This is a genomic window from Dysosmobacter sp. Marseille-Q4140, from assembly GCA_018228705.1.
Classification (GTDB): Bacteria; Bacillota; Clostridia; order Oscillospirales; family Oscillospiraceae; genus Oscillibacter.
The window spans coordinates 854,175-910,695 of sequence record CP073694.1 but is presented as its reverse complement, the minus strand read 5'-3'; the positions used below and the strand labels follow the sequence as shown (position 1 = coordinate 910,695).

The window sequence follows — 56,521 nt, the reverse complement described above, 5'->3', positions numbered from 1 at the left end:
ACGATGAGGGATCTGGTGGCCGAGCAGTTCGGCATGGAACCCGACGAGGTGACCATGGAGACCGCCTTTGAATACGACCTGGGGGCCGACTCCGTGGACCTGGTGGAGCTGGTGATGGCCATGGAAGAGGAGTTCGAGCTGGGAATGGCCCAGGAGGACGAGGTGAAAGCCCTCAAGACCGTGGGCGACGCCGTCAATTACGTGGCGTCCAAGCTGAACAAGTAACGAAGCCGGAAACCCCGCTGACAGGCGGGGTTTCCTTATGGAGGAGACCGCCATGGAGGATCTGGAGAGAAAACTGGAGTACGTCTTTCGCCGCCGGGAGCTGCTGGCGGAGGCCCTGAGCCACAGCTCTTACGCCAACGAGCACCGCGCCGCCGGGCTGCGGAGCAACGAGCGGCTGGAGTTTCTGGGGGACTCGGTACTGGGGTTCGTGACGGCGGAGTTTTTGTTCCGACAGCATCCGGACCTGCCGGAGGGCGACCTGACCCGGATCCGGGCGGCCCTGGTGTGCGAGCAGAGCCTGTACGAGGCCGCCCAGCGGCTGGACCTGGGCCGGCATTTGAAGCTGGGCCGGGGCGAGGAGGGCGGCGGCGGCCGCCGGCGGCCCTCCATTTTGGCCGACGCCATGGAGGCGGTCTTTGCCGCCGTGTATCTGGACGGCGGGATTGCTGCCGCCGACGCCTTGATCCACCGGCTGCTGCTGGATGCGGAGCGGGAAGAGGTGGTGGAGGAGCGCCGCCGGGACTACAAGACCGCTCTGCAGGAGCTGGTCCAGCGGACCCCCGGCACCGCCGTCACCTACCAGCTGATAGAGGAGTCCGGTCCCGACCACTGCCGGGTCTTTGTAATGGAGGCCTTTGTGGGCGGCGTCAGCGCCGGCCGGGGTGAGGGCCGCAGCAAAAAGGAGGCCGAGCAGGCCGCCGCCCGGGCCGCTCTGAAGGCCCTGGGCGAGGAGTGACACCGTACGATGACCCGGAGCCGCCGGCTCCGGGTCATCTGTGTTTCGCCCGGTATGTGCGGAAATATGACTGGAATTTGCCGCCTGTCCGTGCTATACTATACTCTACATGAGAATTTTAGGAGCGTGATGCATTTGTCGCTGCTGTCTGCTGTTTTGCTGGGCCTGGTCCAGGGTGTGGCGGAATTTCTGCCCATCTCCAGCTCCGGCCACCTGGCTATCGCGGAGCACCTGCTGGCCTCCAGGGCCATCGAGGTGCCGGGTTTCTACGACGTCCTGCTGCACCTGGGCACCCTGGTGGCTGTGTTCATCGCCTACTGGCAGGATATCCGGGACATGATCCTGGAGCTGATCGACGGCGTCCGGGACCTGGCCCGCGGCACCACCCCCAACCCGGTGCCCCCCGCCCGGCGGATGATCCTGCTGATCATCGTGGGCACGCTGCCGCTGTTCATTGTGCTGCCGGTGAAGGATTTTGTAGAGGGCCTGGGCAACAGCCTGTACTTCGTGGCCGCGGCCCTGGTGGTCACCGGCTTTTTGCTCTTCGCCAGCGACCGGGTCCGCAAGGGCCGCAAGACGGAGAAAAACGCCTCCCTGGTGGATGTGCTGCTGGTGGGCGTTGCTCAGGCCATTGCCACCTGCCCCGGCATCTCCCGCTCCGGCACCACCATTACCGCCGGGTGCTTCGTGGGCTTTGAGCGGAAGTTCGCCGTGCGCTTTTCCTTCCTGCTGTCCATCCCCGCCATTCTGGGTGCCAACATCCTGAGCCTGAAGAGCGCGCTGGAGGGGGGGATCATCTGGGCCGACGTGCCGGTGTATCTGGTGGGCGTGGCCGTGGCGGCAGGTGTGGGGTATCTTTGCATCCGCCTGCTGCGGATGATCGCGGACAAGGGCCGCTTCGGCTGGTTTGCATACTACTGCTGGGCCGCCGGCGCGCTGACGCTGGTACTGGCCCTGCTGGGCAAATAATCATTTCCCTGGAGGTGTCACCGTGGCATCCACGACACGAAAGAAATCCACCACAACGAAAAAGAGCGGCGGCTCCTCCGCCCGCTCCGGCAGCAGGAGCCGACAGCCTCAGAAGCGCCCCGTCCGCCGGGAGGTGGGGGGCGCGGTGCTGCTGGTGGTGGCGCTGTGCGCGGCGGTCAGCTATTTCGGCGTCCAGGCCATCTTCCTGGACTGGCTGGCGCTGGTGCTCAAGGGGCTGTTCGGGTACGGCTACTGGCTGTCCTTCCCGGCCCTTTTGATGGCGTCGCTGATCCTGCTGCTGCACCGGGGGCGCCCCGTGCGGCTGCGGGTCACCTGCGCGCTGCTGCTGCCGCTGCTGACCGGAGCCCTGGGACATATGCTGCTGGCCAAGGAGGCCTATGAGCCCGGCTTTGGGGTGCTGAAGGCCCTGTGGACCGACGGCGTGGCCCTCCACAGCGGCGGCGCCGTGTCCGGGTCCCTGGCGGTGGGCTTCGTGGCGGTGTTCTCCAAATATGCCGCCCTGCCCATCTTCGCGCTGCTGCTGGTCATCGCGCTGATGATCGCCCTGCGCCTGACACCGGCGGCGCTGTGGGAAAAGCTCCGGGAGCGGCCCCAGTACGAGCCGGAACCGGAGCCGGAGCCCGCCAAGACCCCGGCCATCCGCCTGTCGGCTCCGGAGCCGGTCCGCCGCAGCGAGCCGGAGCGGCCCAAGCCCCAGATCGACTTCCCCCTGGACGACGCCCCCGCCGCCGGGAGTGCCGGCGAGGACCTGACCCCGCCGGAGCAGGAGAAGAAGGAGGGCCGGTTCACCAGCTTCTTCCGGCATAAATCCGACCAGCAGAAGACTCCGGATCAGGTCCTCTCCGGCGGGGAGCCCGCTGCCAAACCGGCAGACAGGCAATCAGCCGCCCCGGCCCGGGAGGCGGAGCGCGCTCCGGAGGACAAGCCCGCCGCCCAGTCGGCCCCGGCCCCCGCGCCCCTGGCGTCGGAGCCTGCCTCCGGCAAGAAGGCGGCCGCCCGGGAGGTGGCCGCCGCCACCGCCGCCGTCACGGCGGAGATCGAGCAGAAGATGGCGGAGGAAGAGGACGCCTATCAGTTCCCGCCCATCACCCTTCTGCAGCAGAGCCGGGGCGAGAACCACATCGAGGCTGGCGCCGAGCTGCGCAACAACGCCCGGCGTCTGTCGGAGACTCTGGTGAGCTTCGGCGTGGACGCCACGGCCGGCGACGTGGTCCACGGTCCCTCTGTCACCCGGTATGAGTTCGTGCTGGACCAGGGCGTCAAGCTCAGCAAGATCACCAATCTGGCCGACGACATCGCCCTGGCCCTGGGCGCCTCCGGCGTGCGCATCGCCCCCATCCCCGACAAGATCTCCGTGGTGGGCATCGAGGTACCCAACAAGCAGGTGACGCCGGTGCTGATCCGGGATGTGATTGAGTCCCGGGAATTCACGGACCACAGATCCGGCACTGCTTTTGCCCTGGGCCGGGACATCGGCGGCCGCAACGTCATCGGGGACATTGAGAAGCTGCCCCATGTGCTGATTGCCGGCACCACCGGTTCCGGTAAGTCCGTGTGCACCAACTCGCTGATCATCAGCCTCCTGTATAAATCCACCCCTGACCAGGTCCGCTTTATCATGGTGGACCCCAAGATGGTGGAGCTGGCGCCCTACAACGGCATCCCCCACCTGCTGATCCCGGTGGTGACGGATCCCAAGAAGGCCGCCGGCGCCCTCCAGTGGGCGGTGTTCGAGATGATGAAGCGGTACAAGATCTTCTCCGAAAACGGCGTGAAGAAGCTGGAGGAGTTCAACAAGCTGGCCCGGGGCCGGGAGGATCTGGAGACCATGCCCAGCGTGGTGGTGGTCATCGACGAGCTGGCCGATCTGATGCTGGTGGCCGCCAAGGAGGTGGAGGAGTCCATCTGCCGGGTGGCTCAGATGGGCCGCGCCGCCGGCGTCCATCTGGTCATCGCCACCCAGCGGCCCTCCGCCGACGTGATCACCGGCCTCATGAAGGCCAACATCCCCAGCCGCATCGCCTTCGCCGTGGCCTCCTCTCTGGAGTCCCGGATCATTCTGGACACCACCGGCGCGGAAAAACTGGTGGGCCGTGGCGACATGCTCTACGCTCCTCTGGGCGCCGGAAAGCCCCAGCGGGTCCAGGGCTGCTTCATCTCTCCCGAGGAGATCGAGCAGGTGGTGGCCTTTGTCAAGCAGTCCGGCGAGGCCCGGTACGACGACGAGGTCATCGCCAAGATCGAGGAGAGCATCCAGGAGAAGGACAGCAAGGGCGGCGGCCGCGGTGCCGCCCCGGCGGAGACCGGCGAGGAAGAGGGCGACGAGCTGCTGCCCGCCGCCGTGGAGGTGGTCCTGGAGACGGGACAGGCCTCCGTGTCCATGCTGCAGCGGCGGCTGAAGCTGGGGTATTCCCGGGCCGCCCGCCTGGTGGACCAGATGGAGGAGCGGGGCATCGTGGGTCCCTTTGAGGGCTCCAAGCCCCGGCAGCTGCTCATCACCCGGGAGCGGTGGCAGGAGCTGCAGATGGGCGCCGCAGAACAGCCGGAGGCCCCGCCGCCCTGGGAAGAGGACCAGGCATGAGCGGAAACGCTTGACAAATGGAACCGAAGCGGTATAATAAAAACCGATAAACGCGATGACAAAGCCAGCTTTCCGAAACAGGCTCCAAGCGAGAGGGGACCGGTGCAAGCCCTCAGCCCACGCCGGAGAGCAGCCACTTTGGAGCAGCCCGCGAGGAGCGGGACGATTCGCCCCCGTTACCGGGCGGCATGAGATGCCCGCCGCCGGCGGTGGGCAGATCAGGGTGGTATCGTGGAAGATCCTTTCGCCCCTGACGCTTGTCAGGGGCGTTTTTTTATCCCCGGGCCAACCGGACCGTATTTGAAAATCAAGACCAAGGAGGTCGTTCCTATGAAATTTTCCAGTAAGATCGTCGCCTGTGAGCTCTCTCCCATTCGGAAGTTCCACCCCTATGTCCTGGCAGCGGAGGCCAAGGGCCGCACCGTCCACCACCTGAACATCGGCCAGCCGGACATCGAGACGCCGAAGGTGTTTTTCGACGCGGTGAGCAATTTCGGCAAGTCTGTCCTGGAGTATGCCCCTTCCACCGGCGTGGAGTGCTATCTGGAGGCGGTGCGGGATTACTACATCAACCTGGGCTTCCCCATCACCTGCGATGACATCATGGCCACCCACGGCGGCAGCGAGGCCCTGGAGATCATCCTCTCCTGCATCCTGGAGGACGGGGACGAGATCCTGATTCCCGAGCCCTACTATCCCAACTACGCTACCTTTGTGGGTGTCACCGGCGCCTCCATCCGCGCCATCCCCACCTCTCCCGAGGCCGGCTACCGCTACGCCACCCGGGAGCAGATCGAGCCCCTCATCAATGAACACACCCGGGCCATCCTGGTGACCAATCCCGGAAACCCCACCGGCGTGGTCCTCAACCGTCAGGAGATGCGGCTGCTGGCGGACATCGCCAAGGAGCACGAGCTCTTCCTCATCAGCGACGAGGTGTACCGGGAGATCGTCTACACCGGCGAGAAGCTCAGCTCCATGCTGGAGTTCACCGATGCGGCGGAAAACGTGGCGGTGGTGGACTCCGTGTCCAAGCGCTTCTCCTCCTGCGGCGCCCGGGTGGGCGCGCTGATCTCCCGCAACAAGGAGCTCATGGCCCAGGCCATGAAGATCTGCCAGGGCCGCCTGTGCGCCGCCACGCTGGACCAGGTGGGCGCCGCTGCCATGTACCGCCAGCTGCCCGCGTCCTACTACACTGCCGTCCGGGAGGAGTATCAGCGCCGCCGGGACACGGTGGTGGAGAGCCTCGCCAAGATTCCCGGCGTCCAGTTCAGCCACCCCGACGGGGCCTTCTACGTGATGGCCACCCTGCCGGTGGACGACGCGGAGACATTGCAGTACTTCCTGCTGGAGGAGTTCGAGGACCACGGTGAGACCGTCATGTACACCCCGGCGGAATCCTTCTACGTCACGCCTGGCAAGGGCCGCAACGAGATCCGCATCGCCTACGTCACCAATCCCGCAGAGCTCTCCCGCTCCATTGAGCTGCTGGGCTTGGGCATTGCCGCCTACAACAGCCGCAAGAAATAAGGAAAAAACGACCGGCGCCCTGCTTTTTAGCAGGGCGCCGGTTTTGCGTCTATGGGGTCCAGCGGCACCGGTCCAGGTCCACGGTGCCGTCGGAGCGGAAGGGTATGCCCTCCGCCTCCAGCAGCGTCCGCTGGGTACCGGGGGCCAGGCGGTCGAAGGCGGTCTTGGTGCCGCCGAACCGGTCCACCACCCGGTGGCAGGGGACCGCGGGGTCCCGGCAGGCGGCCATGGCGTATCCGGTGATCCGGGCACCCCGGACCAGACCCGCCGCCCGAGCCACCTGGCCGTAGGTGGCCGCCTGTCCGGCGGGGATCTGCCGTACGACCTGGTAGATGCGCTCGAAGGTGCCTCCGCTCACCGCTCCCCCACCTCGTACAGGTCCGTCCGCCGGGCGGAGAGGATGGGCAGCTGGGTCCGGACGTCCTCCACACGGTCAAGGTCCAGATCGGCGTACAGCGTGGCCTCCTCCGCCCCGGCCCGGCACAGGACCGTGCCCCAGGGATCCACGGCGATGGAGTTGCCGTAGGACACGTAGGCCCCTGCCTCGTCCCGGGCGGGGGCGACGCCCACGGTGAAGCACTGGTTGTCCACGGCCCGCTGGCGGAACAGAAGCTCCCAGTGGGCCGGGCCGGTGGTCATGTTGAAGGCCGCCGGTACGAAGATCACTCTGGCGCCCCGCAGGCACATGCACCGGGCCAGCTCCTCGAACCGAAGGTCGAAGCAGATGCAAAGACCCATGGTGCCGAATTTCGTCTCGAAGGTGGTGATGGAATCGCCGGGGGAGAAGGTGTCGGACTCCTTGAACCGCTGCCCGCCGGGCACATCGATGTCAAAGAGGTGGGCCTTGCGGTGCCGGGCCAGCTGGGCGCCGTCGAGGCCATAGACGAAGCAGGTGTTGTAGACTCTGCCGTCCTCCAGCTCCGGGATGGAGCCGCCGACTACATACATTCCCGTCTCCGCCGCCGTTTGGGACAGCATGGCCTGGGCGGGCCCGCCCGCCTCCTCACCATAGGGGCGGAAGCAGCGGTTTTCATAGGGGCAGCAGAACATCTCCGGCAGGACGGCAATATCCGCCCCTCCGGCCGCCGCCTGACGGAGCTTTTCGGCGGCGGTGCGGAGATTTCCCTCCCGGTCCGCCGTCACCGGCATCTGGATCAGTGCCACGCGCATGAATGATTCCTCCATTCCGCCGCTTTAAACGGCGCAGATTTATTTCCCGGCGTACTCCCGCAGTATCAGCTCCGTGGCGCCGCCGTCGGGGGAGCGGAGCAGCCGCTTCACCTTTGGATGGCCCCGGTACTCGGCCTCCAGAAAGTCCCGCAGGGCGGTGCCGCCGTGGCAGCCGTGGATCAGCCGCAGGCGGTAGGTGCCGCTGCCCGCCCGGCGCAGCAGGGCGTCCACGGTGATTTTGGCCTGATAGGTGTTCTTCCCGTGGAGGTCCGCCGTAATGACCCCGGGGCCGGCGTCAAAGGCTCGCATGACAGCGCCTCCTTTCAGGTGGTTTCCTTGATTGTAACACGGCGGCGGATGTGATACAATGCAGAAAAACGCAAGGAGGCGCACCATGGCAGTTTACACCGAGACGAAAACCTATCACACCAAGGCCCACATGGGTATGATCGACGTGACGGAGGACTTCCAGCACGCGGTGACGGAGGCCTGCCGCCTGCACGGCATCTCCGCCGGCATCATCACCGGCTTCACCACCGGCGGCGTGGCGGGCCTGACCACGCTGGAGTTCGAGCCGGGCATCGTCCACCACGATCTGAAGGAGGCCCTGGACGTATTCTCTCCTTATCTGGACGAGCATGGCCGCGTGATCCCCTACCAGCACCACAACACCTGGCACGACGACAACGGCTCCTCCCATATCAAGTCTGCCCTGCTGTCCCCCTTCATCACGGTGCCCTTTGTAAATGGAAAGATCACGGTAGGCCCCTGGCAGAACCTGACGCTGGTGGAGTGCGATACCCGGGACCGGGTCCGGGACATCGTGTTCCAGGTCATGGGGGAGTGAGCTGCATTTTTGCACATTGACGAAGAAAACCGGGAAAAACAGCTTGCATTTTGTGCAGGGTTGTGGTATCCTACCTCTGCTGCCGTAAATGGCATTGCCGCTTTAAAGGGGCAAATAGTAAAGGAGGCCGCGACATGGACAACCGGCTGGAAAAGAAATACGGACTGCCCACCGCCGTGTGCATGGTGGTGGGCATCGTCATTGGCTCCGGCGTATTTTTCAAGGCGGAGACGGTGCTGAACAAAACGGGGGGCAACATGCCGCTGGGCATTTTGGCCTGGGGTATCGTGGGTGCCATCATGATCATCTGCTCCTACGTGTTCGCCACGATGGCTACCCGGTATGAGAAGGTCAATGGCCTGGTGGACTATGCCGAGGCCACCATGGGCCGCCGGTACGCCTATAACGTGGGCTGGTTCATGGCGGTGCTGTACACCCCCTGTCTGGTATCAGTGCTGGCCTGGATCTGCGCGCGGTACTTCTGCGTGCTGATCGGCTGGCAGGACCGGATTACCAGCGGCGCCTGCATGACCATCGCGGCGCTGTTTTTGTGCCTGGACTATACGCTCAACGCGCTCTCTCCCCGGCTGGCGGGTAAATTCCAGGTGTCCACCACCGTCATCAAGATGGTGCCCCTGGCGCTGATGGCCCTGGTGGGCACGGTGATTGGCCTTGCCAACGGCCATATGGCGGAGAATTTCGCCACCATGTCCACTGCCTCTATCTCCACCGGCCAGGGCCTTATGGCCTCCACTGTGGCGGTGGCCTTTGCCTACGAGGGCTGGATCCTGGCCACCTCCATCAATGCCGAGCTGAAGGACGCCAAGCGCAATCTCCCCCGGGCGCTGATCCTGGGCTCCTTTATCGTGGTGGCCACCTATATCCTCTATTATATCGGTCTCAACGGCACCGTTACTACGGAGGAACTCATGGCCAGCGGCGAGGCTGCCGCCAAGATGGCCTTCCAGCGGCTGCTGGGGCCCGTGGGCGGCGTGGCGGTATTCGCCCTGATCGTGGTGTCCTGCGCGGGTACGCTGAACGGCCTGATGCTCTCCTGCTGCCGGGGAATGTACGCCCTGGCTGTCCGGGGGGAGGGCCCCCGGCCGGACCTTTTCTCCCAGGTGGACCCGGTGACCAACATGCCCACCAACTCCGCCATCGTCAGCCTGGGGCTGGACGCGGTCTGGCTGCTGTTCTTCTACGGCGCCAACCTGGACAGCGGGTGGTTCGGTCCCTTCTGCTTCGACAGCTCCGAGCTGCCTATCATCACGCTGTACGCCATGTATGTGCCCATGTTCATCCAGTTCATGCGCAAGGCGAAGGATCTGAATGGCTTCCGCCGCTTCGTGATGCCGGCTCTGGGCCTTTGCGGCTGCGGCTTCATGGTGTATGCCGCCTTCGCCGGCTACGGCAAAACGGTGTGGTTCTACCTCATCATCTACGCCGTGGTCATGGTGGTAGGCAACCTGCTCTACCGCCGGAAAGCGGATTGATCCGTAAAATTTTCAGAAAAAATTGGCTGGTTTGCCCCTTGACTTTCCGCGCAAAATGGGATATCATGCCCCATAGACAAAAGGGAGTAGCTGGCACAGCAATGTGTATCCAATGGCGTCAGTACGGGTGAAAACCCCGCTTTTGGATGGAAACGGCGAGACTTTTGCATCAATGCGGTGGCATTGGCGCAAAAGCCTCGCCTTTTTGATTGCCGCCGGGAAAGAGGGAAGCTATGGAAGGGAAAAAGGAGTTTTGGCAGCGCAGCCGGGTGGAGCTGTTCCGGGATCTGGAGAGCTCTGAAAGCGGCCTTACCGCCGACCAGGCCGCCAGGCGGCTGGAGCAGTACGGCCCCAATGAGCTGCGGGAGGAGGGCCGCAAGAGTGTGGCGCGGATCTTCCTGGAGCAGTATGCAGATTTTCTGGTGATCATTTTGATCCTGGCGGCGGCGGTGTCCGCGGTGCTGGGGGATGTGGAGAGCACCATCGTCATTCTGGTGGTCATCACCATGAACGCCATTTTGGGTACGGTCCAGACCGTGAAGGCCACAGCCTCTCTGGACAGCCTCCGGCAGATGTCCGCCCCCACGGCCAAGGTCCTGCGGGACGGCCATCTCATCCAGATCCCCGGCCGGGACGTGGTGCCCGGCGACGTGGTGGCCCTGGAGGCCGGCGACGCGGTCTGCGCCGACGGGCGGCTGCTGGAGTGCGCCAGCCTCAAGTGCGCTGAGAGCGCCCTGACCGGCGAGAGCCTGCCGGTGGAGAAAGAGTTGGGTGAGATCGCCGGGGAGGTGCCCCTGGGCGACCGGAAGAACATGGTGTTCTCCGGCAGCTTCGTCACCTACGGCCGGGGTCAGTTCCTGGTGACCGGCACCGGCATGCACACGGAGATGGGCAAGATCGCCGCTCTGCTCAAGAGCACCGAGGAGAAGAAAACGCCCCTCCAGGTGAGTCTGGACCAGTTTGGCCGCAAACTCTCCATCGGCATTTTGATCATCTGCGCCGCGATTTTTGCCGTCAGCGTCTTTTTGCGCAAGGAGGATGTGGTCAATGCCTTCGTCTTTGCCGTGGCCCTGGCGGTGGCGGCCATCCCCGAGGCTCTGAGCTCCATCGTCACCATCGTCCTCTCCTTCGGCACCCAGAAGATGGCCCGGGAGAACGCCATCATCCGCAAGCTCCAGGCAGTGGAGGGCCTGGGCAGCGTGTCTGTGATCTGCTCCGACAAGACCGGCACCCTGACCCAGAACAAGATGACGGTTAAGGCCCTCTATACCGGCGGCAAGATCATCCGGGCGGAGGAGGCGGACTTCCACGATCCCGTTCAGGAGCCCCTGCTGCGGACGGCTCTGCTGTGCAGCGACGCCACTGTGGATGAGCACGGCGAGGTGGGCGATCCCACCGAGACGGCCCTGGTGCGCCTGGGCGAGGACTACGGCTTCGACGAGCTGGTCACCCGTAGCAAGTGGCCCCGGATCACAGAGATCCCCTTTGACTCCGACCGGAAGATGATGTCCACGGTCCACCAGCTCTCCGGGGGCCTTCTGATGGCCACCAAGGGCGCCGTGGACGTGCTGCTGGACCGGTGCGTCATCTCCGATGAGGAGCGGGCCCAGGTGGAGGCGGCCAACGAGCGCTTCTCCAGCCAGGGGCTGCGGGTCCTGGCCTTCGCCTGCCGGACGGTGACGAGCCCCGCCGTCAGCCTGGCCGATGAAAACGGACTGACGCTGCTGGGCCTCATTGCCATGATGGATCCGCCCCGTCCGGAGTCCAAAAAGGCCGTGGCGGAGTGTATCGCCGCCGGTATCCGGCCCATCATGATCACCGGCGACCACAAGGTCACCGCCGCTGCCATCGCTAAAGAGATCGGCATTTTGACCGAGGGCACCGAGGCGGTGGAGGGCGCTGTTATCGACAAGATGAGCGACGAGGAGCTCCAGGCCTTCGTCCCCAAGGTCAGCGTCTACGCCCGGGTGTCCCCGGAGCACAAGATCCGTATCGTTCGGGCCTGGCAGGAGCGGGGGAGCCTGGTGGCTATGACCGGCGACGGCGTCAACGACGCCCCGGCCCTCAAGCAGGCGGATATCGGCGTGGCCATGGGCGTCACCGGCACAGAGGTGGCCAAGGACGCCGCCGGCATGGTGCTGACGGACGATAACTTTGCCACCATCGTCCAGGCGGTGAAGAACGGCCGCAACGTCTACGCCAACATCAAGCGCTCCATCCAGTTCCTGCTCTCCGGCAACGCCGCCGCCATCATCACGGTGCTGTACGCGTCGCTGCTGGCCCTGCCGGTGCCCTTTGCGGCGGTGCACCTGCTGTTCATCAACCTGCTGACAGATTCCCTGCCCGCCATCGCCCTGGGACTGGAGCCCCACACCGATGCCGTCATGCGGGAGAAGCCCCGCCCCCGGGAGGAGGGGATCCTGACCCGGGACTTCCTCACCAGCGTGGTGGTGGAGGGCGCGGTGATCGCTGCCGCCGTCATCACCGCCTTCCATCTGGGGCTCAGCGCCGGCGGCGCGGCCCTGGGCAGCACCATGGCCTTTGCCACGCTGTGCCTCAGCCGCCTGTTCCACGGGTTCGACTGCAAGTCCGTCCGGCCGGTGCTGCTGACCCGGCGGTTCTGGGACAACCGCTTTTTGCTGGGCGCCTTTGCCGTGGGCGTGGTGCTGCTGGGTGCAGTGCTGCTGATCCCGCCTCTGGAGCCGCTGTTCCAGGTGGCGGCACTGTCCGCCGGTCAGGTGGGCATCATCGTGGGACTGTCCTTCGGCAGCATGCTGGTGATCCAGCTGCTCAAAGCTCTTCTGCACGGAAAACGTGCGTAAATCTTCTGAAAATTGCCGGCCGGAGGGGATTTCCCCTCCGGCCGGTGCCGCTTTTTCAGGGGCTTCCCTTTTTGGCGGTTTTTGCGTATAATAAGGGTAAAAGAGGAGGCGGGGCCGTGATCAATTCCACACTGTGCTATCTGGAGCGGGGGGACGAATACCTGATGCTCCACCGGGTCAAGAAAGCCCACGACCTCAACCGCGACAAGTGGATCGGCGTGGGCGGCAAGTTCCTGGAGGGGGAGAGCCCCGAGGACTGCATCCTCCGGGAGACCTGGGAGGAGACGGGCCTGACCCTGACCGATTACCGCTATCGGGGGCTGGTGACCTTTGTGTCTGACCAGGCGCCCACGGAGTACATGCATCTGTTCACCGCCACCGGCTGGACCGGCACGCCCCACCCCTGTGACGAGGGGGAGCTGGCCTGGATCAAAAAGGCGGACCTGCGCAGCCTCCCCATGTGGGAGGGGGACAAGATCTTTCTGGACCTGCTGGACCGGGATGTGCCCTTTTTCTCGCTGAAGCTGTGCTACGAGGGCGACCGGCTGACCGGTGCGGTGCTGAACGGCAGCGCGCTGCGCTGAAGAGCGGACAAGAGGAGGAGACGACATGAGCGGAAAGCTGTTGCTGTTCGGGTTTGACACGCTGCCGGCGGTGCTGGCGGTGGAGTCCGCTGTGGGTCCCCTGGGGGCTGAGGTGGTGCCGGTGGCAAAGGCGGACTACAACAAGACCCTAGCGGTGCTGGCGGGACTGGACGACGATCCCGGGGCCGCCCTGCCCTATGCCGGCGGGCCTCTGGGAGGACGGATGCTGGTGCTGTGCGGCCTGGAGGACCGGCTGGACGCCCTGCTGCCGGCCCTGGCCGGGGCGGGCGCGGGGCCGGAGTGCCTGAAAGCGGTTCTCACGCCCCACAACCGCGGCTGGAGCGTCCTGCGGCTCCACCGGGAGCTGCTGCGGGAGCGGCAGGCCATGGAGGGCCGGGCATGAGGCTGCTGATCTCCGCGTGCCTTTTGGGTTGCCGCTGCCGGTACGACGGGGCCTCCAAGGCCCACCCTCTGGCGGCGGCCCTGGCGGAGCGGCATGAGCTGGTGCCGGTGTGCCCTGAGCAGCTGGGGGGCCTGGCCACGCCCCGTCCCCCTGCCGAGCGGCGGGGCGAGGCGGTTGTGACCGCCGCCGGGCTGGATGTGACGGAGCAGTACCGCCAGGGTGCGGAGGAGGCGCTGACCCTGTGCCGCTTTTTCGGCTGTGAGGCCGCGGTGCTGAAGGAGCGCAGCCCCTCCTGCGGCCATGGGCAGATCTATGACGGCTCCTTCACCGGTACCCTGACCGCCGGGGACGGTGTCGCAGCGGAACTGCTGGCAGCTCAGGGGCTGGCGGTATATGGAGAATCCCAAATATCCGAACTGCTGAAATGACGAGGTCATACCACCTCGTCATTTTTTACAATTTTCTGCCGAGATTTTATGGGGCTCTCATGGAAAACCAGACTTGCAAAGGGAAGGAGGCTTCTGTATAATGAGGCAAATGACGGAGGAGGGAACACCATGCTGGCTTATCATCACCTGACGGCGGCGCTGGCGGCGGTGTCCTCTTATTCCCATTTTTCCTTTTGACCGGCCAGGGGCCGGTATTTTTTTGCCCGTGTTGTGAGAAGAGAACCCAATGAGTGAGAGGAGAAAACAAATGAACGAAAAGACTGCCGCATCCCAGGCCCCCATCCGGGACGCCCGGACCCTGGGCGTGCCCAAAATGCTGATCCTGGGCCTCCAGCATATGTTCGCCATGTTCGGCGCCACGGTATTGGTGCCCATCCTGGTCCAGAGCTACGGCCTGCCCCTGTCCATCCAGACCACCCTCTTTTTCGCCGGCTTCGGCACCCTCTTTTTCCATGTGTGCACCCGGCTGAAGGTCCCCGCCTTCCTGGGCTCCTCCTTTGCTTTCCTGGGCGGCTTCCAGGCCATGGCGGAGATGGACGCCGGCATCTATGCCGGTATGGAGGCCGCTGAGAAGCTCCAGTACACCTGCGGCGGCATCGTGGTGGCGGGCCTTCTGTATGTGGTGCTGGCCCTGGTCATCAAGGCCGTGGGCGTCCACCGGGTCATGCACTATCTGCCCCCCGTGGTCACCGGCCCCATCATCATCCTGATCGGATTGAACCTGGCCCCCTCCGCCGTGTCCAACGCCTCCACCTGCTGGTGGCTGGCCCTGGTGGCCATGGCCATCATCATTGTGGCCAATATCTGGGGCAAGGGCATGATCAAGATCATCCCCATCCTGCTGGGCGTGGTGGGGTCCTATGTGGTTGCCCTGGTGGCCGGCATGGTGGACTTCTCCGGTCTGGCGGATACCACGCTTCTCAGCGGCATGAATCCCATCCTGGGCTTCCAGCCCTTTGTGACGAATTTCGGCGGAAGCGTGGCGAAGTTTGATATTTCCGCCATCCTGGTCATGGCTCCCATCGCCATCGCCTCCATGATGGAACACATCGGCGATATGTCCGCCATCTCCGCCACGGTGGGCGAGAACTTCATCGAGGACCCGGGCCTGCACCGGACCCTCATCGGCGACGGCGTCGCCACCTCCCTGGCGGGCCTCTTCGGCGGCCCCGCCAACACCACTTACGGCGAGAACACCGGCGTGCTGGTGCTCTCCCGGGTCCACGATCCCCGGGTGGTCCGGCTGGCCGCCATCTACGCGGTGGTGCTGTCCTTCTCTCCGGCCTTTGCCTATCTGGTCAACACCATCCCCGCGGCCATCATCGGCGGCGTCAGCTTCATCCTCTACGGCATGATCTCCGCCATCGGCGTGCGCAACGTGGTGGAGAACCAGGTGGACTTCACCAACTCCCGCAACCTTATCATCGCCGCCGTCATCCTGGTGTGCGGCCTGGGTTTCAGCGGAGGTCTGACCTTCCACGTGGGCGGCGCCTCCATCACCCTGACCTCTCTGGCCATCGCCGCCATCGCCGGCATTGTCCTCAACGCCATTCTGCCCGGCAACGACTTCCACTTCGGCAAGACCGCGACCTCCGACACGGCCGCCTCCCTGGGCCGGTATTGATCGGAAAAGACCTGTCCGCCTCCGGAGGCCGCGGCCTCCGGAGACGTTTTTTGGAGAAAACAGCAAAAAATTTAGGTTTCCGGTTGACTTTTTTCCAATATCTTATATAATGTACAAGCAACTGAATCCATGATAGAGGCGCGGACTTCAAGAGTACCCATCCCCAACGGCAGGACACCGGGGGAGACGGGAAAGGGGAGCCCGCCGAGGCTTCGCTCCGCTGCCTGGCGGAGAGGGGCCGGGCCGCCGGAGAACATCCGCCGGACTGTCACCCCCAAGGTGGAGCGCTGTCATGACCCGTGGGAACCATATCGTGCCTGCGTGAAGCCATGATACCTTCATGGCTTCATTTTTTTGTGTAAGGAGAGAGAAAACATGAGACATCATCTGCGGCGACTGCTGCCCCTGCTGGCGCTGGTGCTGGTGCTGTGCGCGGCCATGGCCGTTCCGGCGGCGGCCAGCGATCCCACCGAGGAACCTGGCACCAAAATGATCGAGTGCCCCGACTGCGGCGCCTCCGGCGCCTGTATGGACTGCTACGGACTGGACCCGGAATGTGAAAGCTGCGGCGGCGAAAATGTCTGCGCCGCCTGCGGCGGCACCGGCTATGTGGAGTCCCCCAGCCATTTTTACAATACCTTCTGGGCTTTGGTGCCCCCCATCATTGCCATCGCCCTGGCGCTGATCACCAAGGAGGTGTATTCCTCCCTGTTCATCGGCATCCTGGCCGGCGGCCTGCTGTACTCCAACTTCTCCTTTGAGGGCACGGTCCTCCACGTGTTTGAGGACGGCATCGTCTCGGTGCTCTCCGACGGGTATAACGTGGGTATCCTGGCCTTCCTGGTGATCCTGGGCACTCTGGTGTGTCTCATGAACAAGGCCGGCGGCTCCGCCGCCTTCGGCCGGTGGGCCCAGCAGCATATCAAGAGCCGGGTGGGCGCCCAGCTGGCCACCATCGTCCTGGGCATCCTGATCTTCATTGACGACTACTTCAACTGCCTGACCGTGGGCAGCGTCATGCGGCCGGTGACCGACAAGCACCGGGTCTCCCGTGCCAAGCTGGCCTACATCATCGACGCCACCGCCGCTCCGGTGTGCATCATCGCCCCCATTTCCTCCTGGGCCGCCGCCGTGGCGGGCTTTGCCGAGGACGGCCAGGGCCTGAACCTCTTTATCCGGGCCATTCCCTTCAATTTTTACGCCATCTTGACCATCGTCATGATGGTGGGCATGGCGCTGATGAAGACCGAGTTCGGCCTTATGAAGAAGTTTGAGGACAACGCCCGGGAGACCGGCGACCTGTTCTCCGGCCCCAATCCCTACGCCATGATGGACGAGGAGATGGAGGAGGACAAGGGCCGTGTGCTGGACCTGGTGCTGCCCATCGTGGTGCTGGTGATCTGCTGCGTCATCGGCATGATCTACTCCGGCGGCTTCTTCTCCGGCGCCAGCTTCGTGGACGCCTTCTCCGGTTCCGATGCCTCCGTGGGCCTGCTGCTGGGCTCCGCCTTTGCCCTGGTGTTCACCGTCGTGTACTACATGGTCCGCCGGGCCATGTCCTTCCGGGAGATGATGGGCTGCATCCCCGAGGGCTTCAAGGCCATGGTGCCCGCCATTTTGATCCTGACCTTCGCCTGGAGCCTCAAGGCCATGACCGACTCCCTGGGCGCCAAGTACTTTGTCCGGGACTTCGTGTGGAGCAGCGCCGCCGGCGTCCAGATGCTGCTGCCGGCCTTGGTGTTCGTGATCGGCTGCCTGCTGGCCTTTGCCACCGGCACCAGCTGGGGCACCTTCGGTATGCTGATCCCCATTGTCCAGAACGTGTTCCCCATGGACAACCCCCTGTCCATCGTGTGCATCTCCGCCTGCATGGCCGGCGCCGTGTGCGGCGACCACTGCTCTCCCATCTCTGACACCACCATCATGGCCTCCGCCGGCGCTCAGTGCGACCATGTCAGCCATGTGTCCACCCAGCTGCCTTACGCCATCACCGCCGCGGCGGTGAGCCTGGTCAGCTACATCTTCGCCGGCTTTGTGCCCAACGCCGTCATCGCCCTGCCGGTGTCCGTGGTGCTGATGCTGCTGACGCTGCTGGTGATCCGCAAGCTGGCCGGAAGAGCGGCCTGAGATCCCGCTGAAACAGGAAAAAGGAGCCGCCCTCTTAAGAGGGCGGCTCCTTTGCGCATCGTCAGGCGTTGGGTTCCAAGGGCTGCACCGAGTAGTGCAGGGAGGCGGGGGAGTGGGGGTACTGGCGGCCGAAGGCCCGGATGATCCGCTCGCAGACTCTGCAGCTGTTTTCGTAATTGGCCTGGGGCAGCATCAGGATGTACTGGGAGATACTGCAACGGGCGGCGATGTCGCCCTTTCGGAGGCTGGTGCGGATCAGCTCCTGGAGATTTTCCATGCACCGGTCCAGGCTCCGCTTGGGCAGCTCCTGGTTTTGATCGCCGGTGACGGAGAGCAGGCAGATATGGACCGCGTCGCCGCTGCGGGCTACGGCCCGGGCTTCGGCGTGGTAGAGAACCTTGAAAAAGTCATAGTCACAGAACAGCGCACCGGCGCTTCCCTCCGGCTCCCGCAACTGCTCCCGGAGCGTGATGATGGACACCGCCTTGTCATTGACGGTGCGCATGGCCTCCCGGTAGATGGCCCGGGTCTCGTCGGAGGGCATGATGCCGAAATTGTCAAAGAGCAGCTGACTCATGTCCTCGTAGACAGAGATGACCTCCTGCTGCCGGCCCAGGGTCAGCAGATCCTGCATCAGGTGCTGATAGAGCAGCTCATTGTAAGGCTCCACCACCACACTCTTGCGGCACAGCTCCGCTGCCTCCTCCAGGCGGCCGCGGCCCTCCAGCAGGGGAAGGACCTCCTGGACGGTCCGGATGTATAAATTGTGGAAGTAGGCGGAGATGGGTACCACCCAGGGTTCCGCCGACAGCTTGGGCAGAAAATCGCCTCCGTACAGAGCAAGGGCCTGGAGATCGGTCTCCAGACGGGCCTCCTCGTCCTCCTCGGACGCGCCCTTACGGCAGAGCGCCTCAAAATCGTCGGTATCCAGAGAAAAGGGGACCTCTTGGTTCCAGGCGTAAGTACCCTCCTGCCGCACAATGAGACTGTGTCCGGCGGCGCTGTCCAACTGATTGAGCAGGGAGCGCACCCGATGGAACATGGTTTTCAGAGCGTTGATGGGGTTGGAGCTGCGCTCCTCCTCGCCCCACAGCAGATCCGCCAGTTCCTCCTGAGAGATGGAACGGTTGCGGCAATAGATCATGTAGGCCATCAGCAGCCAGACTTTTCTGGAACGGTTATCGCTGTCGTTGATCTCTTTTCCGCCCAGGCGGATCGAGAAGCCGCCCAGCATCCGCACCTGCAGATCCGGGATCTCCATATGCCATCCCTCCTCTCCTGCTGGAAACTGATACGAGCAGATCAATATGGACATACGGATAGAATTATATAGTACAAGATACCACAAACCCCCGGGTGATGCAATGGAAAAAGCGTAAAAGTTACGTCAAAATGCAAAAAATGCGGAGGAATTCGAAAAAGTACTTCACTTTTTACGGGGAACCTGCTATACTAAAACAGAATGAGACAGTCTGCCCCGGAGGGGCGGAAAGGAGAATCCCCTATGAAAAACTGGAAATTACGGGCGCTTGCGCTGTTGCTGCTGCTGTCCATGGCTCTGACCGGCTGTGCCGCCGGCACGGAAACCGAAGCGGCGGCCGGAGAAGAGGAAGCCTGGATCGACAGCGTGACGCTGGAAGAAGTGGATCTGGAGGACGAGGCGGTGGCCCTGGCGGCCTCCGCGGCTATCCCGGACACCATGCAGCCGGTGGCCTCCGGTACCCAGGTGAAAAAGAGCGATAAGGCCGTTATCGACTACTCCAACACCAGGGACGGCTATGTGATGGTCCAGTACACCGCTTCCACCAGCAAGCGGCTGAAGGCCCAGGTGAAGGGGCCCACCACTACCTATACTTATAACCTTACTGCCGGGGAGTGGGAAGTGTTTCCCCTGTCTGACGGCAACGGCTCCTATCAGGTGATCGTCTACGAGAACATCTCCGGCACCAAGTACTCCACGGTGACCTCCGTCAGTTTCCAGGTGACGCTGACGGACGAATTTGCGCCCTTCCTGCGGCCCAATCAGTACGTGGATTACGGCGTGGCCCCGAAGACTGTGGCCAAGGCGGCGGAGCTGACCGCCGGCAAGACGGATCCCCTGGCCAAGGTCCAGGCCATCTATGAGTTTGTGGTAAAGAACCTCACCTATGACAAGCAGCTGGCGGCCACGGTCCAGAGCGGCTACCTGCCGGTGCTGGATACCGTGCTGGCCAAAAAGACCGGCATCTGCTTCGACTATGCGGCGCTGATGACCGGGATGCTCCGCAGCCAGGGCGTGCCCTGCAAGCTGGTGGTGGGCTACGCCGGTACCGCATATCATGCCTGGATCAGCGTCTGGTCCGAAAAGACCGGCTGGGTGGAGGGCGTCATCTACTTCGACGGCACCTCCTGGCAGCGGATGGACCCCACCTTCGCCTCCAGCGGCAAGCAGAGTGCCTCCATCATGCAGTATATCGGTGACGGCAAGAATTACACGGTGAAGTATCTCTACTGACTTTTCCCCTTTACGGATCGACAGATTTGCATTAAAATAGGCTTGCAACTTGATGCAAGCCTATTTTTTTGCGGGAGCTGCCTATGAAAAACCGTTGCTTGTCTGATATGGAACTGTCCTCGCTGTGCGGGGAACTGTCACTGCTGATTCACGCCGGTGTGGGCGCCGCGGACGGACTGTCCCTGCTGGCGGAGGAAGAGCGCGGAGGCGCGCAGAGAGAACTGCTCTCCTCCATGGCCCGGGAGGCGGACTGCGGTACGCCTTTGTCTGCCGTTATGAGGCAGACGGGCCGCTTTCCCCTCTACGTGGTGGGCCTGGTGGAGGTGGGCGAGCGCAGCGGCCATTTGGAGGAGGCCCTCCAGGCCCTGTCCCGGTACTATGAGGGGCGGGACCGGCTGGACCGGCAGGTCCGCTCGTCGCTGCTGTACCCGGCGGTGCTGCTGCTGGTGATGCTGGTGGTGATCGTGGTGCTGCTGGTGCGGGTGCTGCCGGTGTTCCGGGACGTGTACGCCTCCCTGGGCGGCCAGATGACCGGTGTGGCTGGAGGCCTGCTGGCCCTGGGCCAGGCGCTGGACGCCGCCATGCCGGTGCTGTGCGCGGTGCTGGCCCTGATGGTCCTCGGCCTGGGGGCCTTTGCTGCCAGCACGTCCTTCCGGGCCTTGGTCCTGGCCTGGTGGCACCGCCGCCGGGGAGACAAGGGCGTGTCCCGGCAGATGGGCGTCGCCCGGTTTGCCCAGGCGCTGGCCATGGGCCTGCGCAGCGGCCTGCCTCTGGAGGAGTCCCTGGAGCTGTCGGAGACACTGTTGGGCGACGTGCCCGCCGCGGTGCGCCGCTGCCGTGACTGCCAGTCCCGGCTGGCCCAGGGGGCCGGCCTGGCCGCGGCGCTGCGGGATTCCCAGGCCCTGCCCGTGGCCGCCTGCCGCCTGCTGGCCCTAGGCCTTCGCAGCGGCACCGGCGATACGGTGATGGAGGAAATCGCCCGCCGTCTGACCCTGGAGAGCCAGGAGGCCCTGGAGGCCAAGGTGGCCCGGGTGGAGCCCGCCCTGGTGCTGGTGACGTCGGTGATGGTGGGGGTCATTTTGCTGTCGGTGATGCTGCCGCTCATGCACATCATGACGGCCATCGGGTGAGCCTATGATGAGGAGAAGGAGAAACGCCTTCGGCGGCGCGGTACGGGCGCTGCTGCTGCCGGTGGTGGCCCTGGCCGCGGCGCTGTGCTTTTTCACTGCCCTGTCCAACCTGGAAAACGGCCGGGACGACCAGGGGCGCCGCCAGCTGGAGGAGGCCCTGCGCCGCTCCGCTGTGGCCTGCTACGCCGCCGAGGGGATCTATCCCCCGGACCTTGCGTACATGGAGGAGCGCTATGGCCTCCAGATCGACACTGACCGCTACACGGTCTACTACGATGTCTTTGCGTCCAACCTGATGCCGGACATCACCGTATTGGAAAACGAGCCATGAGACGAGAAAAGGATCATTCCCTGAACGGCCTGCTGGCGCTGCTGCTGTTCGGGATATTTGCCGCCTGCGTGCTGTCGGTGCTGTTGATGGGCGCGGACGCCTATCAGCGCCTGACGGAGCGGGACCGGGAGAGCTACGAAAGCCGCACCGTTGCCCAGTACATTGCCACCCGGGTCCGCCAGGCGGACCGCTCCGGCGGCATCAGCGCGGGCGCCTTCGGCGGCTCCGACGCCCTGGAGCTCTGGGAGACCATCGACGGTGAGGCCTACGTCACCCGGGTCTACTGCCACGACGGCTGGCTGCGGGAGCTGTTCACCGATGCGTCCGGGGACTTCGCCCCGGAGGACGGTGAGCCCGTCCTGGAGGCCGAGAGCCTTTCCGTCTCCCTGTCCGGCGCGGGCCTTCTGACCGTGGAGATCACCAGCGCCGACGGAGAGACGCAGCAGGTGACGCTGTATCTGCGCAGCGGGAAGGAGGCGGCGCCATGAGACGCAGCAAGACCCCCCTGGCCCTGATGGAGCAGATGGTAATGGTGCTGGTGTTCGCCCTGGCGGCGGCCCTGTGCGTCCAGGTGTTCGTCCTGTCGGACCGGACCTCCCGCTACGGCGAGGCCCGGGACCGGGCCTTGATGGAAGCCCAGAGCGCCGCCGAGGCATTGAAGAGCGGCGACGAGACGTATTTCACCGCCCGGTCCGCCGCCTCCGGCGACGGCGGCTGGAGCATTTCCTACGACGCCGGATGGAACAGTGTGACCGACGCGGATGCCGCGGCCTACCACCTGCTGATCCTCTCCGCCGACAGCGGCCTGGACTACCTCTGGGCCGCCCAGGTCCAGGTCTACACGGCGGACGGCGATCTGCTGGCGGATCTGCCCGTGGCGGGACAGGAGGTGGCCGACCATGGATGACATCCGCCGCTTTACCCCGCCCGCGGTGGGCGGGAGTTCCCTGCTGGTGATCTTTGCGGTGCTGTGCCTGACCATCTTCGCCCTGCTGGGCCTGGGCACGGTCCAGGCGGACCGGCGGCTGTCGGACGCCTCGGCGGAGGCGGTGTACGGTTACTACGCCGCCGACTGTCAGGCGGAGGCGATCCTGGCCCGTCTCCGGGCCGGGGACGTGCCGGAGGGTGTTACGGCCCTGCCCGGCGATACCTATGTATATACCTGCCCCATCTCCGACACCCAGGTGCTGGAGGTGGAGGTGCGCGTGACCGGCGCGGAGGACTATGCTGTCCTGCGCTGGCAGGCGGTGTCCGCAGCGGATTGGGAGCCGGACACCGGCCTGGAGGTCTGGGACGGCGCCGACGCCGCCCCGGAGAGCTGACACAAGGAGGAATGACCCATGGCGGATGTACTGGAATATCTGCGCCGGGCGGTGGAGGACCACGCCTCGGACTTGTTTATCGTGGCCGGCGGCTCGGTGAGCGAGAAGGTGGGGGGGCGCCTGGTGTCCCTGAGCGGGGAGAAGGTGTTCCCCCAGGAGACAGAGGCGCTGATCTCTGCTATTTATGAGATGGCGGACCGGGACATGACAGAATTCCGCCGTACCGGCGATGACGACTTCTCCTTCGCGGTGCCGGGCCTGGCCCGGTTCCGGGTCAACGCCTACCGCCAGCGGGGTTCGCTGGCTGCGGTGGTGCGGATGGTGTCCTTTGAGATTCCGGACTGGAAGACCCTGGGCATTCCGGAGGAGGTCATGTCCCTGGCGGACGTGGGCCACGGCATGGTCCTGGTCACCGGTACTGCCGGCAGCGGCAAGTCCACCACCCAGGCCTGCATCATTGACCGGATCAACCGCATCCGCCAGGCCCACATCATCACGCTGGAAGATCCCATCGAGTTTCTGCACCGGGACCGGGAGAGCATCGTCAGCCAGCGGGAGATCGCCATTGACACGGCGGACTATCTCTCCGCCCTGCGCTCCTGCCTGCGGCAGGCGCCGGATGTGATCCTGCTGGGCGAGATGCGGGACCATGACACCATCCGCACCGCCATGACGGCGGCGGAGACGGGCCATCTGGTCATCGCCACCCTCCACACCAAGGGTGCGGTGAACACCATCGACCGCATCGTGGACGCCTTCCCCCCGGCCCAGCAGGCCCAGATCCGGGTCCAGCTGAGCATGGTGCTGCACACGGTGGTGTCCCAGCAGCTGCTGCCGGACAAGGAGGGGGGCCGGGTGCCCGTCTTTGAGATCATGCACGTCAACAGTGCCATCCGCAGCATGATCCGGGACAGCAAGAGTCATCAGATCGACAACGCCATCGCCTCCGGCGCCGCCGAGGGCATGGTGAACATGGACCAGTCCATTCTGGCGCTGTATAAGGCGGGGAAAATCACCCTGGAGACTGCCCTGGCCCACGCCGACAACCCGGACCAGCTGCGCCGCCGCCTGGGCTGAGGCCTGCCGGGAGCCGGATTTTCCGGAAATTTCATATTAAAAAAAGCCACGCTATGCGCGGCTTTTTTTAATACCTGTAACTGGACGACTGCTTTTTGGTGGGTTAAAAAAACGGCATTTTGCGCAGATTTTAGAACTTTTTGAAACTGTTTTGTATGAATAGACAATGGATCTAAATATAATTTATGCAAATTAACGAACAAGTTTTGAAAGAAAAACTGCGATTTGTAACCGGTTTTGTAACCGCCGTATGCTATACTGTACCCATCAAATGAAAGGGGAGGTGAGCACCGGATGCCGATGAAGCAATGGGGCAACGCCTACCGGACCACGGTGGTGTGCGTGGACAGCTACGACGAGCACGTGCTGCGCGGGCGGCTGTACAATCCGCACCGGCCGGAGGGGATCGCCTTCCGCAGCGCCATGGAGTTCCTGCTGCGGATGGAGGACCTGCTGGACGATATGCATTTCCCCCAGTCCTTCTCAGCGGTCCGGTCCTTCGGCGCACCGCCGGAGCGGACAGCGGCATCGCCTCCGGCGGCGGAACGCCAGGAGGGGCAGCGCGCCACCTTTGCGGTGCGGGTGCTGTTCCGGCAGAACGCCAGCTGGCAGGGCTCCCTCACCTGGTTGGAAGAGGGAAAGGAGGAGAGCTTCCGCAGCGTTCTGGAGCTGCTGCTGCTGATGCACAGCGCATTGGACCCGGAGACCCGATGACCAAGACCTGACATCCCGCGGGAGGGCGGGAAACGTACCTGGAGGACCCGGCGCGGCGGGTGGCCGCGCGAGAAATCACTGAAAACGGCAAACCGCCCGAAAGGGCGGGACGCAAAGCCAGGGAGCTAAACGCCGCTGCGGCGCAGGCCAGCCCGGCTGCCATGGATTTCGATTTTCCCATATGAAAGGAGAACGAAACAATGGCAAAAACGAGAAGAAGAGTATTGTCCATTCTGATGGCCCTGGTCCTGACCCTGGGCCTGCTGCCCACCACCGCGCTGGCCCACAGCGGCAATACGACCATCAAAGTAGTGGATGCGCAGACCGGCGCTCCCATCTAAAACGCGAAGGTGACTGTGGAGCACTGGTTTTATGGCAGTGGATCAACTTATACAGATCCAAATGGTATTGCACCCTTTAATCTGACGCTTGCTTATGCAGATTATTCTGTATCTGTCTCCGCAGCTGGCTATCAGCCGGGAAGCGGTTCTGTGAACGCTTATCAGACAAAAGTGATTCGATTGACACCTGATGGCTCCGGCGGCCAGAAAGGCCAGAATGCCTGGTTCTTTATCCGCAACGACGGCACCATCCCCTATGAGAACGGCACTACCGGATACCTGGCTGCCCAGTATTCTCCCGAGCATCCCAGCAGCGGGACGGGCGCGGGTATGCTGACGGGCACCATTGCAAGCGCCAGCGAGGTCCATGTGGACTTTAACTCCAGTCATGTGGGTTCTTATACCGCTGCGGAGCTGAAAAATACATTCAGTGCTGTCAGCAGTCACATTCTCTCCGCGCCGACGGATGAGCAGATCAAGGCGGTAGTTTCCGGCTATGATCCCGCTGAGCAGGAAGTGCTGTGGTATGTGGTCAAGAACCATGATGGCGGCAATCAGGGCGGCTGCCCCAACTGGCACGTGGACGGCGTGATCATTAACAAGGACGCCGAGTATGTTTCTCTGGATTACAATAAGAATACCGATGCAACTGTTGGCAACATGCCCGCATCTGCCACTACTGAAAAGGGCAACCAGCTTACGGTCGGCGGCGTTCCCACCTGGGAAGGCCACGATTTCCTGGGCTGGAACACCCGGGCGGACGGCCAGGGGACCTGGTATTATCCCAACGGGAAAATTACCATGACCGAAAGTGTTACCCTCTACGCTATTTGGAAAGATGCACGGCCTTCTTTGACGATTACCAAGACGGTGACCAACGCGACGAACGTGTCCCGTACCTTCACGTTCGAGATCGCAAACTCTGATCGCTCGGTTGTAAAGACCACTTCTGTTACTATAGAGGGCAACGGCAGTAAGTCTGTGAATGTTTACGGCCTGACTCCCGGCACCTACACGGTGACTGAGACCAATTCTCAGAGTGCGGAGTCTGTCACCTATGATCCTGCGGATCAGACTGTGACCGTCACGGCTGACGCAACGGCGACGATGACCGTTACCAACGATTATACTGTGCCTCAGCCCCATCTGCTGATCACCAAGACCGGCCCGGACTCTGTGCTGGCCGGAGACGAGATCACCTATCAGATCACCGTGGCCAACAATGGCACGGCCAATGCGACGGATGAGGCTACTGTTACGGATGACCTGGCCGCTGCCGAGCTGACCTATGTCAGCGCAACTGCGACCGATTCTGTCGGCACGGTTTCTGTATCCAACGGCGTGATTACCTGGGTGATCCCTGCGGATGCGCTGGAAAAGAATGAAAGCGCGATCCTGACTGTGAAGGCCACTGTACCCGCTGGTTACACGGGTACCAGCGTTACCAACACCGCGACCATCACCAGTGAGGACCCCAACACCGGAAAGGCAGAAAAGACCACCGCGGTCACTCCTCTGGGCGATCTGGTGATCGAAAAGACTTTCACCGGCCTTGCCTCCTCCGAGGCTCCCACCGGCTTCGCTGCCACGTTCAGCGTGAAAGACGCTAACGGCACTGAAAAGGCCAATGTTGCGTTCGGCGAGTTTACCTATGATGCGGTTTCCGGCAAGTACAGCTATACCGTGGAGGATCTGCCCCAGGGCACGGGCTACACCGTGACCGAGACCGTCACCAGCGGCACCTCCATTGCCGGCGAGGTCGAGGGGACCAAGGGCAACTATGTCCTGGGCACTGTGACCTATACCTATCCCGGCGATGGGACCTCCGCAGCCGTGGGCGCCGAGCCCGTCACCGTGCAGGTGACGAACCCCTATACCTGGACTCCCAACACCCAGATCACCGTGAGCTATGCCTGGACTGCTGACAGTGCTCTCTGGCCGGAGGCGGCGGGAGCCGATCCCATGAATACCATCACCGGCGGAACCTATGCTGTGAATGGCTTCACTGCTGGCAATCTGGCTGCGGTTCCCACCATCAGCGTTCCCGGCTACACCATCACCGGCTGGTCCACCGCGCAGGACGGCACCACCATGACGGCTGAGCAGCTGGTGGCTGCGGTGAATGATGTCAAGGGCGGCCACTCCATCACCCTGTATGCCAAGCTGTCCTATGACAAGCCTGCCTATCAGGTGCGCTATGCGCTCTATGCTTACGTGGACGGCGCCTCTGAGGCGACTCTGGTGAATACTGGTGACTATACCTCCGGTGTTGAGACCGATACGGCTCCCAACAATGCGTTTGTGTTCACTAATGCGGCGGCTTCCGTTGCCTATGACGGCACCAGCTATGACAAGGCCTCCACGGATGGATTGACCAACGATCAGCTGCAGGAGCTGTATGCTCGCGATGTGACCGATGACGGCGGCACCTGGGGCGACAAGAACGATCCCCCCAAGTTCACTGTGAAGCTGTACGCCACCACCTACACCGTCGGCAGCCTGACCATCACCAAGACCATTTACCTGCCGCTCAGCGAGACTGCCGCTTGGAACGCTCTGAAGGATACGCTCACGTTTACTGTGACGGCTGCGCTGGATTCCGATGAGGCCTTCACGCCCGTGACCGTCAGCCTGAAGGATTTCGAGGAGGACGTGTACTCCTATTTCACTTACACCTACACGCTGGAGAACCTGGAGCCCGGCACCTACACCGTGACGGAGAACGGCGCCGATATCCTGAGCGCCTATGGCTATACCTGGAATGCTGAGGACAGCGTCAACTCTGACGTGGCGGTGGTCACTGCCAGCGGAACGCCCGCTGTTGCCGCACTGAAGAACGTCTACGACAGCCGCGAGTTCACCGTCATCTTCGACGCCACCCTCTACGGCAACGTGCACAACAGAAACAATACGCTGATCGCTGACGGCAGCAGCTTCCGGTATGAGTGGTATGTGCCTCTCATGGTGAATAGCGTCAACACCTACTCCGCCGATCCCGGCTGGCAGGGCGCCCTGGCCAACGGCACCTTCAACAACAGCCAGGCCAGCCAGATCAGCTACACCTTCAGCATTGACGATTACAAGGAGTTTTTGAACCACAACAACTTCCCCATCAAGATCAGCCAGCCCAATGTGACCGCCGATCAGGGTTACACCTTCACCGGCAGCTTCACCACCACCGGCACTGATACCGGCGTGAAGTTTGTGGATCTGGAGACCACCATGGCGGCGCTGCTGGAGAGCGGACAGGATCAGATCACCTACTACGCCAATTACACCGCCAACGGGACTCAGCCCAACCCCGATCCCATCGAGCCCGGCCCGAACCCCGATCCCATCGAGCCCGGTCCCTCTGATCCCGGCACCGACATCCCCGATGACAACACCCCCACCACCGACCTGCCCGAGGAGGAGACTCCCACCACCGAGCTGCCCGAGGAGGAAACTCCTACCACCGAGCTGCCCGAGGAGGAAGTTCCCATGGCTGAGGTCCCCGCCACCGGCGATACCGCCGGCCTGTGGGCCCTGGCTGCCGGCGTGTCCGGCCTGGCTCTAGTTTGGCTGGCTCTCAGCGGCAAGAAGCGCCGCGAGGAGAACGCCTGATCGCACAGGCAAGCACATTTGAATGACCCAAGAAAAGGGGGCCCGGACGCAGGTCCGGGCCCCCTTTGCCGAAAAACCGCTCTGAGAGGAGGCAGCCGCCATGCGCCCCAATATCCGGAAACTGCTGATCGCCGTCCTGGCTCTGGTCCTGTGCGTCAGCGCCGTCATGCTGATCCGCCAGACCCTGCAATACCGGGAGGGCGAGGCCGAGTACGCCGAGGCCGAGGCCCTGGTGGAGCTGCCCGACCTTTCCCAGCTGGAGCCCGCCCCCGCCCCGGAACCGGAGCCGGAGGAAACCGAGGAGCCGGAGGAGGAGAAGCCCGTCTACATCGACCCCTACGCCGGAGCCCTGGCCGCCATGGACTTCACCGCCCTGCGGGAGGTCAACTCCGACGTGCTGGGATGGATCCTGATCCCCGGCACGGTCATTTCCTACCCCCTGCTCCAGGGCGACGACAACAGCTATTACCTCAACCACACCTGGAAGAAGTGGACCAACGTGGTGGGCTCCATTTTCCTGGAGTGCCAGAACAGCCCGGACCTGAGCGATTTCAACACCGTCGTCTACGGCCACCGGATGAACAACGGCTCCATGTTCGCCTCGCTGAAATACTACAAGCAGCAGAGCTACTGGGCCCAGCACCCCAAGGTCTACATCACCGACGACAACGGCGCCCACTGTTATGAGATCTTCGCCGCCTACGAGATCTCTACCGCCGGAGATACCTACAAGCTGAGTTTCCCCACTGACCAGTCCAAGCAGGCGTACATCGACTACTGCCTGGAAAAGTCCGTCATCGACACCGGCCTGACCCCCACGGTCTACGACAAGATCCTGACCCTCTCCACCTGCACCGGCAACGGCCACGCCACCCGCTGGGTGGTCCAGGCTCTGCTGCGGGGCGAGGTGCCTCCGGCGGCGCAGGAGCAGCCGGAGGAGACGGCGGAGGTCCCGGCTGAGAGCGCCGGGGAGACAGCCGGACCGGCACAGCCCTCCGGTGAGACGGCGCCTTCCGGAGAGGCGGCCTCCAGCGGGGAGAGCACCGCGCCGGAGACGGATCCCGCCGCGGAAGCGGCCGGGTCTCAGGCCGGGAGCGCCGGGGAGACAGCCGGACCGGCACAGCCCTCCGGTGAGACGGCGCCTTCCGGAGAGGCGGCCTCCAGCGGGGAGAGCACCGCGCCGGAGACGGATCCCGCCGCGGAAGCGGCCGGGTCTCAGGCCGGGAGCGCCGGGGAGGTGCAGCCCGCGGAAACGGGGCAGGACGCCCCGCAGGTCTCCGGTCAGGGGCCGGACGGGGAGGCGCAGTCCTCTGTCCAGAGCGACCAGCCGGGGCAGAGCGCCCAGACAGCGCCGGAATAACCGTACAACGCAGCCGCGGGGGAGACCCCGCGGCTCTTTTTCGTCTCCCGGCGGTTTACAAGGCAGGAAAAACGTGGTACACTCGAAGCCGCGAGTGAAAGGGGGGCGGACCATGAGCAGAGAGACCGTGCTGGCGCTGCTGCGCCGGCAGGAGGGGGACTTCGTCTCCGGAGAGGAGATCAGCCGCCAGCTGGGCCTGAGCCGGGCGGCGGTGTGGAAGGCCGTGGACGCCCTGCGGCGGGACGGATACACCGTGGAGGCCCGGACAGGCCTGGGCTACCGCTTGGCTGCCGCGCCGGATGCCCTGACGGAGCCGGAGATCCGCCGCTTTCTGCCGCCCACGGAGGTGGTGGGCCGGAAGCTGGTGTGCCTTTCCCAGGTGGACTCCACCAACACCCGGGCCAGGGAATTGGCCTTGGCCGGGGAGCCGGAGGGGCTGGTGGTGGTGGCCGACTGCCAGACTGCCGGCCGGGGCCGCATGGGCCGGTCCTTTCAGTCCCCCCAGGGCAAGGGCATCTATCTCACCGCCCTGCTGCGGCCCCAGCTGCCGCCGGAGAGGCTGATGATCGTGACGGCGCTGGCCGGTGTGGCGGTGTGCGGCGCCGTGGAGGCGGTGTGCGGCCTGTCCCCGGGGCTGAAATGGCCCAACGACCCGGTGCTGAACGGAAAAAAGCTCTGCGGCATTCTGACGGAGCTGGCTCTGGAGGCGGAGACCGGGAGCCTCCAGTACCTGGTGGTGGGAATCGGCGTCAACGTGCTCCAGACGGCGGAGGATTTCTCCCCGGAGGTGGCGGCCATCGCCACGTCGGTGGCGGCGGAGCTGGGCAGACCGGTGTCCCGGCCTGCCCTGGCGGCGGCGCTGGTCGCCCGGCTGGACCGGCTGCGCAGCGCCCTGGTCTCCGGGGATACGGAGGCGTATCTTGCGGAGTACCGCCGCCGCTGCGTGAACCTGGGAAAGCGGGTGCGGCTGCTGACCTCCGATGGGGAGGAGAGCGGCGAGGCCCTGGATGTGGACCGGGATTTCGGCCTGGTGGTCCGGAAGGACGACGGTACTGTGACCACCGTCCGCTCCGGAGAGGTCTCCGTCCGGGGGCTGTATGGATATACGGAATAAATCGGGAGTGAGCGTATTGTGAAAGAGCTTTGGGAGCTGTTCTGGACCTTCGCGAAAATGGGGGTCATGACCTTCGGCGGCGGCATGGCCATGCTGCCGATCCTGCAGCGGGAGGTGGTGGAGCACAAGCACTGGGCCACGGAGGAGGAGCTGACGGACTACTTCGCCATCGGCCAGTGCACGCCGGGCATCATCGCTGTCAACACTGCCACCTTCATCGGCCAGAAATTTGCCGGGAACCTGGGCGGCATTGTGGCGACCCTGGGCGTGGTGTTCCCGTCCCTGGTGATCATCACCATTCTGGCGGCCTTCATCAATAACTTCGCCCATATCGCCTGGGTCCAGAACGCGTTCGCGGGTATCCAGGTGTGCGTGTGCGTGCTGATCTTCAACGCGGTGCGGAAGCTCCTGAAAAAGTCCGTGGTGGATCGGCGGACCGCCGTGATCTTCCTGCTGGTGCTGGCGGGCAGCGTGTTTTTGCATGTGTCCCCGGTGTGGTTTGTGCTGCTGGCGGCGCTGTCCGGCATCGTGATGAAGAATCTGGAGGCGAGACGGGCATGAACATCTATCTGCGGCTGTATTACGAATTTTTCAAGACGGGCCTGTTCGCCATCGGCGGCGGCATGGCCACGCTGCCCTTCCTCCATGACATCGGGGAGACCACCGGCTGGTACACCCAGGCCCAGCTGATGAACATGCTGGCGGTGTCGGAGTCCACGCCGGGTCCCATCGGCATCAATATGGCAACTTACGTAGGCTACACTGTGGGCGGCATCCCCGGCGCCCTGATCGCCACCATCGGCGAGGTGACACCCTCCATCATCGTCATTTTGATCGTAGCCATGATGCTCAAGAGGTTCCGGGACAGCAAGTATGTCAATGACGCCTTCTACGGCCTGCGCCCGGCCTCCACGGGCCTGATCGGCGCGGCCTGCGTGTCGGTGATCTTGGAGGTGCTGACGGGCATCGAGGTGGTGACGCCGGAGGCCGGGATCCTCAACGGCTTCGCCCTGCCGGGAGGCTGGGAGAGCCTGGTGAGCTGGCGGGGCCTGGCCCTGGCGGCGGTGCTGCTGGTGCTGACCAACGGGGTAAGAAAGGTGAAGGACTGGCACCCCATCGTGTTCATCGGCATTTCTGCCGTGGTGGGTGTGGCCTTCGGCTTCGCCGGAGTATAAAAAAAGAGCGGGACCCGGATTACCGGGTCCCGCGTTTTCGTTTATTCGCTGTCGATGTGGTGCTGGATCCGCTGCATGATCATGTCCAGAGCCACCAGATTGTGGCCGCCCTCCAGCACCACGATGTCCGCGTACTTCCGGGAGGGCTCCACGAACTGCTCGTGCATGGGCTTCACCGTGGTGAGATACTGGGTCACCACCGACTGCAGCGTCCGGCCCCGCTCCTCCACGTCCCGGAGGCAGCGGCGGAGGATGCGCTCGTCGGCGTCGGTCTCCACAAAGATCTTGATATCAAACATATCCCGCAGAGTGGGGTTCTGAAAGATCAGGATGCCCTCCACGATGATGACCTTGGTGGGGAATACCTCCACGGTCTCGTCGGTACGGTTGTGGTCGGCGTAAGAGTACACCGGGCAGTGGACGGAACGGCCCGCTTTCAGCTCCCGCAGATGCTCGATCAGCAGGTCCGTGTCAAAGGCGCTGGGGTGGTCGTAGTTTTGACGGGCCCGCTCCTCGTAGGTCTTGCCCTCCTGACGCTTGTAATAGCTGTCGTGGCCGATGACGGTGACGTCGTCCCCGAAGTGCCTTTTCAAATGGCGGGTCAGCGTGGTCTTGCCGGAGCCGGTGCCGCCTGCAATGCCGATCAGGATTGTGCCCATGTGTCCAAAACCTCCCTGCCGGGCGGGATGCCGCCCGTTTCTCCGTCCCATTATATAGGCGCTGCCGGTCAAAAGCAAGGGTACGGGTCTGCAAAAGGGGGCAATTTCCCGAAAATTCGACTGCCCCGGACTTGACGGCTTTGGAAAAAGCCGATATTATGTCAAGTGTAGAGAATTCAGCCGACGCATGGAAGGAGGGCCCTCAATGGCCATGATTCGCTGCCCCATCTGTGGGGAGAAATTTTCTGATACATACCGCAGCTGCCCCTTCTGCGAAGAGGAGGAGGCGCTGCGTCAGGGAGAGCAGATCCGCCGGGGCGTCAGTCAGGGAGGTAAGCGGGTGGCCGGCCGCCGGCAGCCCAGCCTGCTGAGCCCCATGCTGATCCTGGTGATCCTGATTTTGGCCGCGCTGCTGGTGTATCTGCTCTACGGTGACAAGCTGGCCCAGACCCTTTTCGGAGAGAGCGCCGGCCAGCAGGTGGAGGAGACCATCCAGCCCGACGGCCAGGAGGACGGGGACATCACCATGCCGGAGGACGGTGAGACGGATGACACCCAGACCCCGCCCGAGGGCACAGAGAGTGAGGATACCACCACAGAGCCCGTGGATCCTGCTACCCTGCCGGAGACCCTGACCATGGCGTATCTGGGCAGCCCCCGGAAGGAGTTCACCATGTCCGTGGGCGATGATCCCATCCCGCTGACTGCCTCCGGCGGTACCGGCACCTATACCTGGAGCAGCAGCGACGACGGCATCGCCTCCGTGGATGAAAGCGGAAAGGTCACCGCCATCTCCGCCGGTCAGGCCACCCTGACCGTGACCGACGGCAGCGGAAAGGGCACCTGCACGGTGATCGTCAAGGCCGGCAGCGGCACCAGCGCCGGCAGCTCCTCCACCAGCACCGGCAGCGGCACCCTGAAGGCCGGCAATGCCGTGGTCATCAACGGCGGCAACGGCGTCCGGGTCCGCTCCGGTCCCAGCACCAACGACGAGATCCTGGCCACCATTCCCAACGGCGGCTCTGTCAAGATCGTGGAGAGCGCCGGAGACGGCTGGTACAAGATCACATTTGTTGCTGCCGGAGGCGTCACCACCACCGGCTACATGAAGGGCGAATTCCTGGCCAATCAGTGAGACCACCACTCCAATATCCCCGAATGTCTCGACATTCGGGGATATTTCATTGCACCTGCGGGAGAAATATGCTATCATCGACCATGTATAAACTGTTTGAAGGAGACTGCCATGACCATCCGTCAGTTTCGGGAGCGGTCCGCCCTGCGGATCTTCCTGTCCTATTTTTACCCCCACCGCAAGCTCTTTATCCTGGATATGTGCTGCGCCCTGGTGATCTGCCTGATCGACCTGGCGTTCCCTGCCGTGTCCCGGTGGTGCCTGTATGAGCTGCTGCCCCAGAACGCCTACGGCGCCTTTTTCGCCGTCATGGCGGTGGTGTTTGCGGCCTTTGCCCTGCGGGCGCTGATGCAGTACGTGATCTGCTACTGGGGCCACACCTTCGGCATTTTGGTGGAGGCGGATATCCGCCGGGACCTGTTTCACCATATGCAGGAGCTGAGCTTTGACTACTACGACCGCAATCGCACCGGCCAGCTGATGAGCAGGCTCACGGCGGACCTGTTCGATATCACGGAGCTGGCCCACCACGGCCCGGAGGATGTGTTCATCTCCGGCGTCACCATCGTGGGCGCCCTGTGCGTCATGTTCTCCATCCAGTGGCGGCTGGCATTGGTGATCGCCCTGATCCTGCCGGTATTTCTGGCGGTGGTGTGGCGCTGCCGCCGCTCCATGAGCGAGGCCTCCCGCCGGGTCAAGCAGCGGACCGCCGTCATCAACGCCGACATCGAGTCGGGCCTGTCCGGCATCCGCACCGCCAAGGCCTTTGCCAACGAGGAGGCGGAGCTGGAGAAATTCGACGCCTCCAACAACAGCTTCAAGACCTCCAAGCGCCAGTTCCACAAGGCCATGGGCCGGTTCAACGCCACCATGGAGTTCTTTTTGTGCATCCTCTCCGTGGCGGTCATCTCCGTGGGCGGCTTTTTGATCATGCGGGGACAGATGGACACCGTGGACCTCATCACCTTCAGCCTCTATATCACCACCTTCGTCAATCCCGTCCGCAAGCTCTCCAACTTCGCCGAGCTCTTCGCCAACGGCACTGCCGGTTTCGGCCGGTTCGTGGAGCTGATGCGGGAGGAGCCCACCCTGAAGGACGCCCCGGATGCAAAAGACCTGGCCCGGGTGGAGGGCCGCATCGACGTGGATCACGTGGAGTTCGCCTATCAGGACGACCTGGCCGTGCTCCACGACGTGGACCTGCACATTCGCCCCGGCGAGACCGTGGCGGTGGTGGGGCCCTCTGGCGGCGGCAAGTCAACATTATGTCAACTAATTCCCCGGTTCTACGACGTCACCGCCGGTGCGGTGCGCATCGACGGCCAGGATGTCCGGCAGGTGACCCAGGAGTCCCTGCGCCGGAACGTGGGCGTGGTGCAGCAGGACGTGTTTCTCTTTGCCGCCAGTATTCTGGAGAACATCCGCTACGGCAAGCCCGGGGCCACCGAGGAGGAGGTGGCCCGGGCGGCGAAGCTGGCGGAGATCTATGACGACATTGTGGCCATGCCCGAGGGCTTCAACACCTATGTAGGAGAGCGGGGCGCCCTGCTCTCCGGCGGCCAGAAGCAGCGGATCTCCATTGCCCGCATCTTTTTGAAGGACCCGCCGGTGCTGATCCTGGACGAGGCCACCTCCGCCCTGGACTCCGTGACGGAGGCCAAGCTCCAGGAGGCCTTTGAGAAGCTGTCCAAAGGCCGGACCACCATCATCATCGCCCACCGCCTCTCCACGGTCCGGGGCGCCGACCGCATCGCCGTCATTGAGGACGGCCGCATCACGGAGCTGGGCAGCCATACGGAGCTGATGGAGAAAAACGGCGCCTACGCGGCGCTGGTCCGGACCCAGGAGCTGATCGGCCATGGAGAAGAGTAAGCTGCTGGACCGCTGCGGCGCCCTGGGGGAGGACCGGCTGCTGCTGGCCAAGGTCCTGGACCGGGCGGCCCAGGCGGAGAGCCGGAACGTCCCCGCCGCCACGGACTTTTTGAGCCCCGCCCAGCGCGTCCAGGCGGAGGACCTGCTGCGCCTGGCGGGGATCCCCGGGACGGCCTTTGTCTCCCTGGGCGGCTATGAGGATGCAGAGCGGCGGATCTTGCTGTTTCTGCCGGACTGGCTGGAGCCGGAGGATGCGGAGAGCCAGAGCCCCCTGCGGTGCCTGCGGGCCTCCTTCCGCCCGGAGGAGACCGCTCCCACCCACCGGGATTTTCTCGGCAGCCTCATGGGCATGGGCATCGTCCGGGAGAAGGTGGGGGATATTCTGGTGGGACCCGGCAGCGCGGACCTGATCGTGCTGGACAGCGTGGCGGAGTTCCTGCTGCAAAGCTGGACCAGCGCCGGGCGGACCCATCTGAGCGTGGCGGCTATCGGGCCGGAGGAACTGCGGGTGCCGGAGGCAAAGGTGGAGGAGGTGCGGGACACCGTCTCCTCCCTGCGGCTGGACGCGGTGGTGTCCACGGCGCTGCGGATGTCCCGGGGCAGGGCCGCGGAGCTGGTGGAGCGGGGCGCCGTCCAGGTGAACTGGCGGCCCTGCGCCAAGCCGGACAGGCTGCTCTCGGAGGGAGACACCGTCTCCGCCCGGGGCTTCGGGAAATTTCAGCTGGCCCAGGTGGGCGGCCTGACCAAAAAGGGCCGGACCGCCATCGTGGTCCAGAGGTATGTGTAGAGGAGGAACGCGCCATGCTGGAATACGAGTTTGAGGAGATCGACTGCAACGACGGCGGAGGCGGATATAGCCTCTTCGGCGGCATCGGCTGGGAGACGCAGACCCATCAGGCAGTGATCCTCCGCCGGGCGGCGGAGGGCTGGCGGTACGTGGGGTTCATCCCCAAGCGCCAGCGGGCCGGCGGATATATGGAGACCATTGACCTGGTGTTCGAGCGGCAGCGCCCGGAGACCTGAGAAAAGGAGCGAGCGACATGGATCAAAAGCAGATCGACCGGATCAACGAGCTGGCCCGGAAGGCAAAGACGCCGGAGGGCTTGACGCAGTGGGAGCAGGCAGAGCAGGCGGCATTGCGCCGGGAGTATATCGACTCCGTGCTGGGCAACCTCAGCGCCCAGCTGGACCACACCTATGTGGTGGACGAGAAGGGCAACAAGCGCAAGCTGGAGAAGAAGGGGGAGTAAGGCCGTGGCCGGAAGGCAGAAAAAGACCGTCAGCGACACCGGCTGGGGCATCTGGGCGGCCATCGTGGTGCTGTTCGCCCTGGGCATCTGGCCCATTGCCCTGATTTTGCTGCTGGTGAAGCTGTTCGGAAAGGATAGCAAGCAGACCCGCCAGGTGCCGCCGCCTCTGAGTGAGCAGCGGACCGGAAGCGGCGCCGCCGCACAGAGCCGCTCCATGGGCCGGGGCAGGACGGCAGTTCGCACCGCCATGCAGTCCCCGCTGCCGAAAAAGTCCAACGCCAAGTGGTTGAAGATCGCAGGCATCGTGCTGCTGGCGGTGGGCGTTCTGGGCATGGGCGGCCCCATCGACGCCCTGTTCTGGTCGGACTACTGGTTCAGCCTGTGGCTGCCGGAGCTGCTGCAGTTCCTGGCCCTGGCCGCCGCCGGCGGAGCCATGCTGGGCGCCGGGATCGGTATGGACCGCAGCCTCAAGCGCTACGCCAAATACTTGGTGGTGGTGGGCGACCGGGAGGCCATGCCCGTGGCGGAACTGGCCCGGACCCTGGGCTATTCCGCCGGCCGGGTGGAAAAGGACCTGGAGAAGATGGTGGACAAGGGGTACTTCGGCGATACCGCGTTTTTGAACGTGGAGCTGGGGTATCTGCTGCGCAGCGGCCAGGCGGACGCGGAGCTGAAGCGGAAACGGCAGGAGGCCCAGTCCGCCCAGACGCCCAAGGAGGCGGAGGAGGGCTATTCCGGCATCCTGCGGAACATCCGCCGGGCCAACGACGCCATTGCCGACCCCATCCTCTCCGCCAAGATCGACCGGCTGGAGGAGATCACCGCCCGGATCTTCCGGGCGGTGGAGGAGGACCCCCAGAAAGCGGGCCGGATCGACACCTTCCTCAACTACTACCTGCCCACCACCCAGAAGCTGCTGGACTCTTACGCGGAGTTCGAAGCCGCCGGGGTGGAGGGGGAGAACCTCCGCCAGGCTAAGGCCCGCATCGAGGCTACCATGGACACCATTGTCCGGGGCTTCGAGCACCAGCTGGACGAGCTGTACAAGGCCGACGCCATGGACGTGGACAGCGACATCCGGGTCATGGAGACCATGCTGAAGCGGGACACCGCCAGCGTGGAGGAGGACTTCGGCCTGGGCGGCGCCGCTGTTCAGCGGACGCCGGAGGAGAAGCCGTAAGGCTTCCGGAGCAGACGACAGGAAACCCCGGCGCGGTCTCCGCGCCGGGGCTGTTTTTTGCGTATGCGAAAACCATCCGCAATGCCGGCGGCCATAATGGCGGTCAGGCTATGACCTCCCGGACGATGGCGATGGCCTGCTTCATGCCCTCCGTCAGGTATTTGTTCCGGTGGCACACCAGGAAGTATGTCCGCTGGAACACCGCGTCGGTCACCGTCAGCTCCCGGACCGTTCCTGCTTGCAGGGCCGCCTCGATCTGGGACCGGGGCAGGATGGTGATGCCCGCCCCGGCGGCGGCGCAGGCCAGCAGGGCGGAGGCGCTGATGCCCTCCACCGCCGGGACCGCCTTCAGCCCTGCCGCCTGGAACACCGCGTCCACGCTGGAGCGGGTGCCGCTGCCGCTCTCCCGCAGCAGCAGCCGCTGCTCCGCCAGCTCCGCCAGGGACATCTCCGTCCGGCCGGAATAGCGGTCCGGAGCGCACACCGCCGCCATGGTCTCCCGCAGCAGCGGCGTCACCCGCTGAGAGCGAGAGGCGGAGGATACGTTGTCCACCAGAGCGAAGTCGATCTCGTTTCGCAGCACCATCTCCTCGGTCCGCCGGGAGTTCTGGATGAAGGCCTCCGCGTCCAGCTGGGGCAGTTCCCGCTCCAGCCGGGTCAGGATCGCCGGCAGCCAGGCCTCCCCGATGGTGACGGTCATGCCGAAGCGGCACCGGCCCCGGGCGCCGCCCTGGCGCAGCACCTGGACCGACTCCTGGAACTGGGTCAGCACCGTGTCGGCGTACTGGAGCAGGCTGCGGCCGGCCTCGGTGATGTAGAGCCGGCGGTTCATCCGCTCGAACAGCCGCACGCCATAGAAGGCCTCCAGTTCCTTCACCGCCATGCTGACGGCGGGCTGGGTCATGTTGAGAGCTTCCGCCGCCTGGGTGACACTCTCCCTGGCGCAGACCGCCCGGAAGATCTCCAGGTGCCGCAGGGTCATGATCGCTCCCTCCAATACATAAGTTATGTATTATGATTTCTATAATAACATAAGAATTGAAAAATGCAAGTGCAGGGCGTATGCTGGCTCCAGAAACAACGGGAGGAGCGAATGACATGGAAGCGAATGGGAAAGGCGCCACCAACTGGGAGCTGTTCTGGGCCTTTGCAAAGATGGGGGTCATGACCTTCGGCGGCGGCATGGCCATGCTGCCGATCCTGCAGCGGGAGGTGGTAGAGCGCAGGCACTGGGCCACCGAGGAGGAGCTGACGGACTATTTTGCCATCGGCCAGTGCACGCCGGGCATCATCGCCGTCAACACTGCCACCTTCATCGGGCAGAAGTTCGGCGGTCTGGTGGGCGGAACGGTGGCCACCCTGGGGGTGGTGTTCCCGTCCCTGGTGATCATCACCATCCTGGCGGCCTTCATCAACAACTTCTCCCACATCGCCTGGGTCCAGAACGCCTTTGCCGGTATCCAGGTCTGCGTGTGCGTGCTGATCTTCAACGCGGTGCGGAAGCTCCTGAAAAAGTCCGTGGTGGACCGGCGGACCGCCGTGATCTTCCTGCTGGTGCTTGCGGGCGGCGTCCTGCTGGACGTGTCCCCGGTGTGGTTCGTGCTGGGAGCGGCTCTGGCGGGTGTGATCCTGAAAAGTCTGGAGGCGAGAGCGGCATGATCTACGCACAGCTGTTTTACGAGTTTTTCAAGACGGGCCTGTTCGCCATCGGCGGCGGCATGGCCACGCTGCCCTTTCTCCACGACATCGGCCAGACCACCGGCTGGTACACCCAGGCCCAGCTGATGAACATGCTGGCGGTGTCGGAGTCCACGCCGGGTCCCATCGGCATCAATATGGCCACCTACGTGGGCTACACCGTGGGAGGTATCCCCGGGGCCATCATTGCCACCATCGGCGAGGTGACGCCCTCCATCATCGTCATTTTGATCGTGGCCATGATGCTCAAGAAGTTCCGGGACAGCAAGTATGTGAATGACGCCTTCTACGGCCTGCGCCCGGCCTCCACGGGCCTGATCGGCGCGGCCTGCGTGTCGGTGATCTTGGAGGTGCTGACGGGCATCGAGGTGGTGACGCCGGAGGCCGGGATCCTCAACAGCTTCGCCCTGCCGGGAGGCTGGGGGAGTCTGGTGAGCTGGCGGGGCCTGGCCCTGGCGGCGGTGCTGCTGGTGCTGACCAACGGGGTAAAAAAGGTGAAGGACTGGCATCCCATCGTGTTCATCGGCCTCTCCGCCGTGGTGGGTGTGGCCTTCGGCTTCGCCGGGGTGTGAGCAGATAAAACGGACGCGCGGGGCCGCACAGAGGCCCTGCGCGTCTGTCTGCTTTGGCGCATTGACAGAACCGCCAAAAACAAGAAATGTTTTTGTTATATATCACATGGCACGGCCGATACAAGCAAAATTGTTTGCGCGGAGTGCACAAAAAAGCTGCATTTTTCCACGGAATTCTATACAGCGGGAAATTTGTGACTTTCTTGACAAAGATGCGGGGGAGGGACTATACTGAGTGTGCTGAAAAGCGCAGAAACAGGCAGATTTTCAGGCGATCTCCCTGTTGGGAGAGATCAAACGAGGAGGAAAGAGGAATGAAAGAGATCGTAGAGATCCGGTGGCATGGCCGCGGCGGTCAGGGCGCCAAGACGGCGTCGCTGCTGCTGGCGGACGCTGCGTTCAACACGGGCAAGTACGTCCAGGGCTTCCCGGAGTACGGCCCGGAGCGCATGGGTGCGCCCATCACGGCGTACAACCGGATCAGTTCCGAGCGGAGCACCGTTCACTCCAACATCTATGAGCCCGACTACGTGGTGGTCGTGGACGAGACGCTGATCAGCGCCGTGGACGTGACCGCAGGCCTCAAGAAAGAGGGCGCCATCGTCATCAACTCCAGCAAGAGCCCTGCCGAGCTGCGGCCCAAGCTGAAGGGCTATGAGGGCCGTGTGTGCACCATCGACGCCGGCAAGATCAGCGAGGAGGAGCTGGGCAAGAACTTCCCCAACACTCCCATGCTGGCTGCCATCGTGAAGGTGTCCGGCGTCATTGGCGAGGAGGAGTTCATTAAGGATATGGAGGGCTCCTTCAAGCACAAGTTCGCCAGCAAGCCCCAGGTCATTGAGGGCAACATGCGGGCGCTGAAGAGATCTCTGGAGGAGGTGCAGGTAGGATGAGCTTCATGAAAGCCAAGGACATCAACGAACATATCACCTGGAGAGACATCACTCCGGGCTGCACGATTTTTGAGGGCGCGTCCTCTGAGCTGGTCAACACCGGCGACTGGCGGACCCTGAAGCCCGTGATCCACTGGGACAAGTGCAAGCAGTGCCTGCTGTGCGCTCCCGTGTGTCCCGACCTGTCCATCCCCGTGACCGCCGACGGCAAGCGGGGCGATTTCAATTACTTCTTCTGCAAGGGCTGCGGCATCTGCGCCAACGCCTGCCCCTTCGGAGCGATTGAAATGGTCAAGGACGAGAAATAAGGAGGGACGAGGAAATGGGAATCAGAGAGAGACTTTCCGGCAATGAGGCCTGCGCCTATGCCATGAAGCAGATCAACCCGGACGTGATGGGCGCGTTCCCCATCACCCCGTCCACCGAGATCCCGCAGTATTTCGCGGCCTATGTGGACAACGGGCAGGTCGATACGGAGTTCATCGCGGTGGAGAGCGAGCACAGCGCCATGTCCACCTGCATCGGCGCCGAGGCGGCGGGCTGCCGCGCCATCAGCGCCACCTCCTCCTGCGGTCTGTGCTACATGACCGAGATGCTGTATGTGGCGGCCTCCGACCGGCTGCCCATCACCCTGGCGGTGTCCACCCGCGCCCTGAGCGGCCCCATCAACATCAACAACGACCACTCCGACGCCATGGGCGTCCGTGACACCGGCTGGATCCAGCTGCACGCCGAGACCAACCAGGAGATGTACGACAACTACCTCCAGGCCATGCGGATCGGCGAGGCCGTTGGCCTGCCCATCATGGTCTGCCAGGACGGCTTCATCACCTCCCACGCCATCGAGAACATCGAGCTGGTGGAGGATGACAAGGTGAAGGCCTTCGTGGGCGAGTACAAGCCCGTCATCAACATCATGGACAAGGATCACCCCACCTCCGTGGGCCCCTACGCCGTTCCCACCTACTACATGGAGGCCAAGCGTCAGCAGGCTCAGGCCATGATCGACGCCAAGGAGGTCATCCGCAAGGTGGGCAAGGAGTTCGGCGAGATGACCGGCCGGACCTACGGCCTGGTGGAAGAGTACATGATGGATGACGCCGACGTGGCCATCATCCTGATGGGTTCCTCCGCCGGCACCGCCAAGGAAGCCATCCAGGAGCTGCGGGCCGAGGGCCACAAGGTGGGCCTCATCAAGATCCGTGCCTTCCGTCCCTTCCCCAAGGAGGAGATCGTCGCCGCGCTGAGCAAGGTGAAGGCCTTTGCCGTCATGGACAAGGCAGACAGCTTCAGCGCCTTGTGCGGTCCCATCTACGCCGACACCTGCGCCGCGCTGTATACCGCGCCGGTGCGTCCGCTGGGCATCAACTACATCTACGGCCTGGGCGGCCGTGATGTGCGCGTGGACAGCATCAAGCACGTGTTCGCGGAAGTGGAAAAGATCGCGGCCACCGGCGAGGTGGGCGAGACCTATCGTTACCTGGATGTCCGGGAATAAGGGAGGGACAACGAGATGAGTTACAATCTGAAAGAGAACCTGCTCCGGGAGGAGCGGTTGGCCGGCGGCCACCGGATGTGCGCCGGATGCGGCTCTCCCATCGCGGTGCGTACGGTGCTGCGTCAGGTGGAGCCCGGCGATCAGGTGATCGTGTGCAACGCCACGGGCTGCCTGGAGGTTTCCACCTCCGTGTATCCCTACACCTCCTGGAAGGGCAGCTGGATCCACAATGCCTTTGAGAATGCCGGCGCCACCCTGAGCGGCGTGGAGACGGCCTACAACGCCCTGAAGAAACGGGGCAAGCTGGACGATACCTACAAGTTCATCGCCTTCGGCGGCGACGGCGGCACCTACGACATCGGCTTCCAGAGCCTGTCCGGCGCCATGGAGCGCGGCCATGACATGGTCTACGTCTGCTACGACAACGAGGCCTACATGAACACCGGTATCCAGCGTTCTTCCTCCACGCCCCACTTCGCCGACACCACCACGACCCCCGCGGGCACGGTGGTCCCCGGCAAGCTGCAGAAGAAAAAGGATCTGACCAAGATCATGGTGGCCCACGGTGTGCCGTATGTTGCTCAGACCACCTTTATCGGCAACTTCAAGGACATCAGCGAGAAGGCCCACAAGGCCATCTACACCCCCGGCGCCGCCTTCCTGAACGTGATGGCTCCCTGCCCCCGCGGCTGGCGCTATCCCAGCGAAAAGCTGATGGAAGTGACCAAGATGGCGGTGGAGACCTGCGTGTGGCCCCTGTACGAGGTGGTCGAAGGCAAGTACATCCTCAGCTACAAGCCCAAGAACAAGCTGCCCGTTGAGGAGTATCTGAAGATGCAGGGGCGTTTCGCCCACATGTTCAAGCCCGGCAACGAGTGGATGATCGAAGAGGTCCAGAAGGAAGTGGACCGCAACTGGGAGGATCTGCTCAAGCTCTGCGAGCTGTAAGCAATCTGTTCTGAAACAAAAGACCGGCCCCGCCATCGGCGGGGCCGGTCTTTTGCTCAGTACTTCCGCTCCAGCCGGCGGTAAAACCAGAGCCCCGCCGCGTACTGGAACACCAGGTACGCCACCAGGAAGCACAGCAGGGGCAGATGGTGCTCCAGGACGCCCAGAGCCCCCAGCAGCGATGTCAGGAAGGCAGCCAGGCAGCACACCGCAAGGCCCAGCTGATACGCATATAGTCCCGCCTTGCACCGCAGCAGCTTCTTCCGCTCGTCCCGCAGGTCGATCTCCTCCTGCTCCAGCTTTTCGCGGTAGCGTTCTGCGTTCTGCGGCCGGGTCCACTTCCAGTATTTCCAGACCAGATTTCCGCCGCTGCCCAGCAGTCCGCCGCCCAGACCGCACAGGAGGCTGCCCAGGGGGCCCTCCACCCACAAAAAGGCAGCCGCCAGGAAGGCAAGACCAAGGGCGATCTCCGCCAGACCCGCCCAGAGATTACTTTTTTTCATGGAACACACTCCTTTCGTGTAGGAAGATCTCCTCCACCGGTAAACCGAAGAAATCGGAAATGGTAAATGCCAGGTCCAGGGAGGGGTTGTAGCGCCCGTTTTCGATGGAGCTGACCGTCTGCCGAGAGACCCGGATGGCCTTGGCGAAGGCCTCCTGGCTCAGGCCCCGCTGCCGCCGCAGCTCCTCCACCCGATTGTCCATAAGCGCCTCCGTTCGTAAAGGTTCCTTTACATATGATATACCACAGCCAAAGCAGAATGTCAAGGTTCCTTTACGTTTTTTGTTCCCGCCCCAGGACGAGGCGGGAACTCCGGTACGGCAAAAGGTTTCTCTTGCAATTCCAAAGGGCAGATGGTATAGTATGATTTGAAAATAATTCTCAAATTAAAAAGGAGACCCATTGTGAACAAGAGACTGACCCCTGTGACCGCCGCTCTGCTGGCGGCCTTTCTGCTGCTCTCCGGCTGCGGCAAAACAGAGACGGCCCCCGCCGACGGGGAGACGGACAAGCTGACCGTGGTGGCCACGGTGTTCCCGGCCTACGATTTTGCCCGGGCCGTGGGCGGCGAGGCGGCGGAGGTGTCCCTGCTGCTGCCGCCGGGGGCGGAGAGCCACTCCTATGAGCCCACCCCCGCCGACATCATGGCGGTGCAGCAGTGCGACCTGTTCCTCTACCTGGGCGGCGAGTCCGACACCTGGGTGGAGACGATCCTGGAGTCCGTGGAGCCCCAGGGAACCACGCTGCGGATGATCGACTGCGTGGACCTGCTGGAGGAGGAGACCGTGGAGGGCATGGAGAGCCACGAGGACAAGCATGACCACGACGAGGGCCTGGGCCTTGGAGAAGTGGTGGGCTACGACGAGCACGTGTGGACCTCCCCCCGGAACGCTGCCCAGATCACCCGGGCCATCGGGGCGGAGATGGAGGCTTTGGATCCGTCCAACGCTGCGTTCTATGCGGCCAACGCGGCGGACTACGCCGGTCAGATCGAGGCCCTGGACCGGGAATTTGCCGATTTCTTCGCCGGCGTGGCCGACCGGACCATGGTGTTCGGCGACCGTTTCCCCCTGCGGTATTTCGCCGACGAGTTTGACATCCCCTATTACGCCGCCTTCCCCGGGTGTAGCACCCAGACGGAACCCTCCGCCGCCACCATCGCCTTTTTGACGGAAAAGGTCCGGGAGGAGGGAATCTCCACCGTGTGGTATATTGAATTTTCCAATCATTTGGTGGCGGACAGCATTGCCGAGGCCGCGGGCGCGGAGACGGCGATGTTCCACTCCTGCCACAACGTCTCTGCCGATGATTTGGCGGCGGGAGCCACCTACATCTCCTTGATGACAGACAACCTGGAGACCCTGCGCCAGCATATGTGCTGAATGAAACAGCGGCGGGCCCGAAAGGACCCGCCGCTGCCTGTTATTCATATTTCCGCATCCGAACCGGCTCCCCGCTCCGGCCCGCGCAGCAGCGCCGCCGGTTCCAGCTCAAGTCCCGCGGCGGTCTCCTGAGTCCAGCCCCGCTCCCGTCGGAGCTGCTTGAGATTGATGGCCAGATGTTCCCGCAGCATTGCGGATCCCTCCTGCTGTGAACTTTGATGGCAGACATTGCTCTGGACAGGGTGTCCTACCAATGCTTCCAATCGCCGGATCAGAACGAAGCGCCGGTGTCCTCCGGGTCGGAATCGTTTTCTGTCAAAGAGCAGCGGGATGTGCACTGCTCCAGTGCCGGAAAAATATTCGCCCAGCTGTATGGCGAGACACGCTTGCGCAGCGGCTCGTCAGGGCCATCATTTGGTTTATTTTATCACATTCTCCGGAGAAAGGAAAGCGCGCCGCCTCTTTTAGGAGGCGGCGCGGCAAAAGAATCAACGCAGGGCGTCCAATACGGACAGATCAAAGCCCTGATACGCCCGCTGGCGCAGCAGCTGCGCCACTTCTTCCAATGTGGGAAGGGAGGGCATGGCGCCCATCCGGGAGACCGTGATGGCAGCGGTGTGGCTGGCAAAGGCCAGGGCCTCCGTCTGGGGAAGGCCAATGGTCAACCCGACGCATAGGGCGCCCACGAAGGAGTCACCGGCGGCGGTGGGGTCTGCCACATGGTCCATATGTACAGCAGGGATGTACTGGATGCCGTCTCCCAAAACCACAGCGGAGCCATTGGCCCCCAAGGTGATGATGACGTGCTCCACGCCCTTGGCCGCCAGGGCTGCGGCGATCTTCTTCAGATCATCCCGCTGAATGCCCCGCTGGTCCATCCGCAGTGGCAGGCCGGTTTCCGCCGAGGCCTCCTGCTCATTGGGCGTCAGATAGGTGACCAGCTTCAAAAGACGGTCGTCCAGATCGGTGGCGGGTGCCGGATTCAGCATCACCGGCACGCCGGCCTCCCGGGCCCAGCCGGCCACGGCCAGATTGACCTCGATGGGGACTTCCAGCTGCAGCAGCACCATATCAAAAGAGGACATCTCCTGCCGCAGCCAGGACACCTCCTCCACCGTCAGCGTCTGGTTGGCACCGGGAATCACCACAATGCGGTTCTGGGCGGTGTGCTCCGTCACCTCCAGCGTCACATGGCCCACACCGGAGCTGATGCCCGGACGGACCACCACACGGCTCACATCCACTCCTGCCTGGCGGGGGATCTCCAGCAGCTGGCGGCCGAAGAGGTCGTCGCCCACACAGCCCATCATGGTGACCTGCGCCCCCAGACGGGCGCACTGGAGCGCCTGATTGGCGCCTTTGCCGCCGGGAGCGGTGTGGAAGGATTTTCCGTAGACCGTCTGACCGGACGCGGGCACCCGTTCAGTGGTGGCGATCACATCCATCACAAAACTGCCCACGACTAAGATACGAGGTTTTCTTTGCATGGCATTGAACTCCTGTGAGGTAATCGTTTTCCTATTATTATACGTCTTTGAGGGAAAAATGCAAGCCTTTTGTGGAATCTTAACAGAAAAACGATTAAGCTGTCCGGAAAGTCAAAAAGTGTAAATTAAAAAGATCTGTTTATCGGCAGAAGCATCCCCCGCCCGTAAAGGACGGGGGATGCTTTCTATCAAAGCGAATACTCAGCCGCGGTTACCGGAGTTGGTGGTGTCCTTCAGCAGCACGTCGTGGGCGCCGCCCTCCACGATGGAGACGGAGGAGACCAGGGTCAGCTTGGCCTTGGCCCGCAGCTCCGGAATGGTCAGGGCACCGCAGTTGCACATGGTGGAGCGGATCTTGGACAAGGTGGTGGCCATGCCGTCGGCCAGGGCGCCGGCGTAGGGCACGTAGGAGTCCACGCCCTCCTCGAAGCTCAGCTTGGCGGCGCCGCCCAGATCGTAGCGCTGCCAGTTCCGGGCCCGGGCGCTGCCCTCGCCCCAGTATTCCTTCATATAGCTTCCGCCGATGAGGACCTTGCTGGTGGGGGACTCGTCGAAGCGGGAGAAGTACCGACCCAGCATGCAGAAGTCCGCGCCCATAGCCAGGGCCAGGGTGATGTGGTAGTCCTGGACGATGCCGCCGTCGGCGCAGATGGGCACATAGACGCCGGTCTCCTCGAAGTACCGGTCCCGCTCCGCCGCCACGTCGATGACCGCCGTGGCCTGGCCGCGGCCGATGCCCTTGGTCTCCCGGGTGATGCAGATGGAGCCGCCGCCGATGCCGATCTTCACAAAGTCAGCCCCGGCGTCCGCCAGGAAGCGGAAGCCCTCACCGTCCACCACGTTGCCGGCGCCCACCTTTACGGTGTCGCCATAGCGGTCCCGGATCCACTTGAGGGTCCGGGCCTGCCACTCGGAGTAGCCCTCGGAGGAGTCGATCACCAGCACGTCCACCCCGGCGTCCACCAGGGCGGGGACCCGCTCTTCATAGTCCCGGGTGTTGATGCCGGCGCCCACTACATAGCGCTTCTGGCCGTCCAGCAGCTCCAGGGGGTTGTCCTTGTGGGAGTCGTAGTCCTTGCGGAACACAAAGCTCACCAGGCGGCCGTCCTCAGTCAGGATGGGCAGGGCGTTGAGCTTGTGGTCCCAGATGATGTCGTTGGCGGTTTTCAAGCTGGTGCCCTCTACGGCGGAGATGACCTTTTCCACCGGGGTCATGAAGTCCTTCACCGGCGTGGCGGGGTCCATGCGGCTGACCCGGTAGTCCCGGCTGGTGACCAGGCCCAGCAGCTTGCCGGTGCCGGTACCGTCGTCGGTGACGGCCATAGTGGAGTGGCCGGTGCGCTCTTTCAGCGCCAGCACGTCGGCCAGGGTGTCGCCGATGCGCAGGTTGGAGTCGCTGGTGACGAAGCCCGCCTTGTAGTTTTTCACCTTGCGCACCATCTCCGCCTGCTCCGCAATGGGCTGGGAGACGTAGATGAAGGCGATGCCGCCCTCCTTGGCCAGGGCGATGCCCATGCGCTCGCCGGAGACCGCCTGCATGACGGCGGAGACCATGGGGACGTTCATAGTGAGGGCGGGCTCCTCGCCCCTGCGGTACTTCACCACCGGCGTCTTGAGGGAGACGTTGGCGGGGATGCACTCGGAGGAGGAGTAGCCGGGCACCAGCAGGTACTCGCTGAACGTGCGGGAGGGTTCGGGGAAAAAGTAAGCCATGGGGCCACCTCGTTTCTTTAGATTTGCGGATTTGCATTAGGATACCACAACCGTGGAGAAAAGCAAGGGTCAAAGTGTGAAATAATCCCTGGCGGAGGCAAAGAGCTCCAGGTCGTACCGGCCGGGCACGTTCTGATAGAGGCCCGGGCCGATCCGCTCGGAGTGGCCCATCTTGCCCAGCACCCGGCCGTCGGGGGAGGTGATGCCCTCCACGGCCCAGACGGAGCCGTTGGGGTTGAAGGCCACATCCATGGTGGGCGCGCCGGTGAGGTCCACGTACTGGGTGGCGATCTGGCCGTTTTCCGCCAGCTGCGCCAGCAGCTCCGGACGGCACAGGAAGCGGCCCTCGCCGTGGGAGATGGGTACGCTGACCACGTCGCCCACGTGTACCCGGCTCAGCCAGGGGGAGCGGTTGGAGGCCACCCGGGTCCGGACGATCCGGGACTGGTGGCGGCCGATGACGTTGTAGGTCAGGGTGGGGCAGGAGTCGTCCATGTCCCGAATCTCGCCGTAGGGCACCAGGCCCAGCTTGATGAGGGCCTGGAAGCCGTTGCAGATGCCAAGCATGAGGCCGTCCCGGTTCTTCAGCAGGTCCATGACCGCGTCGGAGACCTCGCCGTTGTGGAAGAAGGCGGTGATGAACTTGCCGGAGCCGTCGGGCTCGTCGCCGCCGGAGAAGCCGCCGGGGATGAAGATGACCTGGCTTTCCCGGGCCGCCGCGGCAAAGCGTCTGGCGGAGGCCGCTACGTCGGCGGCGGAGCGGTTGTTCAGCACCAGGATCTCCGGCACCAGGCCCGCCCGCTCCACGGCCCGGGCGCTGTCGTACTCGCAGTTGGTGCCCGGGAACACGGGGATCAGCACCTTCGGCGCGGCGCAGCCCGCCTTGGGGGCAGCGCGGGTGAAGGCAGGGGCCTCCAGCACCGGCACAGCTTCGCTGCCCTGATCGGCGGTCATGGGGAACACGTCCTCCAGGGTCTCGTCGTAGGGTCCGGTCAGCTCACCCAAGGTCACGGACTCGCACTCGCAGCAGATGCAGCCGCTGCCGTTGGTGACGCCGACGCAGATGCCGTCGTCCAGGTCCTCCGCGGCCTCCAGCAGCATGGCCGCCGGGCGGCGGGCGAAGAGGTCCGCGGGCAGGAAGGCGTCGGTGAAGGAGAAGCCCAGGCCGTTGCCCAGGCAGCTCTTCATCACCGACACGGCGATGCCGCCGAAGCCTGTGACGCCGGCGCTGAGGACCTTGCCGGAGGCGATGAGGCGCTGGGCGGTATCCAGCACGGCGCACAGGCTCTCCGGGTCCAGCGCCCCGTCGGCCTCCGTCTTGGGAGAGAGCAGATAGACCTTGTGGCCGGAGCCCTTGAACTCGTTGGAGAGAATCCGGTCCGTCCGGCCCACGGACACGGCGAAGGACACCAGGGTGGGGGGCACGTCCAGGTCGTTGAAGGACCCGGACATGGAGTCCTTGCCGCCGATAGCGGCGCACTGGAGGTCCAGCTGGGCGGACAGGGCGCCCAGCAGGGCGGCCACGGGCTTGCCCCAGCGCTCCGGGGTGGTGCCCAGCTTCTCAAAGTACTCCTGGAAAGAGAGCCAGCACTTCCTCCGGTCGCCGCCGGCGGCGATGACCTTGGCCACGGACTCCGCCACCGCCAGATAGGCGCCCCGGTAGGGGGAATCGTCCATCACGTGTGGATCGCCGCCCCAGGCCATGATGGAGCAGGTGGTGGTCTCGTGGCCCAGCACCGGCAGCTTGGCAGCCATGGCCTGGGCAGGGGTCTTCTGGTACTTGCCGCCGAAGGGCATCAGCACGGAGCCGGCGCCGATGGTGGAGTCAAACCGCTCGCAAAGGCCCTGCCGGGAGCAGACGTTCAGATCCGCGGCAAAGGATTTGAGGGTGTCGTGGAAGTTGGTGACGGGGATGGACTTGGAGGCCTGCGGGGCCTCCACCCGGGCGGCGGCGTGCTTTGCGGCGCCGTTGGTGTCCAGGAAGGCCCGGCTCAGGTCCGCCACGGTCTGGCCGTTCCAGCGCATGACCATGCGGCCAGTGTCGGTGACGGTGGCCACGACGGTGGACTCCAAGTTCTCCTCCCCGGCGATCTCCATGAAGCGGGGGGCGTCCTTCGCCTCCACCACCACGGCCATGCGCTCCTGGGACTCGGAGATGGCCAGCTCCGTGGCGTCCAGGCCCTCGTACTTCTTGGGCACGGCGGAGAGGTCGATGTCCAGGGAGTCCGCCAGCTCGCCCACGGCCACGGATACGCCGCCGGCGCCAAAGTCGTTGCAGCGCTTGATGAGCCGCACGGCCTCGCTGTGGCGGAAGAGGCGCTGGAGCTTACGCTCCTCCGGGGCGTTGCCCTTTTGCACCTCGGCGGAGCAGGTGGCGACGGACTTGCTGTCGTGGCTCTTGGAGGAGCCGGTGGCGCCGCCGATGCCGTCCCGGCCGGTGCGGCCGCCCAGCAAAATCACCACGTCGCCGGGCTGGGGCACCTCCCGCCGGACGCTGCCGGCGGGCACCGCGCCCACCACGGCGCCGATCTCCAATCGCTTGGCGGCGTAGCCCTTGTGGTAGATCTCATCCACCAGCCCCGTGGCCAGGCCGATCTGGTTGCCGTAGGAGCTGTACCCGTTGGCGGCGGACTGGACGATCTTGCGCTGGGGCAGCTTTCCCGGGATGGTGTCCGCGATGGGGGTCCGGGGATCCGCTGCGCCGGTGACGCGCATGGCCTGGTACACATAGCCCCGGCCCGCCAGGGGGTCCCGGATGGCGCCGCCGATGCAGGTGGCGGCGCCGCCGAAGGGCTCGATCTCCGTGGGGTGGTTGTGGGTCTCGTTCTTAAAGAGGAGCAGCCAGGGCTTCTTTACGCCGTCCTCGTCCACGTCGATCTTCACCGTGCAGGCGTTGATCTCCTCGGACTCGTCCAGATCGGGCAGCAGCCCCTGCTGCTTGAGATACTTGGCGCCGCGGGTGCCCATGTCCATGAGAGTCACGGGCTTCTCCCCGGCGTGGGTGGCCTCCCGGATGGAGAGGTAGCGGTCGTAGGCGGCCTTGGCCCGGGGATCGTCAAAGGCGATGTCCGTCAGCACCGTGCCGAAGGTGGTGTGGCGGCAGTGGTCGGACCAGTAGGTGTCCAGAATGCGGATCTCCGTGATGGTGGGGTCCCGGTGCTCCCGGGCAAAGTAATCCCGGCAGCACTGGAGGTCCCCCAGGTCCATGGCCAGGCCCAAAGAGGCGATCAGCCCCTCCAGAGCGCGGTCGTCCATGGCGGTGAAGCCCTCCAGCACCATGGGCGGCGCGGGCTGGTCCACCTCCATGGCGAGAGACTCCACGCTCTCCAAGCCCGCCTCCCGGGCCTCCACGGGGTTGATGACATAGGCTTTGATCCTCTCCACGTCGGCGGGGGAGAGCTGGCCGGAGAGCAGATACACCTTGGCGCTGCGGAGCCGGGGCCGCTCGCCCTGGGTCATCAGCTGGATGCAGGCTTGGGCGGAGTCCGCCCGCTGGTCGAATTGGCCCGGCAGGTACTCCACGGCAAAGGCGGTGAAGTCCCCGGCGGGGAGGGAGGCGGTGGCGTCGTCCACCTGGGGCTCGGAGAACACGGTGTTCACCGCCCGGCGGAAGGCGGCCTCGTCCAGACCCTCCACGTCGTAGCGGTTGAGCAGGCGCAGACCCGTCAGGGCGGTGATGCCCAGCAGCGTCTGCAGCTCCCGCAGCAGCTCCGAGGCCTCCTGCCGCAGGGGGGGCTTTTTCTCCACATAAATGCGTCGTACCATGATGGCAAAACCTCCAAGCGCCCGCAGGCGCGTATTTTTCAGCGGAAAGAGGCCCGCCGCCCAGCGGCGGGCCTGAACTTGTTGGGAAAGGGGAAAAAACTTGTGCGACGGGAAGGAAGAGAGTTACGAGAGGAACCCAGGAAGGGTTCCTTTCGTTTTCAATCACAAGTTTTTTGAACACTCTTAGAGGTTCAAAAAACTTGCTCAGAGTGGCGAAAAGGTTTTTCGCCACTCTGAGGCCCGCCGCCCAGCGGCGGGCCCGGTGGTCAAGATTGGAGGGACAGGGCCCGGCGGCCGATGTCCCGGCGCAGGTACTTGCCCTCAAAATCGATGGTGCCGGCGGCGGCATAGGCGTCCCGGAGGGCCGCCTCCAGCGTGTCCGCCGTAGCGGTGACGCCCAGCACCCGGCCGCCGGAGGTGACCAGCGCGCCCTCCGCCGTCAGAGCGTCCCCGGCGTGGTAGACGGTGACATTCTCCGGCAGAGTGTCCGGCAGGGTGATGGCCTTGCCCTTCTCATAGTGGCCGGGATAGCCGCCGGAGGCCAGGATCACGCAGGCGGCGGCACCGCTGCGCCACTCCACGGTGAGCTGGCCCAGCGTCTCACTCTCCACGGCCCGCATGACGGTCAGCAGGTCGGTTTTCAGCAGGGGCAGCACCACCTGGGTCTCCGGGTCGCCGAAGCGGCAGTTGTACTCGATGACTTTGGGCCCCTTGGGGGTCAGCATCAGGCCGAAGTAGAGGCAGCCCTTGAAGGGGCAGCCCTCGGCCCGCATGGCGGCCAGGGTGGGAAGGAAGATGGTCTCCATGCAGACCTGGGCCACGTCGGCGGTGTAGCAGGGGTTGGGGGCGATGGTGCCCATGCCGCCGGTGTTGAGGCCGGTGTCGCCCTCTCCGGCCCGCTTGTGGTCCATGGAGGAGACCATGGGCACGATGGCGGTGCCGTCGGTGAAGGCCAGGACGCTGACTTCCGGTCCGGTGAGGAACTCCTCCACGACGATCTCGTTGCCGGAGGCGCCGAACACCTTGTCCTCCATAATGGACTTCACGGCGTCCTCCGCCTCAGAGAGGTTCTGAGGGATCAACACCCCCTTGCCCAGGGCCAGGCCGTCGGCCTTGATGACGATGGGGAAGTCGGCGCCGCGCAGGTACTCCAGGGCCTTGGCCGGGTCGTCAAAGACCCGGTAATCGGCGGTGGGGATGCCGTACTGTTTCATGAGGTTCTTGGAAAAGACCTTGCTGGCCTCGATCCGGGCGGCCTTGGCGTCGGGGCCGAAGCAGGGGATGCCGGCCTCGTGGAGCCGGTCCACACAGCCCAGGGCCAGGGGGTCATCCGGCGCCACCACGGCGAAGTCCACGCCGTGGGAGACGGCGAAGTCCACGATGGCGCCGATGTCCTTGGCGCCGATCTCCGGCACGCACACGGCGTCGGCGGCGATGCCGCCGTTGCCCGGCAGGGCGTAAATGGTCTCCACCTCCGAGTTCTCCCGGAGCTTTTTGATCATAGCGTGCTCGCGGCCCCCGCCGCCGACCACCAGAAGATTCATAAATATTATCCTCCTCTTATCCTGCGACCTGGCCCCTGGCAAGGCCGGGAAAAACGTTGGGCTACCGAAAAAATTTGCCGAAGGCAAATTCATTTGGCAATCATTTTCGCCGCGGCGTGTACGTGGCGAAAATACTTTGACCCAGCCGCCTTGGGCGGCGCTCACCAGTGACCGATGTCACTGGTGGTGGGGGAGATAGAGGGGAAAGCAGCAAAGCGCCGCCTGAGGCGGATTAAGCGAGCTGCTTTCGAGGCAGCGGCGCGATTGGCGGCCCCAATAGGGCCGGGAATCGCAATGCCGCAACGGTGTCAGCCAGCTCCCCCTCTATCTCAATGGTGGAACAGCCGCATCCCCGTAAAGCACATGACCATGCCGTACTTGTCGGCCGTCTCGATCACGTGGTCGTCCCGGATGGAGCCGCCGGGCTCGGCGATGTACTGCACGCCGGACTTCCGGGCCCGCTCCACATTGTCCCCGAAGGGGAAGAAGGCGTCAGACCCGCAGGTGACGCCGGTGAGCCGGGCGATCCAGGCCTTTTTCTCCTCCGCCGTCAGCACCTCCGGCTTCACGGCAAAGGTCTGCTGCCACACGCCCTCGGCCAGGATGTCCTCGTACTCGTCGGAGGTGTAGATGTCGATGGCGTTGTCCCGGTCCGGGCGGCGGATGCCCTCCACGAACTGCAATCCAAGTACCTTGGGGTGCTGGCGCAGCCACCAGTTGTCTGCCTTGGAGCCGGCCAGGCGGGTGCAGTGGATGCGGCTCTGCTGGCCGGCGCCCACGCCGATGGCCTGGCCGTCCTTCACGTAGCACACGGAGTTGGACTGGGTGTACTTGAGGGTGATGAGGGCCACGATCATGTCAATCTTGGCCTGCTGGGGCAGGTCCTTGTTGACCGTTACGATGTTGCCCAGCAATTCCTCGTCGATTTTAAAGTTGTTGCGGCCCTGCTGGAAGGTGACGCCGAACACGTCCTTGTACTCCTGGGGCGCGGGTACGTAGTCCGGGTCGATTCTCACCACGTTGTAATTGCCCTTCTTCTTGGCTTTCAGGATCTCCAGGGCCTCGTCGGTGTAGCCGGGGGCGATGATGCCGTCGGACACCTCGTACTTTAAGTACCGGGCGGTGGCGGCGTCGCAGACATCGGAAAGGGCCGCCCAGTCGCCGTAGGAGCACAGCCGGTCGGCGCCCCGGGCCCGGATGTAGGCGCAGGCGATGGGGCTGAGGTCCGCGCCGGGGTCCACAAAGTAGATCTTCCGGTCCGTCTCGGTCAGGGGCGCGCCTACGGCGGCCCCGGCGGGGGAGACGTGCTTGAAGCTGGCGGCGGCGGGCAGGCCCGTGGTGGCCTTCAGCTCCCGCACCAGCTGCCAGGAGTTCAGCGCGTCCAGAAAATTGATGTAGCCCGGCTTGCCGTTCAGCACGGTGAGGGGAAGTTCAGCTCCCTCCCGCATGAAGATGCGGGAGGGCTTTTGATTGGGATTGCAGCCGTATTTCAGTTCCAGTTCCTTCATGAGCGGGATGCTCCCTCCTCGGAAATTTGTTTACATAACATTTCGACCGCCTGGGGCAGCAGGACCCATTCCGCCTGCTCCATCACCCGGCGCTGCAAGGTGGCGGCCGTGTCCTCCGGCAGGATCTCCACGGCCTTTTGCAGCAGAATGCGGCCGCCGTCGGGGATCTCGTTGACCAGGTGGACCGTGGCGCCGGTGATCTTCACCCCCCGGGCCAGGGCCGCCTCGTGGACCCGCAGGCCGTAATAGCCCTTGCCGCAGAAGGACGGGATCAGAGAGGGGTGGACATTGACGATCCGGTCCGGCCAGCGGCGGACAAAATCTGCCGATAAAATGGACATAAAGCCCGCTAAAACGATCAAGTCGGCCTGACAACGGGTCAACTGCTCCTGGAGCTCCGCCTCGAAGGCCTCCTGGCTCTTGCCGCTGCGGGCGACCACTGCCCGGGGCACGCCGTGGTTGGCGGCCCGGGTCAGGGCGTAGGCGCCGGGCTGGCTGGAGCAGACCAGAACGATCTCCCCGTGGGACAGGCTGCCGTCCTCCTGGGACCGCAGCAGGGCCTCCAGATTGGTGCCGCCGCCGGAGACCAGCACGGCAATGCGGGCGCGAGTTAACATAAAACCACCCGATCTTCTCCCGGGACGATCTCGCCGATGGGATAGGCGTCACAGCC

Annotated in this window: 56 protein-coding genes and 1 riboswitch (2 of these 57 only partly in view); of the genes, 40 read left to right on the top strand and 16 right to left on the bottom strand. The window is 64.0% G+C overall.

Annotated features, from left to right (window positions below; all coding sequences use genetic code 11):
- The 5 genes from acpP to KFE19_04435 form a co-directional block, all read left to right on the top strand.
- Positions 1–225, top strand: partial view of an acyl carrier protein gene (gene acpP / locus KFE19_04455; GenBank protein ID QUO38766.1) — the 3' portion only. It extends 24 nt beyond the left edge of the window; the window shows 225 of its 249 coding nt (coding positions 25–249); its start codon lies off the left edge, out of view; the stop codon is at positions 223–225.
- 52 nt (positions 226–277) lie between these two features.
- Positions 278–961, top strand: a complete 684-nt coding sequence (gene rnc / locus KFE19_04450) for a ribonuclease III (protein QUO39519.1) — start codon at positions 278–280, stop codon at positions 959–961.
- Positions 962–1,096: 135 nt separating this feature from the next.
- Positions 1,097–1,930 (top strand): undecaprenyl-diphosphate phosphatase, encoded by an 834-nt coding sequence (locus KFE19_04445; GenBank protein ID QUO38765.1) that lies wholly within the window; start codon positions 1,097–1,099, stop codon positions 1,928–1,930.
- Positions 1,931–1,952: 22 nt separating this feature from the next.
- Positions 1,953–4,532, top strand: coding sequence for a DNA translocase FtsK (locus KFE19_04440; protein QUO38764.1), 2,580 nt, complete (start codon positions 1,953–1,955; stop codon positions 4,530–4,532).
- A gap of 330 nt (positions 4,533–4,862) precedes the next feature.
- Positions 4,863–6,062, top strand: a complete 1,200-nt coding sequence (locus KFE19_04435) for a pyridoxal phosphate-dependent aminotransferase (protein QUO38763.1) — start codon at positions 4,863–4,865, stop codon at positions 6,060–6,062.
- A 49-nt stretch (positions 6,063–6,111) separates the two neighbouring features.
- On the opposite strand, the gene KFE19_04430 is transcribed toward KFE19_04435, so the two are convergent.
- Genes KFE19_04430 through KFE19_04420 form a run of 3 tightly spaced genes read right to left on the bottom strand, consistent with a single transcriptional unit; the run spans position 6,112 to position 7,541 of the window.
- Positions 6,112–6,420: an MGMT family protein gene (locus tag KFE19_04430; GenBank protein QUO38762.1), complete on the bottom strand. Its 309-nt coding sequence runs from the start codon at positions 6,418–6,420 to the stop codon at positions 6,112–6,114.
- Positions 6,417–7,232 (bottom strand): carbon-nitrogen hydrolase family protein, encoded by an 816-nt coding sequence (locus tag KFE19_04425; GenBank protein ID QUO38761.1) that lies wholly within the window; start codon positions 7,230–7,232, stop codon positions 6,417–6,419. The genes KFE19_04430 and KFE19_04425 overlap by 4 nt, the downstream gene beginning before the upstream one ends.
- A 39-nt stretch (positions 7,233–7,271) precedes the next feature.
- The gene (locus KFE19_04420; protein QUO38760.1) at positions 7,272–7,541 is read right to left on the bottom strand and encodes a Smr/MutS family protein; all 270 of its coding nucleotides are present in this window, start codon (positions 7,539–7,541) and stop codon (positions 7,272–7,274) included.
- An 85-nt stretch (positions 7,542–7,626) separates the two neighbouring features.
- Between KFE19_04420 and KFE19_04415 the strand changes: the two genes are divergently transcribed.
- The 8 genes from KFE19_04415 (at position 7,627) to KFE19_04380 (ending at position 17,581) form a co-directional block, all read left to right on the top strand.
- Positions 7,627–8,079, top strand: coding sequence for a YjbQ family protein (locus KFE19_04415; protein QUO38759.1), 453 nt, complete (start codon positions 7,627–7,629; stop codon positions 8,077–8,079).
- A gap of 134 nt (positions 8,080–8,213) precedes the next feature.
- Entirely contained in the window at positions 8,214–9,572 is a 1,359-nt protein-coding gene (locus KFE19_04410; protein QUO38758.1) for an APC family permease, read from the top strand.
- A gap of 233 nt (positions 9,573–9,805) precedes the next feature.
- Positions 9,806–12,394, top strand: a complete 2,589-nt coding sequence (locus tag KFE19_04405) for a cation-translocating P-type ATPase (protein QUO38757.1) — start codon at positions 9,806–9,808, stop codon at positions 12,392–12,394.
- A 116-nt stretch (positions 12,395–12,510) separates the two neighbouring features.
- The gene (locus tag KFE19_04400; GenBank protein QUO38756.1) at positions 12,511–12,978 is read left to right on the top strand and encodes an 8-oxo-dGTP diphosphatase; all 468 of its coding nucleotides are present in this window, start codon (positions 12,511–12,513) and stop codon (positions 12,976–12,978) included.
- A 25-nt stretch (positions 12,979–13,003) separates the two neighbouring features.
- Complete coding sequence (locus KFE19_04395) at positions 13,004–13,381, top strand: DUF3783 domain-containing protein (protein QUO38755.1); 378 nt, start codon at positions 13,004–13,006, stop codon at positions 13,379–13,381.
- Positions 13,378–13,809, top strand: a complete 432-nt coding sequence (locus tag KFE19_04390; protein QUO38754.1) for a DUF523 domain-containing protein — start codon at positions 13,378–13,380, stop codon at positions 13,807–13,809. Before KFE19_04395 ends, KFE19_04390 begins: the two co-directional genes overlap by 4 nt.
- A gap of 268 nt (positions 13,810–14,077) precedes the next feature.
- On the top strand, positions 14,078–15,454 hold the full coding sequence (locus KFE19_04385; protein ID QUO38753.1) for a uracil-xanthine permease: 1,377 nt from the start codon (positions 14,078–14,080) through the stop codon (positions 15,452–15,454).
- A gap of 375 nt (positions 15,455–15,829) precedes the next feature.
- On the top strand, positions 15,830–17,581 hold the full coding sequence (locus KFE19_04380; protein ID QUO38752.1) for a Na+/H+ antiporter NhaC family protein: 1,752 nt from the start codon (positions 15,830–15,832) through the stop codon (positions 17,579–17,581).
- A 61-nt stretch (positions 17,582–17,642) separates the two neighbouring features.
- Here KFE19_04380 and KFE19_04375 read toward each other — a convergent pair whose 3' ends face one another.
- Positions 17,643–18,842, bottom strand: a complete 1,200-nt coding sequence (locus tag KFE19_04375) for a hypothetical protein (GenBank protein ID QUO38751.1) — start codon at positions 18,840–18,842, stop codon at positions 17,643–17,645.
- A gap of 243 nt (positions 18,843–19,085) precedes the next feature.
- Here KFE19_04375 and KFE19_04370 point away from each other — a divergent pair, with 243 nt between their 5' ends.
- From KFE19_04370 to KFE19_04305, 14 genes are all read left to right on the top strand, one after another.
- Positions 19,086–20,075 (top strand): transglutaminase domain-containing protein, encoded by a 990-nt coding sequence (locus tag KFE19_04370; GenBank protein ID QUO38750.1) that lies wholly within the window; start codon positions 19,086–19,088, stop codon positions 20,073–20,075.
- Positions 20,076–20,158: 83 nt separating this feature from the next.
- Positions 20,159–21,205, top strand: a complete 1,047-nt coding sequence (locus KFE19_04365) for a type II secretion system F family protein (protein ID QUO38749.1) — start codon at positions 20,159–20,161, stop codon at positions 21,203–21,205.
- A 7-nt stretch (positions 21,206–21,212) separates the two neighbouring features.
- Positions 21,213–21,536 carry a hypothetical protein gene (locus KFE19_04360; protein ID QUO38748.1) on the top strand — a complete coding sequence of 108 codons (324 nt, stop codon included), beginning with the start codon at positions 21,213–21,215 and terminating at the stop codon, positions 21,534–21,536.
- Positions 21,533–22,024, top strand: a complete 492-nt coding sequence (locus KFE19_04355) for a DUF4860 domain-containing protein (protein QUO38747.1) — start codon at positions 21,533–21,535, stop codon at positions 22,022–22,024. Before KFE19_04360 ends, KFE19_04355 begins: the two co-directional genes overlap by 4 nt.
- Positions 22,021–22,443: a hypothetical protein gene (locus KFE19_04350; protein ID QUO38746.1), complete on the top strand. Its 423-nt coding sequence runs from the start codon at positions 22,021–22,023 to the stop codon at positions 22,441–22,443. The genes KFE19_04355 and KFE19_04350 overlap by 4 nt, the downstream gene beginning before the upstream one ends.
- The gene (locus KFE19_04345; protein QUO38745.1) at positions 22,436–22,858 is read left to right on the top strand and encodes a hypothetical protein; all 423 of its coding nucleotides are present in this window, start codon (positions 22,436–22,438) and stop codon (positions 22,856–22,858) included. The genes KFE19_04350 and KFE19_04345 overlap by 8 nt, the downstream gene beginning before the upstream one ends.
- An 18-nt stretch (positions 22,859–22,876) precedes the next feature.
- Positions 22,877–23,935 carry a PilT/PilU family type 4a pilus ATPase gene (locus tag KFE19_04340; protein ID QUO38744.1) on the top strand — a complete coding sequence of 353 codons (1,059 nt, stop codon included), beginning with the start codon at positions 22,877–22,879 and terminating at the stop codon, positions 23,933–23,935.
- A gap of 294 nt (positions 23,936–24,229) precedes the next feature.
- Positions 24,230–24,649, top strand: a complete 420-nt coding sequence (locus KFE19_04335) for a hypothetical protein (protein ID QUO38743.1) — start codon at positions 24,230–24,232, stop codon at positions 24,647–24,649.
- A 76-nt stretch (positions 24,650–24,725) separates the two neighbouring features.
- A riboswitch (cyclic di-GMP riboswitch) is annotated at positions 24,726–24,813 on the top strand.
- 36 nt (positions 24,814–24,849) lie between these two features.
- Positions 24,850–24,990: a hypothetical protein gene (locus KFE19_04330; protein ID QUO38742.1), complete on the top strand. Its 141-nt coding sequence runs from the start codon at positions 24,850–24,852 to the stop codon at positions 24,988–24,990.
- 150 nt (positions 24,991–25,140) lie between these two features.
- Complete coding sequence (locus KFE19_04325; protein ID QUO38741.1) at positions 25,141–28,593, top strand: InlB B-repeat-containing protein; 3,453 nt, start codon at positions 25,141–25,143, stop codon at positions 28,591–28,593.
- A 100-nt stretch (positions 28,594–28,693) separates the two neighbouring features.
- Positions 28,694–29,953: a class B sortase gene (gene srtB, locus KFE19_04320; GenBank protein QUO38740.1), complete on the top strand. Its 1,260-nt coding sequence runs from the start codon at positions 28,694–28,696 to the stop codon at positions 29,951–29,953.
- Between the two features lie 112 nt (positions 29,954–30,065).
- On the top strand, positions 30,066–31,067 hold the full coding sequence (locus tag KFE19_04315) for a biotin--[acetyl-CoA-carboxylase] ligase (protein QUO38739.1): 1,002 nt from the start codon (positions 30,066–30,068) through the stop codon (positions 31,065–31,067).
- A gap of 18 nt (positions 31,068–31,085) precedes the next feature.
- A complete protein-coding gene (locus tag KFE19_04310) occupies positions 31,086–31,628 on the top strand; it encodes a chromate transporter (protein QUO38738.1) in 543 nt (180 codons plus the stop codon).
- On the top strand, positions 31,625–32,242 hold the full coding sequence (locus tag KFE19_04305) for a chromate transporter (protein ID QUO38737.1): 618 nt from the start codon (positions 31,625–31,627) through the stop codon (positions 32,240–32,242). The genes KFE19_04310 and KFE19_04305 overlap by 4 nt, the downstream gene beginning before the upstream one ends.
- Positions 32,243–32,283: 41 nt before the next feature.
- Here the strand turns inward: KFE19_04305 and udk are convergent, their stop codons facing one another.
- Positions 32,284–32,901 (bottom strand): uridine kinase, encoded by a 618-nt coding sequence (udk, locus tag KFE19_04300; protein QUO38736.1) that lies wholly within the window; start codon positions 32,899–32,901, stop codon positions 32,284–32,286.
- 205 nt (positions 32,902–33,106) lie between these two features.
- On the opposite strand from udk, the gene KFE19_04295 reads away from it, so the two are divergent.
- From KFE19_04295 to KFE19_04270, 6 genes are all read left to right on the top strand, one after another.
- The gene (locus tag KFE19_04295; GenBank protein ID QUO38735.1) at positions 33,107–34,036 is read left to right on the top strand and encodes an SH3 domain-containing protein; all 930 of its coding nucleotides are present in this window, start codon (positions 33,107–33,109) and stop codon (positions 34,034–34,036) included.
- Between the two features lie 111 nt (positions 34,037–34,147).
- Positions 34,148–35,908, top strand: a complete 1,761-nt coding sequence (locus tag KFE19_04290) for an ABC transporter ATP-binding protein (GenBank protein ID QUO38734.1) — start codon at positions 34,148–34,150, stop codon at positions 35,906–35,908.
- A complete protein-coding gene (locus tag KFE19_04285) occupies positions 35,895–36,695 on the top strand; it encodes a hypothetical protein (protein QUO38733.1) in 801 nt (266 codons plus the stop codon). The genes KFE19_04290 and KFE19_04285 overlap by 14 nt, the downstream gene beginning before the upstream one ends.
- Positions 36,696–36,709: 14 nt before the next feature.
- Positions 36,710–36,931: a DUF4177 domain-containing protein gene (locus KFE19_04280; protein ID QUO38732.1), complete on the top strand. Its 222-nt coding sequence runs from the start codon at positions 36,710–36,712 to the stop codon at positions 36,929–36,931.
- Positions 36,932–36,948: 17 nt separating this feature from the next.
- The gene (locus KFE19_04275) at positions 36,949–37,158 is read left to right on the top strand and encodes a DUF896 domain-containing protein (GenBank protein ID QUO38731.1); all 210 of its coding nucleotides are present in this window, start codon (positions 36,949–36,951) and stop codon (positions 37,156–37,158) included.
- Positions 37,106–38,338 (top strand): 5-bromo-4-chloroindolyl phosphate hydrolysis family protein, encoded by a 1,233-nt coding sequence (locus KFE19_04270; protein QUO38730.1) that lies wholly within the window; start codon positions 37,106–37,108, stop codon positions 38,336–38,338. Before KFE19_04275 ends, KFE19_04270 begins: the two co-directional genes overlap by 53 nt.
- A 103-nt stretch (positions 38,339–38,441) precedes the next feature.
- On the opposite strand, the gene KFE19_04265 is transcribed toward KFE19_04270, so the two are convergent.
- Entirely contained in the window at positions 38,442–39,320 is an 879-nt protein-coding gene (locus KFE19_04265) for a LysR family transcriptional regulator (protein ID QUO38729.1), read from the bottom strand.
- Positions 39,321–39,436: 116 nt separating this feature from the next.
- Here KFE19_04265 and KFE19_04260 point away from each other — a divergent pair, with 116 nt between their 5' ends.
- From KFE19_04260 to KFE19_04235, 6 genes are all read left to right on the top strand, one after another.
- Complete coding sequence (locus KFE19_04260) at positions 39,437–39,997, top strand: chromate transporter (protein QUO38728.1); 561 nt, start codon at positions 39,437–39,439, stop codon at positions 39,995–39,997.
- The gene (locus KFE19_04255) at positions 39,994–40,608 is read left to right on the top strand and encodes a chromate transporter (protein ID QUO38727.1); all 615 of its coding nucleotides are present in this window, start codon (positions 39,994–39,996) and stop codon (positions 40,606–40,608) included. Before KFE19_04260 ends, KFE19_04255 begins: the two co-directional genes overlap by 4 nt.
- Positions 40,609–40,922: 314 nt before the next feature.
- Entirely contained in the window at positions 40,923–41,501 is a 579-nt protein-coding gene (locus KFE19_04250; protein ID QUO38726.1) for a 2-oxoacid:acceptor oxidoreductase family protein, read from the top strand.
- The gene (locus KFE19_04245) at positions 41,498–41,809 is read left to right on the top strand and encodes a 4Fe-4S binding protein (GenBank protein QUO38725.1); all 312 of its coding nucleotides are present in this window, start codon (positions 41,498–41,500) and stop codon (positions 41,807–41,809) included. The genes KFE19_04250 and KFE19_04245 overlap by 4 nt, the downstream gene beginning before the upstream one ends.
- 14 nt (positions 41,810–41,823) lie before the next feature.
- A complete protein-coding gene (gene porA, locus KFE19_04240; protein ID QUO38724.1) occupies positions 41,824–42,999 on the top strand; it encodes a pyruvate ferredoxin oxidoreductase in 1,176 nt (391 codons plus the stop codon).
- Positions 43,000–43,014: 15 nt separating this feature from the next.
- Complete coding sequence (locus KFE19_04235) at positions 43,015–43,947, top strand: pyruvate ferredoxin oxidoreductase (protein ID QUO38723.1); 933 nt, start codon at positions 43,015–43,017, stop codon at positions 43,945–43,947.
- 56 nt (positions 43,948–44,003) lie between these two features.
- On the opposite strand, the gene KFE19_04230 is transcribed toward KFE19_04235, so the two are convergent.
- Both KFE19_04230 and KFE19_04225 read right to left on the bottom strand, forming a co-directional pair.
- On the bottom strand, positions 44,004–44,450 hold the full coding sequence (locus KFE19_04230) for a hypothetical protein (GenBank protein QUO38722.1): 447 nt from the start codon (positions 44,448–44,450) through the stop codon (positions 44,004–44,006).
- Positions 44,437–44,652: a helix-turn-helix transcriptional regulator gene (locus KFE19_04225; GenBank protein ID QUO38721.1), complete on the bottom strand. Its 216-nt coding sequence runs from the start codon at positions 44,650–44,652 to the stop codon at positions 44,437–44,439. Before KFE19_04225 ends, KFE19_04230 begins: the two co-directional genes overlap by 14 nt.
- Positions 44,653–44,853: 201 nt before the next feature.
- Here KFE19_04225 and KFE19_04220 point away from each other — a divergent pair, with 201 nt between their 5' ends.
- Positions 44,854–45,831 carry a zinc ABC transporter substrate-binding protein gene (locus KFE19_04220; GenBank protein QUO38720.1) on the top strand — a complete coding sequence of 326 codons (978 nt, stop codon included), beginning with the start codon at positions 44,854–44,856 and terminating at the stop codon, positions 45,829–45,831.
- A gap of 44 nt (positions 45,832–45,875) precedes the next feature.
- Here KFE19_04220 and KFE19_04215 read toward each other — a convergent pair whose 3' ends face one another.
- The 8 genes from KFE19_04215 to KFE19_04180 form a co-directional block, all read right to left on the bottom strand.
- On the bottom strand, positions 45,876–46,022 hold the full coding sequence (locus tag KFE19_04215) for a hypothetical protein (GenBank protein ID QUO38719.1): 147 nt from the start codon (positions 46,020–46,022) through the stop codon (positions 45,876–45,878).
- Between the two features lie 297 nt (positions 46,023–46,319).
- Positions 46,320–47,318, bottom strand: a complete 999-nt coding sequence (locus KFE19_04210; GenBank protein QUO38718.1) for a ribokinase — start codon at positions 47,316–47,318, stop codon at positions 46,320–46,322.
- A gap of 201 nt (positions 47,319–47,519) precedes the next feature.
- Positions 47,520–49,031 (bottom strand): IMP dehydrogenase, encoded by a 1,512-nt coding sequence (locus tag KFE19_04205; GenBank protein ID QUO38717.1) that lies wholly within the window; start codon positions 49,029–49,031, stop codon positions 47,520–47,522.
- Positions 49,032–49,100: 69 nt separating this feature from the next.
- On the bottom strand, positions 49,101–52,796 hold the full coding sequence (locus KFE19_04200) for a phosphoribosylformylglycinamidine synthase (GenBank protein QUO38716.1): 3,696 nt from the start codon (positions 52,794–52,796) through the stop codon (positions 49,101–49,103).
- A gap of 266 nt (positions 52,797–53,062) precedes the next feature.
- Positions 53,063–54,340: a phosphoribosylamine--glycine ligase gene (gene purD / locus KFE19_04195; protein ID QUO38715.1), complete on the bottom strand. Its 1,278-nt coding sequence runs from the start codon at positions 54,338–54,340 to the stop codon at positions 53,063–53,065.
- A gap of 329 nt (positions 54,341–54,669) precedes the next feature.
- Positions 54,670–55,848, bottom strand: a complete 1,179-nt coding sequence (locus tag KFE19_04190) for a phosphoribosylaminoimidazolecarboxamide formyltransferase (GenBank protein QUO38714.1) — start codon at positions 55,846–55,848, stop codon at positions 54,670–54,672.
- A complete protein-coding gene (locus KFE19_04185) occupies positions 55,845–56,465 on the bottom strand; it encodes a phosphoribosylglycinamide formyltransferase (protein ID QUO38713.1) in 621 nt (206 codons plus the stop codon). Before KFE19_04185 ends, KFE19_04190 begins: the two co-directional genes overlap by 4 nt.
- Positions 56,459–56,521, bottom strand: partial view of a phosphoribosylformylglycinamidine cyclo-ligase gene (locus KFE19_04180; protein ID QUO38712.1) — the end only. Its footprint extends 975 nt past the window's final position; only the last 63 of its 1,038 coding nucleotides appear in the window; the start codon falls outside the window, past its right edge; its stop codon occupies positions 56,459–56,461. Before KFE19_04180 ends, KFE19_04185 begins: the two co-directional genes overlap by 7 nt.

Coding starts and splice junctions, on each gene's coding strand:
- rnc (QUO39519.1), top strand. CDS start 278: ATGGAGGATCTGGAGAGAAAACTGGAGTACGTCTTTCGCCGCCGGGAG.
- KFE19_04435 (QUO38763.1), top strand. CDS start 4,863: ATGAAATTTTCCAGTAAGATCGTCGCCTGTGAGCTCTCTCCCATTCGG.
- KFE19_04425 (QUO38761.1), bottom strand. CDS start 7,232: ATGCGCGTGGCACTGATCCAGATGCCGGTGACGGCGGACCGGGAGGGA.
- KFE19_04420 (QUO38760.1), bottom strand. CDS start 7,541: ATGCGAGCCTTTGACGCCGGCCCCGGGGTCATTACGGCGGACCTCCAC.
- KFE19_04415 (QUO38759.1), top strand. CDS start 7,627: ATGGCAGTTTACACCGAGACGAAAACCTATCACACCAAGGCCCACATG.
- KFE19_04410 (QUO38758.1), top strand. CDS start 8,214: ATGGACAACCGGCTGGAAAAGAAATACGGACTGCCCACCGCCGTGTGC.
- KFE19_04405 (QUO38757.1), top strand. CDS start 9,806: ATGGAAGGGAAAAAGGAGTTTTGGCAGCGCAGCCGGGTGGAGCTGTTC.
- KFE19_04395 (QUO38755.1), top strand. CDS start 13,004: ATGAGCGGAAAGCTGTTGCTGTTCGGGTTTGACACGCTGCCGGCGGTG.
- KFE19_04390 (QUO38754.1), top strand. CDS start 13,378: ATGAGGCTGCTGATCTCCGCGTGCCTTTTGGGTTGCCGCTGCCGGTAC.
- KFE19_04385 (QUO38753.1), top strand. CDS start 14,078: ATGAACGAAAAGACTGCCGCATCCCAGGCCCCCATCCGGGACGCCCGG.
- KFE19_04380 (QUO38752.1), top strand. CDS start 15,830: ATGAGACATCATCTGCGGCGACTGCTGCCCCTGCTGGCGCTGGTGCTG.
- KFE19_04375 (QUO38751.1), bottom strand. CDS start 18,842: ATGGAGATCCCGGATCTGCAGGTGCGGATGCTGGGCGGCTTCTCGATC.
- KFE19_04370 (QUO38750.1), top strand. CDS start 19,086: ATGAAAAACTGGAAATTACGGGCGCTTGCGCTGTTGCTGCTGCTGTCC.
- KFE19_04365 (QUO38749.1), top strand. CDS start 20,159: ATGAAAAACCGTTGCTTGTCTGATATGGAACTGTCCTCGCTGTGCGGG.
- KFE19_04360 (QUO38748.1), top strand. CDS start 21,213: ATGAGGAGAAGGAGAAACGCCTTCGGCGGCGCGGTACGGGCGCTGCTG.
- KFE19_04355 (QUO38747.1), top strand. CDS start 21,533: ATGAGACGAGAAAAGGATCATTCCCTGAACGGCCTGCTGGCGCTGCTG.
- KFE19_04350 (QUO38746.1), top strand. CDS start 22,021: ATGAGACGCAGCAAGACCCCCCTGGCCCTGATGGAGCAGATGGTAATG.
- KFE19_04345 (QUO38745.1), top strand. CDS start 22,436: ATGGATGACATCCGCCGCTTTACCCCGCCCGCGGTGGGCGGGAGTTCC.
- KFE19_04340 (QUO38744.1), top strand. CDS start 22,877: ATGGCGGATGTACTGGAATATCTGCGCCGGGCGGTGGAGGACCACGCC.
- KFE19_04335 (QUO38743.1), top strand. CDS start 24,230: ATGCCGATGAAGCAATGGGGCAACGCCTACCGGACCACGGTGGTGTGC.
- KFE19_04330 (QUO38742.1), top strand. CDS start 24,850: ATGGCAAAAACGAGAAGAAGAGTATTGTCCATTCTGATGGCCCTGGTC.
- srtB (QUO38740.1), top strand. CDS start 28,694: ATGCGCCCCAATATCCGGAAACTGCTGATCGCCGTCCTGGCTCTGGTC.
- KFE19_04315 (QUO38739.1), top strand. CDS start 30,066: ATGAGCAGAGAGACCGTGCTGGCGCTGCTGCGCCGGCAGGAGGGGGAC.
- KFE19_04305 (QUO38737.1), top strand. CDS start 31,625: ATGAACATCTATCTGCGGCTGTATTACGAATTTTTCAAGACGGGCCTG.
- udk (QUO38736.1), bottom strand. CDS start 32,901: ATGGGCACAATCCTGATCGGCATTGCAGGCGGCACCGGCTCCGGCAAG.
- KFE19_04295 (QUO38735.1), top strand. CDS start 33,107: ATGGCCATGATTCGCTGCCCCATCTGTGGGGAGAAATTTTCTGATACA.
- KFE19_04290 (QUO38734.1), top strand. CDS start 34,148: ATGACCATCCGTCAGTTTCGGGAGCGGTCCGCCCTGCGGATCTTCCTG.
- KFE19_04285 (QUO38733.1), top strand. CDS start 35,895: ATGGAGAAGAGTAAGCTGCTGGACCGCTGCGGCGCCCTGGGGGAGGAC.
- KFE19_04280 (QUO38732.1), top strand. CDS start 36,710: ATGCTGGAATACGAGTTTGAGGAGATCGACTGCAACGACGGCGGAGGC.
- KFE19_04275 (QUO38731.1), top strand. CDS start 36,949: ATGGATCAAAAGCAGATCGACCGGATCAACGAGCTGGCCCGGAAGGCA.
- KFE19_04270 (QUO38730.1), top strand. CDS start 37,106: ATGTGGTGGACGAGAAGGGCAACAAGCGCAAGCTGGAGAAGAAGGGGG.
- KFE19_04265 (QUO38729.1), bottom strand. CDS start 39,320: ATGACCCTGCGGCACCTGGAGATCTTCCGGGCGGTCTGCGCCAGGGAG.
- KFE19_04260 (QUO38728.1), top strand. CDS start 39,437: ATGGAAGCGAATGGGAAAGGCGCCACCAACTGGGAGCTGTTCTGGGCC.
- KFE19_04255 (QUO38727.1), top strand. CDS start 39,994: ATGATCTACGCACAGCTGTTTTACGAGTTTTTCAAGACGGGCCTGTTC.
- KFE19_04250 (QUO38726.1), top strand. CDS start 40,923: ATGAAAGAGATCGTAGAGATCCGGTGGCATGGCCGCGGCGGTCAGGGC.
- KFE19_04245 (QUO38725.1), top strand. CDS start 41,498: ATGAGCTTCATGAAAGCCAAGGACATCAACGAACATATCACCTGGAGA.
- porA (QUO38724.1), top strand. CDS start 41,824: ATGGGAATCAGAGAGAGACTTTCCGGCAATGAGGCCTGCGCCTATGCC.
- KFE19_04235 (QUO38723.1), top strand. CDS start 43,015: ATGAGTTACAATCTGAAAGAGAACCTGCTCCGGGAGGAGCGGTTGGCC.
- KFE19_04230 (QUO38722.1), bottom strand. CDS start 44,450: ATGAAAAAAAGTAATCTCTGGGCGGGTCTGGCGGAGATCGCCCTTGGT.
- KFE19_04225 (QUO38721.1), bottom strand. CDS start 44,652: ATGGACAATCGGGTGGAGGAGCTGCGGCGGCAGCGGGGCCTGAGCCAG.
- KFE19_04215 (QUO38719.1), bottom strand. CDS start 46,022: ATGCTGCGGGAACATCTGGCCATCAATCTCAAGCAGCTCCGACGGGAG.
- KFE19_04210 (QUO38718.1), bottom strand. CDS start 47,318: ATGCAAAGAAAACCTCGTATCTTAGTCGTGGGCAGTTTTGTGATGGAT.
- KFE19_04205 (QUO38717.1), bottom strand. CDS start 49,031: ATGGCTTACTTTTTCCCCGAACCCTCCCGCACGTTCAGCGAGTACCTG.
- KFE19_04200 (QUO38716.1), bottom strand. CDS start 52,796: ATGGTACGACGCATTTATGTGGAGAAAAAGCCCCCCCTGCGGCAGGAG.
- purD (QUO38715.1), bottom strand. CDS start 54,340: ATGAATCTTCTGGTGGTCGGCGGCGGGGGCCGCGAGCACGCTATGATC.
- KFE19_04190 (QUO38714.1), bottom strand. CDS start 55,848: ATGAAGGAACTGGAACTGAAATACGGCTGCAATCCCAATCAAAAGCCC.
- KFE19_04185 (QUO38713.1), bottom strand. CDS start 56,465: ATGTTAACTCGCGCCCGCATTGCCGTGCTGGTCTCCGGCGGCGGCACC.